The organism is Acinetobacter sp. YT-02 (assembly GCF_002412355.1).
Taxonomy (GTDB): domain Bacteria; phylum Pseudomonadota; class Gammaproteobacteria; order Pseudomonadales; family Moraxellaceae; genus Acinetobacter; species Acinetobacter towneri.
The window spans coordinates 1-57,671 of the sequence record NZ_NOZT01000007.1; the positions used below are offsets into that span (position 1 = coordinate 1).

At 42.2% G+C, this 57,671-nt stretch carries 48 protein-coding genes, 3 tRNA genes and 2 pseudogenes; 27 read left to right on the forward strand and 26 right to left on the reverse strand.

What is annotated here, in order from left to right; translation table 11 throughout:
- The first annotated feature begins 109 nt into the window (after positions 1 to 109).
- Positions 110 to 787 (forward strand): DUF1345 domain-containing protein, encoded by a 678-nt coding sequence (locus CF596_RS03835; protein WP_096901303.1) that lies wholly within the window; start codon positions 110 to 112, stop codon positions 785 to 787.
- Between the two features lie 65 nt (positions 788 to 852).
- Here CF596_RS03835 and CF596_RS03840 read toward each other — a convergent pair whose 3' ends face one another.
- The 7 genes from CF596_RS03840 to CF596_RS03870 form a co-directional block, all read right to left on the reverse strand.
- A complete protein-coding gene (locus CF596_RS03840) occupies positions 853 to 1,713 on the reverse strand; it encodes an alpha/beta hydrolase (RefSeq protein ID WP_004976044.1) in 861 nt (286 codons plus the stop codon).
- Between the two features lie 279 nt (positions 1,714 to 1,992).
- Positions 1,993 to 3,291 (reverse strand): OprD family outer membrane porin, encoded by a 1,299-nt coding sequence (locus tag CF596_RS03845; protein ID WP_096901304.1) that lies wholly within the window; start codon positions 3,289 to 3,291, stop codon positions 1,993 to 1,995.
- A 426-nt stretch (positions 3,292 to 3,717) separates the two neighbouring features.
- The gene (dmpG, locus tag CF596_RS03850; RefSeq protein WP_096901305.1) at positions 3,718 to 4,737 is read right to left on the reverse strand and encodes a 4-hydroxy-2-oxovalerate aldolase; all 1,020 of its coding nucleotides are present in this window, start codon (positions 4,735 to 4,737) and stop codon (positions 3,718 to 3,720) included.
- Between the two features lie 11 nt (positions 4,738 to 4,748).
- Positions 4,749 to 5,645 carry an acetaldehyde dehydrogenase (acetylating) gene (locus CF596_RS03855; RefSeq protein ID WP_096901306.1) on the reverse strand — a complete coding sequence of 299 codons (897 nt, stop codon included), beginning with the start codon at positions 5,643 to 5,645 and terminating at the stop codon, positions 4,749 to 4,751.
- A gap of 25 nt (positions 5,646 to 5,670) precedes the next feature.
- Complete coding sequence (locus CF596_RS03860; protein ID WP_004976036.1) at positions 5,671 to 6,468, reverse strand: fumarylacetoacetate hydrolase family protein; 798 nt, start codon at positions 6,466 to 6,468, stop codon at positions 5,671 to 5,673.
- 429 nt (positions 6,469 to 6,897) lie between these two features.
- A complete protein-coding gene (locus tag CF596_RS03865) occupies positions 6,898 to 7,566 on the reverse strand; it encodes an HAD-IA family hydrolase (RefSeq protein WP_004976034.1) in 669 nt (222 codons plus the stop codon).
- A gap of 353 nt (positions 7,567 to 7,919) precedes the next feature.
- The gene (locus CF596_RS03870; RefSeq protein ID WP_096901307.1) at positions 7,920 to 8,882 is read right to left on the reverse strand and encodes an RluA family pseudouridine synthase; all 963 of its coding nucleotides are present in this window, start codon (positions 8,880 to 8,882) and stop codon (positions 7,920 to 7,922) included.
- Between the two features lie 761 nt (positions 8,883 to 9,643).
- Between CF596_RS03870 and CF596_RS03880 the strand changes: the two genes are divergently transcribed.
- From CF596_RS03880 to CF596_RS03900, 5 genes are all read left to right on the forward strand, one after another.
- Positions 9,644 to 13,075: an Rne/Rng family ribonuclease gene (locus CF596_RS03880; protein WP_096901308.1), complete on the forward strand. Its 3,432-nt coding sequence runs from the start codon at positions 9,644 to 9,646 to the stop codon at positions 13,073 to 13,075.
- Positions 13,076 to 13,334: 259 nt separating this feature from the next.
- Positions 13,335 to 15,176 (forward strand): long-chain-acyl-CoA synthetase, encoded by a 1,842-nt coding sequence (locus CF596_RS03885; RefSeq protein ID WP_096901309.1) that lies wholly within the window; start codon positions 13,335 to 13,337, stop codon positions 15,174 to 15,176.
- A gap of 194 nt (positions 15,177 to 15,370) precedes the next feature.
- Positions 15,371 to 15,446 (forward strand) — tRNA-Lys (locus CF596_RS03890).
- Between the two features lie 52 nt (positions 15,447 to 15,498).
- A tRNA-Lys gene (locus tag CF596_RS03895) sits at positions 15,499 to 15,574 on the forward strand.
- Positions 15,575 to 15,595: 21 nt separating this feature from the next.
- Positions 15,596 to 15,671: transfer RNA gene (locus tag CF596_RS03900), tRNA-Lys, on the forward strand.
- Between the two features lie 261 nt (positions 15,672 to 15,932).
- On the opposite strand, the gene CF596_RS03905 is transcribed toward CF596_RS03900, so the two are convergent.
- Complete coding sequence (locus tag CF596_RS03905) at positions 15,933 to 16,505, reverse strand: hypothetical protein (RefSeq protein ID WP_096901310.1); 573 nt, start codon at positions 16,503 to 16,505, stop codon at positions 15,933 to 15,935.
- Positions 16,506 to 16,823: 318 nt separating this feature from the next.
- Between CF596_RS03905 and CF596_RS03910 the strand changes: the two genes are divergently transcribed.
- Positions 16,824 to 17,090, forward strand: a complete 267-nt coding sequence (locus CF596_RS03910) for a PspC domain-containing protein (protein ID WP_096901311.1) — start codon at positions 16,824 to 16,826, stop codon at positions 17,088 to 17,090.
- Between the two features lie 226 nt (positions 17,091 to 17,316).
- Here the strand turns inward: CF596_RS03910 and CF596_RS03915 are convergent, their stop codons facing one another.
- Positions 17,317 to 18,420, reverse strand: coding sequence for an HPP family protein (locus CF596_RS03915; protein ID WP_096901312.1), 1,104 nt, complete (start codon positions 18,418 to 18,420; stop codon positions 17,317 to 17,319).
- 202 nt (positions 18,421 to 18,622) lie between these two features.
- Between CF596_RS03915 and glyQ the strand changes: the two genes are divergently transcribed.
- From glyQ to CF596_RS03940, 5 genes are all read left to right on the forward strand, one after another.
- Entirely contained in the window at positions 18,623 to 19,609 is a 987-nt protein-coding gene (gene glyQ, locus CF596_RS03920; protein ID WP_004976017.1) for a glycine--tRNA ligase subunit alpha, read from the forward strand.
- On the forward strand, positions 19,609 to 21,678 hold the full coding sequence (gene glyS, locus CF596_RS03925; protein ID WP_096901313.1) for a glycine--tRNA ligase subunit beta: 2,070 nt from the start codon (positions 19,609 to 19,611) through the stop codon (positions 21,676 to 21,678). The genes glyQ and glyS overlap by 1 nt, the downstream gene beginning before the upstream one ends.
- 70 nt (positions 21,679 to 21,748) lie before the next feature.
- On the forward strand, positions 21,749 to 22,696 hold the full coding sequence (locus CF596_RS03930) for an HrgA protein (protein ID WP_096901352.1): 948 nt from the start codon (positions 21,749 to 21,751) through the stop codon (positions 22,694 to 22,696).
- 66 nt (positions 22,697 to 22,762) lie between these two features.
- Positions 22,763 to 23,152 carry a hypothetical protein gene (locus CF596_RS03935; RefSeq protein ID WP_096901314.1) on the forward strand — a complete coding sequence of 130 codons (390 nt, stop codon included), beginning with the start codon at positions 22,763 to 22,765 and terminating at the stop codon, positions 23,150 to 23,152.
- A 359-nt stretch (positions 23,153 to 23,511) separates the two neighbouring features.
- A complete protein-coding gene (locus tag CF596_RS03940; RefSeq protein WP_096901315.1) occupies positions 23,512 to 24,027 on the forward strand; it encodes a hypothetical protein in 516 nt (171 codons plus the stop codon).
- A gap of 72 nt (positions 24,028 to 24,099) precedes the next feature.
- Here the strand turns inward: CF596_RS03940 and CF596_RS03945 are convergent, their stop codons facing one another.
- Both CF596_RS03945 and CF596_RS03950 read right to left on the reverse strand, forming a co-directional pair.
- On the reverse strand, positions 24,100 to 24,300 hold the full coding sequence (locus CF596_RS03945; RefSeq protein ID WP_096901316.1) for a hypothetical protein: 201 nt from the start codon (positions 24,298 to 24,300) through the stop codon (positions 24,100 to 24,102).
- A 118-nt stretch (positions 24,301 to 24,418) separates the two neighbouring features.
- Complete coding sequence (locus CF596_RS03950; RefSeq protein WP_096901317.1) at positions 24,419 to 25,687, reverse strand: hypothetical protein; 1,269 nt, start codon at positions 25,685 to 25,687, stop codon at positions 24,419 to 24,421.
- Between the two features lie 120 nt (positions 25,688 to 25,807).
- Between CF596_RS03950 and CF596_RS03955 the strand changes: the two are divergent.
- A pseudogene (locus tag CF596_RS03955) lies at positions 25,808 to 26,584 on the forward strand (class I SAM-dependent methyltransferase).
- 14 nt (positions 26,585 to 26,598) lie between these two features.
- On the forward strand, positions 26,599 to 27,153 hold the full coding sequence (locus CF596_RS03960; RefSeq protein ID WP_096901318.1) for a hypothetical protein: 555 nt from the start codon (positions 26,599 to 26,601) through the stop codon (positions 27,151 to 27,153).
- Positions 27,154 to 27,159: 6 nt separating this feature from the next.
- Here the strand turns inward: CF596_RS03960 and CF596_RS03965 are convergent, their stop codons facing one another.
- Complete coding sequence (locus tag CF596_RS03965) at positions 27,160 to 28,362, reverse strand: TIGR03862 family flavoprotein (protein ID WP_096901319.1); 1,203 nt, start codon at positions 28,360 to 28,362, stop codon at positions 27,160 to 27,162.
- Positions 28,363 to 28,368: 6 nt separating this feature from the next.
- Entirely contained in the window at positions 28,369 to 29,061 is a 693-nt protein-coding gene (locus tag CF596_RS03970; protein WP_225530224.1) for a tRNA (guanine-N(7)-)-methyltransferase, read from the reverse strand.
- Positions 29,062 to 29,147: 86 nt separating this feature from the next.
- On the opposite strand from CF596_RS03970, the gene CF596_RS03975 reads away from it, so the two are divergent.
- Positions 29,148 to 29,321 (forward strand): DNA gyrase inhibitor YacG, encoded by a 174-nt coding sequence (locus CF596_RS03975; protein ID WP_004975985.1) that lies wholly within the window; start codon positions 29,148 to 29,150, stop codon positions 29,319 to 29,321.
- Between the two features lie 433 nt (positions 29,322 to 29,754).
- Here the strand turns inward: CF596_RS03975 and CF596_RS03985 are convergent, their stop codons facing one another.
- The 5 genes from CF596_RS03985 to CF596_RS04005 all read right to left on the reverse strand — a co-directional run bounded on the left by CF596_RS03985 (position 29,755) and on the right by CF596_RS04005 (position 34,145).
- Entirely contained in the window at positions 29,755 to 30,399 is a 645-nt protein-coding gene (locus CF596_RS03985; protein WP_096901322.1) for an MBL fold metallo-hydrolase, read from the reverse strand.
- A gap of 18 nt (positions 30,400 to 30,417) precedes the next feature.
- The gene (hemH, locus tag CF596_RS03990; RefSeq protein WP_096901323.1) at positions 30,418 to 31,431 is read right to left on the reverse strand and encodes a ferrochelatase; all 1,014 of its coding nucleotides are present in this window, start codon (positions 31,429 to 31,431) and stop codon (positions 30,418 to 30,420) included.
- A 65-nt stretch (positions 31,432 to 31,496) separates the two neighbouring features.
- On the reverse strand, positions 31,497 to 32,525 hold the full coding sequence (locus CF596_RS03995; protein ID WP_096901324.1) for a DUF4062 domain-containing protein: 1,029 nt from the start codon (positions 32,523 to 32,525) through the stop codon (positions 31,497 to 31,499).
- A gap of 86 nt (positions 32,526 to 32,611) precedes the next feature.
- Positions 32,612 to 33,487, reverse strand: coding sequence for a glutamate racemase (gene murI, locus CF596_RS04000; protein WP_004975969.1), 876 nt, complete (start codon positions 33,485 to 33,487; stop codon positions 32,612 to 32,614).
- A gap of 46 nt (positions 33,488 to 33,533) precedes the next feature.
- Positions 33,534 to 34,145 (reverse strand): DUF1285 domain-containing protein, encoded by a 612-nt coding sequence (locus CF596_RS04005; protein ID WP_004975967.1) that lies wholly within the window; start codon positions 34,143 to 34,145, stop codon positions 33,534 to 33,536.
- A gap of 195 nt (positions 34,146 to 34,340) precedes the next feature.
- Between CF596_RS04005 and CF596_RS04010 the strand changes: the two genes are divergently transcribed.
- From CF596_RS04010 to CF596_RS14855, 3 genes and pseudogenes are all read left to right on the forward strand, one after another.
- The gene (locus CF596_RS04010; RefSeq protein ID WP_004975965.1) at positions 34,341 to 36,053 is read left to right on the forward strand and encodes an electron transfer flavoprotein-ubiquinone oxidoreductase; all 1,713 of its coding nucleotides are present in this window, start codon (positions 34,341 to 34,343) and stop codon (positions 36,051 to 36,053) included.
- A 405-nt stretch (positions 36,054 to 36,458) separates the two neighbouring features.
- The gene (locus CF596_RS14850) at positions 36,459 to 37,067 is read left to right on the forward strand and encodes a hypothetical protein (protein ID WP_242439125.1); all 609 of its coding nucleotides are present in this window, start codon (positions 36,459 to 36,461) and stop codon (positions 37,065 to 37,067) included.
- 18 nt (positions 37,068 to 37,085) lie between these two features.
- A pseudogene (locus CF596_RS14855) lies at positions 37,086 to 37,592 on the forward strand (hypothetical protein); the annotation flags it as partial.
- 137 nt (positions 37,593 to 37,729) lie between these two features.
- Here the strand turns inward: CF596_RS14855 and CF596_RS04020 are convergent.
- The 3 genes from CF596_RS04020 to tusA all read right to left on the reverse strand — a co-directional run bounded on the left by CF596_RS04020 (position 37,730) and on the right by tusA (position 40,851).
- Positions 37,730 to 39,190 carry an autotransporter outer membrane beta-barrel domain-containing protein gene (locus CF596_RS04020; protein WP_096901325.1) on the reverse strand — a complete coding sequence of 487 codons (1,461 nt, stop codon included), beginning with the start codon at positions 39,188 to 39,190 and terminating at the stop codon, positions 37,730 to 37,732.
- A 20-nt stretch (positions 39,191 to 39,210) separates the two neighbouring features.
- Positions 39,211 to 39,867 carry a hypothetical protein gene (locus CF596_RS04025; protein WP_096901326.1) on the reverse strand — a complete coding sequence of 219 codons (657 nt, stop codon included), beginning with the start codon at positions 39,865 to 39,867 and terminating at the stop codon, positions 39,211 to 39,213.
- Positions 39,868 to 40,593: 726 nt separating this feature from the next.
- Positions 40,594 to 40,851, reverse strand: coding sequence for a sulfurtransferase TusA (tusA, locus tag CF596_RS04030; RefSeq protein WP_004975955.1), 258 nt, complete (start codon positions 40,849 to 40,851; stop codon positions 40,594 to 40,596).
- Positions 40,852 to 41,048: 197 nt separating this feature from the next.
- Between tusA and CF596_RS04035 the strand changes: the two genes are divergently transcribed.
- Together CF596_RS04035 and lnt are read left to right on the forward strand one after the other, a co-directional pair.
- A complete protein-coding gene (locus CF596_RS04035) occupies positions 41,049 to 41,888 on the forward strand; it encodes a CBS domain-containing protein (RefSeq protein ID WP_004975954.1) in 840 nt (279 codons plus the stop codon).
- Positions 41,885 to 43,441 (forward strand): apolipoprotein N-acyltransferase, encoded by a 1,557-nt coding sequence (gene lnt, locus CF596_RS04040; RefSeq protein WP_096901327.1) that lies wholly within the window; start codon positions 41,885 to 41,887, stop codon positions 43,439 to 43,441. Before CF596_RS04035 ends, lnt begins: the two co-directional genes overlap by 4 nt.
- Positions 43,442 to 43,554: 113 nt before the next feature.
- Here the strand turns inward: lnt and gspG are convergent, their stop codons facing one another.
- A complete protein-coding gene (gene gspG / locus CF596_RS04045; protein ID WP_004975950.1) occupies positions 43,555 to 43,989 on the reverse strand; it encodes a type II secretion system major pseudopilin GspG in 435 nt (144 codons plus the stop codon).
- A gap of 76 nt (positions 43,990 to 44,065) precedes the next feature.
- On the reverse strand, positions 44,066 to 45,271 hold the full coding sequence (gspF, locus tag CF596_RS04050; protein WP_004975948.1) for a type II secretion system inner membrane protein GspF: 1,206 nt from the start codon (positions 45,269 to 45,271) through the stop codon (positions 44,066 to 44,068).
- Between the two features lie 152 nt (positions 45,272 to 45,423).
- Here gspF and CF596_RS04055 point away from each other — a divergent pair, with 152 nt between their 5' ends.
- The 7 genes from CF596_RS04055 to CF596_RS04085 all read left to right on the forward strand — a co-directional run bounded on the left by CF596_RS04055 (position 45,424) and on the right by CF596_RS04085 (position 52,952).
- The gene (locus CF596_RS04055; protein WP_096901328.1) at positions 45,424 to 47,646 is read left to right on the forward strand and encodes a primosomal protein N'; all 2,223 of its coding nucleotides are present in this window, start codon (positions 45,424 to 45,426) and stop codon (positions 47,644 to 47,646) included.
- Positions 47,647 to 47,718: 72 nt separating this feature from the next.
- Complete coding sequence (locus CF596_RS04060; protein WP_096901329.1) at positions 47,719 to 49,560, forward strand: monovalent cation:proton antiporter-2 (CPA2) family protein; 1,842 nt, start codon at positions 47,719 to 47,721, stop codon at positions 49,558 to 49,560.
- Positions 49,561 to 49,610: 50 nt separating this feature from the next.
- Positions 49,611 to 50,486, forward strand: coding sequence for an Hsp33 family molecular chaperone HslO (gene hslO, locus CF596_RS04065; RefSeq protein WP_004975941.1), 876 nt, complete (start codon positions 49,611 to 49,613; stop codon positions 50,484 to 50,486).
- A gap of 258 nt (positions 50,487 to 50,744) precedes the next feature.
- The gene (locus tag CF596_RS04070) at positions 50,745 to 51,209 is read left to right on the forward strand and encodes a DUF2147 domain-containing protein (RefSeq protein WP_096901330.1); all 465 of its coding nucleotides are present in this window, start codon (positions 50,745 to 50,747) and stop codon (positions 51,207 to 51,209) included.
- Between the two features lie 209 nt (positions 51,210 to 51,418).
- The gene (locus CF596_RS04075) at positions 51,419 to 51,880 is read left to right on the forward strand and encodes a DUF2147 domain-containing protein (protein WP_096901331.1); all 462 of its coding nucleotides are present in this window, start codon (positions 51,419 to 51,421) and stop codon (positions 51,878 to 51,880) included.
- Positions 51,881 to 52,262: 382 nt separating this feature from the next.
- Positions 52,263 to 52,598: a chaperone modulator CbpM gene (locus CF596_RS04080; RefSeq protein ID WP_096901332.1), complete on the forward strand. Its 336-nt coding sequence runs from the start codon at positions 52,263 to 52,265 to the stop codon at positions 52,596 to 52,598.
- 90 nt (positions 52,599 to 52,688) lie between these two features.
- Positions 52,689 to 52,952, forward strand: a complete 264-nt coding sequence (locus tag CF596_RS04085; protein WP_026438326.1) for a YdcH family protein — start codon at positions 52,689 to 52,691, stop codon at positions 52,950 to 52,952.
- A gap of 287 nt (positions 52,953 to 53,239) precedes the next feature.
- On the opposite strand, the gene CF596_RS04090 is transcribed toward CF596_RS04085, so the two are convergent.
- The 3 genes from CF596_RS04090 to rpsO form a co-directional block, all read right to left on the reverse strand.
- The gene (locus CF596_RS04090; protein ID WP_004975927.1) at positions 53,240 to 54,478 is read right to left on the reverse strand and encodes a magnesium transporter CorA family protein; all 1,239 of its coding nucleotides are present in this window, start codon (positions 54,476 to 54,478) and stop codon (positions 53,240 to 53,242) included.
- Between the two features lie 223 nt (positions 54,479 to 54,701).
- A complete protein-coding gene (pnp, locus tag CF596_RS04095; protein ID WP_171257431.1) occupies positions 54,702 to 56,789 on the reverse strand; it encodes a polyribonucleotide nucleotidyltransferase in 2,088 nt (695 codons plus the stop codon).
- A 261-nt stretch (positions 56,790 to 57,050) separates the two neighbouring features.
- Positions 57,051 to 57,320 (reverse strand): 30S ribosomal protein S15, encoded by a 270-nt coding sequence (rpsO, locus tag CF596_RS04100; protein ID WP_004975922.1) that lies wholly within the window; start codon positions 57,318 to 57,320, stop codon positions 57,051 to 57,053.
- Positions 57,321 to 57,671 lie beyond the last annotated feature (351 nt).

A 57,671-nucleotide genomic window follows, 5' to 3' on the forward strand; every position in this document is an offset into this window, starting at 1 on the left:
GATGTTTATAACATCATTTGGGGAGCAAAATATCACTTATAAGTGTTGTTCAAATTTCCTGATCCACCTCTGTAACACCTTTAGATTGCACATCCAGAAAGGATCAAGAATGATAAAAACACCCTTCAGCAGAATGAAAACAGGGATTCAATATCGTCCTTATTTTTTTATCAGTTTTGTGATTACCATTGTGCTGTATGCTATTTTTCAGACCCTCACTGCATGGTCATGGTCAAGCTGTTTATTGATTAGCTGGAATATCGCGATTTCCTGCTATTTGGTTTTAACCATGCGCAGTTTGTGGCACAGCGATCATGCACATATTTTACAACGTGCCCAACAACAAGATGCCAGCAAATGGCTGATTTTATTCTTGGTATTTCTAACCTTAGTGATGTGCTTTATTGCGATCATTGTCGAGGTGAATTTATTTGCACAAAGTGAGTTTGTGCGCATGGGACATTTTATTTTATCCATTACCACTATTTTATGTGCTTGGTTTTTTATGCACACCATTTTTGCGATTCACTATGCGCATGACTATTATTTGGCACTGCAACAGCAGCAAGAAGGTGGTTTGGATTTTCCCAAGACGTCGCATCCAACCTATCCTGACTTTTTGTATTTCAGCTATGTGATTGGTACATCTGCACAAACCGCCGATGTCTCGATTAGCTCACAACCCATGCGGGTACTGAACACGCTACATATTATTTTGGCTTATAGCTTTAATACCACTATTTTGGCAATTTGCATTAACTTGGTCGCGAGCTTTATTCAGCACTAAATTGGGTACATAAAACATCCATAAAAAAGGATGGCAAATTGCCATCCTTTTTTACCTCACTGCGCTTAATTTACGCCACGTGCAGTTAAGTAGTTTTTAATCACAGTGTTAAATTCTTCCGCTTTTTCAACCTGTGACCAGTGACCACATTGGCTGAAAATGTGTGCATCGGCATGTGGCACAATATTTAAAATATCCCATGTACGCGATACTGGAATCACCACATCTTGTGTACCGTGAATCAGCAATACAGGCACAGTGATGTCTTTCATTTTGTCAAAGTCGAGTGGGAACTCGAAACGGTCACGATCACGCGCGCCCACAACATCCATTAAACGGTCTGAAGCATAGTCATTTTTTGCAGAAGCAAAACGGACTTTGACCAACTCATCTGTAATCAAGTCTTTATTTACCACGAACATTGAAAGCGTCTTTTTAATGCCTTCTTCAGTCAATACAGGATTTGCATGCGCTTTGAGGGCTGCAGTCTGTTTTGCACCGCCTGTACCCATTGAGATAATACCAAGAACACGCTCTGGGTAATCCAATGCCAACTGGAATGCCAACCAGCCACCCAACGAGTTACCCACCAACCAAGTTTTTTCAATGCCCAATGCATCTAAAGTACGTACAGCATGATCTACCCATGCACGGATGCCATATTGTGTGCCCGGTGCAACCACAGTTTGACCATAGCCGATGGTATCAATGGCGATACAACGTGCTTGCTCACCAATTTGTGGCAAGTTTAACCACCAGTTTGCAGCAGCCGATACGCCTGTACCTGAACCGTGTAAAAATAGAATAGGTGTACCTTCACCCACTTCATGATAATGCGTTAATTCGCCTTCTGCTGTTTCAATCCATTTATCTTCTAAGCCAAAGAATGGATCTGTTGTATAGTCAGGGATTTGAACAGTGCTCATATATACTCCTCGTACAGTCTTTAGCTTGCGTTTGGCTCTAGGTATAGAATTTGACGTCAAGTGGACTCATTCAACATTACTTTTTACAGGCTTATATTACCTGTTCACACAGCATCAACTGATACAAATTTACGATCACAACCCATAAAAAAACGATTAAACAACTCTTTGAATTTTATAACTTTAATAAAATAAAAGTCTTAATTTATATAAGGTATTTATTCAGTAAATATTAAAAAAAGAGCGACTATAAAAAGCCGCTCTAATTTTTATCTAGCTTTAGAATTTATAAGTGTAAGTCGTGGCGATACGGTGTTCTTCTAAGTCATTCGCAAAGTTAAAGTTGGTATCGATGAACATGTACTGAAAACCAAGTCCTTTAAGTTTACCTTCAGGCACAACATAATTTACGATTACATTCGTTTCGTTTTCTTTACCCTCTTTAAGCGACTGACCAGCATTGTTGGTTAACTTATGGTAAGTACCATCTATATTATCACCGCGAAAATGACGTACTGTCGCTGTTAAACCAGATACACCCACATCGGCAAAATTATAGGTATAACCCAAACTCCAAGAACGCTCATCTTTACGAATGAAGCTCGCCACAGACCAGTTGTCTAAGTAAGGCTGCGGCACCCACCCGCCCAAGGTCGGGAACATTGGGGCTTTTGTACCGTGCTCACCAAACATTTGTTGATAACCTAACTGTACAGTGTGCATCCCATTGTTGATTTTTGCACCCGCAGACACGGCCTGGCTGTCAATATTGCCATACAGCTTGTCACCCGATTCGCTGTTGTCAAAATAGCGTACATGGGTATCCAGCTTAGTTTTTTCAGCCAAAGTCGTTTTATAGTTTGCAGCGACATAATGTTGTTGATAGATGTTGGTTACATCCGCATACCAATAACTTCCACCTACTTTAGGGGTAAATTGATGATCTACTCCCACAAGATACATGCCATCGTCTGTGCTTAATTTATTCGCTTCAGCAGCAGAAAAATTATTTTGAGGGAACAACGTAAAATCTTGGTATTGGTTATCATAACGTGCATTAATACCGTCTAAATAAGCCAAAGTTAATTTAGTATCTTTTAAATCCTTTGATTCTAACCATGCACCGCTATAAGTCGTTAACAATTGACGCGATGGGTCAAAAAACACCACAGGTGACATTGGTAATAAGTCACCTACTTTTAATTCAGTTTCAGAAAATTTAACTTTTAGAGTTGCACCGACCTTACCAAAATGATCTTTTGACTCTTTACCATCATGCGGCAAAACCCAGTCTGCATTTTTATCACGACCATTGAGTTTTACTGCGTGTTGAACCAGAAGATCAGCACCCACCTGAATTACGCCTAAATCGTGATAACCCGATTTAGCATCCAAGGTGACTGCTTGTGACCATGAACCAAAGTTCCCCGCAGGGTTGTCTTTAATTTGACGATCTAAATAAAAATTCTTAAATTTAAGTTGAAGATTGCTGTCGTCAATAAAATCTGCCTGAGTTGCAGTTGTCCCTAAAGTTGCTGTCGCAGCAAAAAGTGCTATCCATAAATTGTGACGATGCATGCGTTTTTCCTATTCATCCAATAAGCGAATCTGGGCATCATGCAAAACTCTTGTCATGAAAAAAATCCGACCACAGTATTAAGCTTTTCTACAAATTCAGCACTTTCTGTATCGAGCAGCTTTTTTCCAAGTTTTTTAATTCTTTTTAACGATAAAAAATTAAGCTCAAAATCCTCACTAAATGAATTTTTATTTGAATTCACAGCTTAATTTAGGTGAAAAACGCTGTTATTTTTTGCATCATGTGAAGGATTAATCTTTTTTAACTTTAAACCCATGTGTTAGCGTTATTTTCTATAAACCCAACTTATAAGAAAAACATTTTAATCAGCACAAAATTCAGCACATTTTACATCTTTCACAGCATAAAAAAGCACCCCAAACGCATTTGGAGTGCTTAATTCAAGCCTGCTTTATATTAAAAACTTAGGCTTGCATTTCACGTGCTTTAGACATAGTCAATGCCAAGTCTTCAATCATATCTTCCTGACCGCCCACCGTACCGCGACGACCAAGCTCAAGTAGAATTTCACGCGCAGATACTCCATATTTTGCTTCGGCACGTTTTGCGAACAATAGGAACGATGAGTAAACACCTGCATAACCTAAAGTTGCTGCATCACGGTCTGCACGAATTTGATGCGTCATCATTGGAATGATCAAGTCTTCAGCAATATCCTGCACTTTAAACAAGTCCACACCTGTTTCCATTTGCATACGGTTTGCGACCGCTACAAACAATTCAAGTGGTGTATTACCTGCGCCTGCACCTAAACCAGCCGAAGCCAAGTCAACACGGGTTGCACCTGCGGTCACAGCCGATACAGAGTTCGCAACGCCCATGCCCAAGTTATGGTGACCATGGAAACCAATTTCGATGTCTGAGGCGAGGTTGGCACGTAAAATACCTACGCGATCAGTCACATCTTGAGGCAACATATAGCCTGCAGAATCTGTTACATAGATACAGTTTGCACCGTAAGACACCATTTTTTGTGCTTCTTCGAGCAATTTTTCTGGAGAAGCCATGTGCGCCATCATCAAGAAGCCCACAGTGTCCATACCCAGTTTACGTGCTGCAGTAATGTGCTGTTCAGAAACGTCTGCTTCAGTCGAATGTGTCGCCACACGAATGGTTGCCACGCCTACATCATGCGCCATTTTCAGATGATCAACTGTTCCAATACCTGGCAGTAATAGTGCAGAAACTTTTGCCTGTTTCAGGTTTGGAATCACTGCTTTCAGATATTCTTCATCAGTAGCGGCTGCAAAACCATAGTTCACAGAGTTACCACCTAAGCCATCACCGTGTGTGACTTCAATTAAAGGCACACCTGCATCATCCAAAGCAGTGGCAATCGCAACCATTTGCTCTGGCGTGGTTTGATGGCGCATTGGGTGCATACCATCACGTAAAGTCATATCATTAATAATAATCTTAGACATTTTGGTATTCCTTAAGCTTCAGCAGTTTTGAAAACGTGTTCTGCAAACATTTCTGCAGTACGTGCAGCCGCTGCAGTCATAATGTCTAGGTTACCTGCATATTTAGGCAAGTAATCACCCAAACCTTCAACTTCCAAGAAAATTGAAACACGGTTGCCATCAAAAACAGGGCCGTTTACAAGTTTGTAACCCGGTACATATTTTTGCACTTCTTTGATCATGGCATGCACAGATGCTGTAATCGCTGCCTGATCTGGCTCACCTTCCACCAAGCAGTGAACGGTATCACGCATCATTAATGGTGGCTCAGCTGGGTTAATGATGATGATGGCTTTACCTTGTTTTGCACCGCCAACTTCTTCAATCGCGCCTGCAGTTGTACGGGTAAATTCATCAATGTTTTTACGTGTACCCGGTCCCACAGATTTAGTCGATACCGTTGCAATAATTTCACCGTATTCCACAGGTTGAACACGAGAAACTGCAGCCACCATAGGAATTGTTGCCTGACCACCACAAGTCACCATGTTGACGTTTGGCACTTCGCCCGCTTGTAGCAACGCTTCAAGGTTCACTGGTGGTACGCAGAATGGGCCAATTGCTGCAGGCGTTAAGTCAATCATCAACACGCCAAGTTCATTCAGTTTGCGACTGTTTTCTGCATGCACATAAGCGGAAGTTGCATCAAAAGCAATTTTAATGTCATCTTCAAGTACGTGAGGAAGAAGACCATCTACACCGTCACTTGTGGTTTTTAAACCCATTTTTGCCGCACGAGCTAGACCTTCAGATGTTGGGTCAATTCCCACCATCCACACAGGCTCTAACCATTCACTGCGTTGTAATTTATAAAGCAAATCTGTACCAATATTACCTGGACCAATCATTGCACATTTAATCTTTTTCATGCATGTACTCTCTTAGAATCTCGATTTATTCCGCAGCAAACGCAGCTGTCACTGAACCAAAGCCTTCAATTTCGACTTTAAATTCTTCACCTGGCTGTGCAACAACCATAGGACCTAAAGCACCAGTTAAGATGATGTCGCCTTTTAACAATGGACGACCACGGCGCACCATTTCATCGGCTAACCACACGGCAGCGTTTAATGGATTTGCTAAACAAGCTTTACCCACGCCTTGAGAAACTACTTCTTCACCACGGGTCATCACCATTTTGCAGTTCACCAAATCCAGATTTTCTAGCTTGACTGGTTTTGAACCTAGAACGAATGCAGCAGAAGATGCGTTATCGGCCACGGTATCAATCAAACTAATTTTCCAGTTTTCAATACGGCTATCGACCACTTCAATGGCAGGCAAGGCATATTCAGTCGCGCTGATAATATCCGCATACGTGTGTTTTTCTTTGGTTAGATCTTGGTTAATCACCAATGCAATTTCTGCTTCTACTTTTGGCTGAATCAGCAAACCTGCAGGAATCGCTTCACCATCACCATAAGCCATATCGGCAAACAACATGCCAAAGTCAGGCTGATCTACACCCAGTTGTGCTTGAACCACTTTAGAGGTCAAACCAATTTTACGCCCCACCAAACGACGACCTTCTTTTAAGGCACGTTCGGTATTCACTTCTTGAACGGCATAGGCAATATCTACGTCAGCACTTTCACCACCAAGTTCTGGGCGGATTGGCGCAATCGCAGTTTGAGAGAGTTCGGCAGTACGTAATGCTTGCGCAACTGATTCAACAACAGCAGAATTCGACATCAATGTTTCCTTAAACTGCAAAAATTGGGCATATACCCCGAGATGTTGGAAAGGTAATAATAGAAAATAGGGATGATGACCCCGATCTTGTCCATTCTCAGGACAAGCTATCCAGCTCAGAGGTATGTAAACTGATTAAGAATCGGAAAAATGGCGGGTTTATGCCAATACTTATTTTCTTTTTTTCAATAGCTATTAGCTATTAATCTATTTTTATAAAAAGCAAGCAAAACAGTTGTCTGTAGGCTATGACATTATTTTCCGAGTCATTGACTCGGCAATTCGCAGCAATCTTAAAATGTCTTAATCCTAACTTTAGACTAAAAGCTAAGCCTTTTTATGACGCTCCCAAAAGTACATAAAAAAAGAGCAACCTGAAATTTTTCAAGTTACTCTAATTTCAAATTCATCTAAATTGTTTTACTGGGTTTAACTCGCCTGACGTAAACGATATTGCTGCACTAAAAAATCATGCAAACTCGGCACATCATCTGCAATGGTTAAAGGCTGATAACGCTGCAACACCTCTACACTATGCACGCCATAACTCACGCCTACACGCGGCATGGCAATGTTTTGTGCCATTTCCAAATCGTAAGAAGTATCACCCACCATAATCGCTTGCTCGACCTGCACATCGGTACTGCTCAAAATTTCCTGCAACATTAAAGGATCAGGTTTAGATTTGGTTTCACTTGCAGCACGTGTCGCCACAAACAAATCCTGACTTTGGGTTTGCGCCAACACTCGGTCTAAACCTTTACGGCTTTTGCCTGTTGCCACTGCCAATTTCAGTCCCAAACCTGACAACTCATCGAGCATATCTGCCACACCCTCAAACCAAGCATCGGTTTTTGAGTGTTCGACATAGTGTTCTGAATAGCACTGCAAAATCGCTTGATGCAGCTCTGGCACTTCAGGAAATAAACGCTGTGCCACTTCAGGCAAACCCAAACCAATAATACTTTTAGCCGCAGCATCGGTCAGGGGTTGCTGAAATTGTTGTGCTGCGAACTGCAAACTCGCCACAATTTGACCGACGGAATTAAATAAGGTGCCATCCCAATCAAAAATGATGAGTTCTACAGGTTTATTCATATTAGGTTCCTAAATTTGATTCGGCTTTTAAATTCCCTCGCTTTACCTTAACTCAAAAGGATAAACGACCAAGAATCAGCACATATATCACAACAAATATTCGATACGCGAAGGGCGACATGGATGTCGCCGTTTCGCTGTGGCACAGAGATGTTCCATCAGCGAAACAAAAGTTTTTTGTTACTTTTCATCTTTGAAAAGTAAGGCATAGCCTATACACCAAAAATTTAAATTAAAAACTATAAAATGTGGCTGTGAATTACCCCTAAAAACCTCATCTCCTTGTTGCGAAACAATGTTCCTCATCTTTAAAAAGAAGCAAGCTGCTATCGCACAACAGAGAGTTACAAAAATTAAAACTCAGGTGGCGCCGTCGGCTTATCCGCCTTTTGCGCTCTCAACTGCGCCACCAAACTCTGCATATCTTCAGGTAAAGGCGCTTCAATCACAGGATAGCCTGGAATTTCCAAACGCATGGCATGTAAGCACAAACGACGTGGCGCAGGACCCCGATATTCAGTTTGATGACCATATTTATCATCACCTACTAGCGGATGCCCAATACTTAAACCATGCACACGAATTTGATGGGTACGTCCAGACAATGGCGAAGCATATACCAAGCTTGCATGCATAAAACGCTCTGCCACATTCCACTGGGTTTTAGATTCTTTACCTTCTTTAGACACACGTACACGACGTTCACCATTGGCCAATTCATAACGATGCAATGGTGCATCAATCAATTGCTGATCTAAACTCACCTGCCCTTTGACAATGGCCGCATAAGTTTTTTGAATTTTATGTTCGCGCAATAAGTCCTGCAGCGTTTTTAAGGTGCTACGCTTTTTAGATACCATCACCAAACCTGAAGTATCACGGTCAATACGGTGAATCAGCTCCAAATATTTTTTACCTGTGGCAGCACGTAAACCCTCAATCAAACCATAAGCGACACCACTACCGCCATGCACTGCAATGCCCGAAGGCTTATTCACCACCATCAAGCCTTCATCTTCATAAATCACACGGCTTAATAAGCTTTGTGCGACCTTATCTGAAATAGGTGCAGCACTGTCGTCTTTTTGCTCATAACGAATAGGTGCTACACGAATTTGATCACCGATATTGAGTTTGGTTTCTGCTTTAATACGCTTTTTATTGATCCGTACCTGCCCTTCGCGAATCAAACGATAGATGCGACTTTTAGGCACCCCTTTTAAACGACTAAACAAAAAATTATCGATGCGTTGACCCGCTTGATGCTCATCCACTTCAAACCAAGTGACACTTTGCCATTGTTGGGTAGAATTCATACAGTTAAGTGACCTAATAAAATACTAAAATTGATTAAAAACTGATCATTTAGGCTATGCTTTACACAAGAAACATAAGCTTAGCCCATAGGCAGATGATGCAAGGTTTGATATAGTCAGCGCACGGAAACCATCGTCAGTGGGTTAAGGTTGAATCTATTCAGAATTTTCTGAAACAACACTCAACTGAATACCTCACCATATACGAGCAGGTCCCAAAAGAATTATGCCGACGCCGAAGGCTTATTATATCGGCAAAAAAGCAAACTGTTGCGTTTAATTGTACCTCAGGTACATAAATCAGTTTGTCTGAAAAAATATGTCGCCAACTTTGTTGGTTTTTAAACGTAAACTGATACACATCAGATTAGTCGCACCCTGAAGTCGCATTCAGGCTAAAGCGTTTGATGTATTGGATCTGCACAATTTGTAAAGATACGACGATAATTCCGTATCAAGACACTCTATCTATGTAAAGAAGAGCTGATCTTCGAGCAATGTGACAGTGAAAGTTACACACATCCAATACACCGCTCGTCCGCCAGTGAAGCGATCAGGTGACTTTATCCGTTTAAAGGTTAAAGCCGTATTGCCATCATCAATACGTGAATCATACACCGCAGCCAACCTAAATAAGGCCGGTAAAAAAAGCTCAGACCACAATAGGTTTTTTTGAGATCTGAGCAGTTGATCCGTGATGCTTGATGTTCGCTACGTGTCTAGCGATTTTTTGCTGTGTATCACTATTAGGTGTTACACCCATGAAACGTATGTTGATTAATGCAACACATGCCGAAGAAATTCGCGTTGCACTTGTCACTGGTCAGCGTCTTTACGATTTCGATTTAGAAAATCGTACCCGTGAACAAAAAAAATCGAATATCTACAAAGGTCATGTGACCCGTGTAGAACCTTCTTTAGAAGCCGTATTTGTTGAATACGGTGCAGGTCGCCAAGGCTTCCTGTCGATGCGTGAAATCGCAAACTCTTATTACAAAGCCGACCCTCGCCAAACTTCTAATATTCGTGAACTGATCACTGAAGGCACTGAGCTTTTGGTACAGGTAGAAAAAGAAGAACGTGGCAACAAAGGTGCTGCGCTCTCTACCTTCATTTCTTTGGCTGGTCGTTATTTAGTGCTTATGCCAAATAACCCGAAAGGTGGCGGTATCAGTCGTCAAATTTCAGGTTCTGTGCGTGAAGAACTCAAAGAAATGTTGGCATCTTTAAACGTGCCACGCGGCATGAGCGTGATTGTACGTACTGCGGGCATTGGTCGTTCACAAGAAGAATTACAGCTTGATTTACAACACTTGCTTGACCTTTGGGCGCAAATTCAAAACACCGCAAGCTCTGGCCCATCGCCAATGTTGGTACACCAAGAAGCAGGTGTGGTGACACGTGCGATTCGTGACTACTTACGTGATGATGTTGCCGAAATTTTAATTGACTCAGAACAAGCTTATAACGAAGCCTATAACTTCGTAAAAGCCGTGATGCCACGTCAGTTAGACAAGCTAAAAACCTATACTTTAAATGAGCCGCTATTCGCGCATTTTGGTATCGAAAGCCAAATTCAAACAGCTTATGAGCGTGAAGTTAAATTGCCTTCAGGCGGCTCAATTGTCATTGACCAAACTGAAGCATTAGTTTCAATTGACATCAACTCGGCTAAGTCTACCCGTGGTCAAGATGTTGAAGATACTGCGCTTAATACCAACCTTGAAGCTGCCGAAGAAATTGCGCGTCAATTGCGTTTACGCGACATCGGTGGTTTGGTGGTCATCGACTTTATCGACATGACCAAAGACCGCAACCAACGTATGGTTGAAGCCAAACTTCGTGAAGCAACACAAAGTGACCGCGCACGTATTCAATTTGGTCAATTATCACGTTTTGGTTTAATGGAAATGAGCCGTCAGCGCTTACGTCCATCACTTGAAGAAGCGACTGGTTACGTTTGCCCACGCTGTCACGGTACAGGCATGGTACGTGACCTACGCTCTCTTTCACTTTCAATTATGCGTAAAGTGGAAGAAATTGCCCTGCGTGAACGTCATGGTGAAGTTCAAGTCGAAGTACCTGTTGAAATTGCAGCATTCTTACTGAATGAAAAACGTCACAGTCTGGTTTACCTTGAGCAAACTTCAAATGTGCGTGTGACTGTATTACCTCACCCACACTTAGAAACCCCGCATTACGAAATTTCGTATAATCCTGAAGGCTTTGCACCAACCAGCTATGAACGTACTGAAGCAACTCGTTCAAGCGAAAAAGAGTTGGGTTATGAATCTTCTGAATGGCATTTAGAAGAAGCCGATCAATCGCACAGCCACGCTGCTGCACCTGCGGCAGAAAAAACTTCTGCAAGAAAACCACAAGCAGCACAGCAAAATAAAGCATCTGCACAACAGCAGCCTGCACCTGCGGCAGCCACAACAGCTGCAAGCCCATGTGCATGGTTAGAAAACCTGTTTGTTCAAAAGCAAGCCAGCACTATTGATCAAGCACGTAGTGCCAACAATGCGGCAGCAGCCATCGAGCAAATGGTGAATAGCGGTGCCGTGAGCCGTGGTCAGTTTGGTCAAATTGCAACTGCATCTGCTGCCCCTGCTGCAAGCAGTCAAAATGTATACCTTACACCATCGACAGTGGCACAAAAAACTGAACGTGACTCTGCAGATAAATCTGCTGAACGTGAAGACAAACCTGCTCCGCGTCACAACAACAAAAAGCCGCGTCACAGCAACAACAATAACAAGCACAAAGAGCAACGTGAGCCGCAAACTCAGCACGATAATCAACAACATCAAGTGCATGAAGAAGTGGTTCAAATGTCGCGTCAGGAGCAACGTCAAGAAGCGCGTGAAAACAAACGCAACTCTCGTCGTCAGCACAACAATGACCAAGCACCGCAGCAGCAAGAAGCTCAAAACAACAATGAGCAGCAGCAAAATGCCGTACCACGTCGTGACCGTCGTAACCAACCTCGTCCAGAACGCCCAAATCGTCACCGCGACCCAAGCGTATTGAATGAGCAAGCACCTACCGCAGTGACTTCTAATCAGCCGAAAGTGGACTTAATTGATGCACCGCGTCAAGAGTTCAACACGACGGCTTTGGTGGTGAATGTCGATCAGGCTCAAACTGAAATTGTGGCATTGAATGCTGCGCCATTAGCGGCTGAACCAGTCACAGCAGTAGAAGCAACTGTGCCTGAAACGGTTGCTGAACCAACTCAAGCTGTTATTGTGATAGAGGCTGCTCCTGTTGTTGCAGAAAAAACAGCTGCACCTGCGGAAGCTCAAGCACAACCGACTGCGCCTGCAAAACGTGCCAGCAATGACCCGCGTCAGCGTCGTCGTCAGCAACGTGAAGGTCAAGCGCAGCAAGTAACTGCACCAAAGTTAACACCTTCACAGGTGCCAACTTTAGCGCAATACAGCATTGGTAGCCTGATTCGCCACGTATATGGCGAAGATTGTTCAGTTCTGATTGAACAGTTTGGTTTAATTCCAACGTTCAATCGTGCTTTGCAGAAGTTCACTGACGAGTATGCTGCAAGCCTTGTTAGCACTGCGCCTGTGGCAGAGAAAAAACCTGTCACTCGTGATGTGGAAGTTGCCAAAGCTGCTCCTGAAGCTGAGCCTGCACCTGTGTTAGACCTAACACCACCAAAACCAGTGTCAGATAAGCGTGTTGCCAACGATCCGCGTGAGCGTCGTCGTTTAGCCAAACAAGCTGCTGAGCAAGCATTGGAACAAGCCAAGCAAGCACAGGCAGTAGAAAAAGCTGAAGCGGAAAGCACACCTGCAGCAGAGCCAACGACTGAAGTTGTGGCAGCTACAGAAGGATCTGTAGAAGCAAGTTCTACGGTAGAAACGTCTGCAACAGTAAGCACTGAAGTCGAAGCAACTACAGAAGTAAACCCTGAAGCAGTGGCTACAACTGAAGCTACTCAGCCTGAGTTGAACGCGCAAGACGACCTTGCACAAGCTGTCACTGAAACTGCAGCAGCGCAAGAAGAAACTGCCGTTGAAGTGGTCGCACCTGTACAAGCGGAATTGGCTGTAGACGACCCAGTCGAAACTGCTGAATCTGAACAGGACAAAGCAGAGAAAGAGAAAACTGCGCGTCCGCGTCGTCCACGTGGCCGTCCACCTAAAAAAGTAACTCCGCCAACTGAGTCGTAATTCGCACTTTTGCAGCGGAATAAAAAAATCCAGTCATTTTAATGGCTGGATTTTTTTTGCTACTTTAGAGCCAACGCGGTGCTGACTTAAATTTAAGCGAGCTAATTTGAACTTAGGTGTTTTTGATTTTTAACAGCTTTTCTAAAAACACCTAACAAAGCTGAAAAATTAGGTTGATTGCACTAGGACTTAGGGATTACAAAACAACAAGACGTGATGCTGTGCAGATGCAACGGATGATGACAAAAACAGGATTCTTATGAACCAGATGACAAAAAGCGATTTAATTGGCTTAACGGATGTTGCGGCAAAAATTCCGCAGTTTATGACTAAAGTGCCTCACCTGATCACAGGGTTAAAGCAAGCCTATTTACGCACACCCAACACGCCTGCAGGCTTAGGTCTAGCATTTGAAAAAGCCGTGCATCGTAACCCGCATGGCTGTGCACTAGTGTTTGAAGATCAGCAGTACAGCTATTTACAGCTCAATGCTTGGGCCAACCAAATTGCCCATTACTATTTAAGCATAGGTGCACGTAAAGGTGATGTCATTGCGGTGATGTTGGAAAATCGCCCTGAATTAATTGCCAGTGTCATTGGCTTAGCAAAAATTGGCGTTACCGTGGCTTTGGTCAATACCGCACAAGTTGCCAAAGTTTTGGCGCACAGCATCAATTTAGTCAAACCAATTGCCGTGATTGTGGGGGAAGAATGTCGTCAAGCCGTTGCCGATATTCGCCAAGAACTTGAGCTTACAGAAAATCGACTGTATTGGTTTGCAGATCAAAATACCCGTACCGATGCTGGCACTGCCCCTGAAGGTTTTCAAAATTTAGCGCAATGCATTGCATCATTCCCAAGCTTTAACCCTGCCACCACACAGTCAGTACAGGGCAAAGATGGGCTGTTTTATATCTATACCTCAGGTACAACAGGCTTACCTAAAGCGGTGATTTTCACCAATAGCCGTTGGACGTTGGCTTATGGCACCTATGGTCATGTCTTGGGTTTAAATCAGGATGATGTGATGTACTGCACTCTGCCGCTGTACCACGCCACAGGCATTGTGGTGTGCTGGTGTGGCGTAATTGCAGGCAGTGCCACCTTTGCCATCCGTAGAAAATACTCCACTTCATGCTTCTGGCAAGATGTACACAAATTCAATGCCTCTGCGATTGGCTATGTGGGCGAATTGTGCCGTTATTTAATGGATGCGCCTGCTTCTGATTTAGAGCGTGGGCATCGTGTGACCAAAATGATTGGCAATGGCATGCGTCCTAATATTTGGAGCAAATTCAAAACACGCTTTGGTGTTCAGGAAATTCTGGAACTGTATGCGTCTAGCGAAGGCAACGTCGGCTTTAGCAATGTGTTTAACTTTGACAACACGGTTGGTTTTTCACCGACACCTTATGCGGTCATTCAGTTTGATAAAGAAAAAAATGAACCCGTACGCGATGCCAAAGGCAAATGCATGAAAGTCAAAAAAGGCGAAGTCGGCTTATTGATTGGAAAAATCACCCGTCGCTCACCGTTTGATGGCTACACCGACCCTGAAAAAAACAAGGCGGTGATGATGCAAAACGTGTTTAAACAAGGCGATGCCTATTTTAACACGGGCGATTTAGTCCGCGACATTGGCTTCCGTCACGCCCAGTTTGTTGATCGTTTAGGTGATACCTTCCGCTGGAAAGGTGAGAACGTATCCACCACAGAAGTAGAAAACATTGTCAGTGACTATGAAAAAATTGCTGAAGCTGTCGTGTATGGCGTTGAAATCCCACATACCAATGGTCGTGCAGGTATGGCTGCGATTACCTTAAACGAAGGCTGCCAGTTAGATGAACAAGACTTGCGTCAAATGCTGGTGGAGTTTAAAAAAGCAATGCCCGCTTATGCAGTACCCGTTTTTTTACGCATTCAAAAGCAAATGCAAACCACAGGTACATTTAAATATCAGAAGAACACCCTGAAAACTCAAGGTTTTGATTTAAAACAGTGTGATGAAAAAATTCTGGTGTTATTGCCAAACCAATCTGCTTATTGCGAGCTGACCCAAGAAATTTACGACAATATTCAACAGTATCAATATCGCTTCTAAGCCACTATGTTGCCTATTTTTTGATTAGATACGACAAATTTGTTGCATTTATAATCAAACATAGGCAACTTTTTTATTTTTTACTTGCGCTCGCTTCATATCTTGCTACAATACGCTCCATCAAACGAAGTGGTGCTTAAAACCCTCTGGTTTTTCTTGCTCTTCACAATCAAGCCTGCTTGATTGCTGGTTCAGGGTCGTTAGCTCAGTCGGTAGAGCAGCGGACTTTTAATCCGTTGGTCCCGCGTTCGAATCGCGGACGACCCACCATCTTCTTCAAGGTTGATACTTTAAAAATGATAATCGTCATTTTTACTCCTCTGGGTCGTTAGCTCAGTCGGTAGAGCAGCGGACTTTTAATCCGTTGGTCCCGCGTTCGAATCGCGGACGACCCACCATTTCCTTGATCAACCTTAGATGGGTCGTTAGCTCAGTCGGTAGAGCAGCGGACTTTTAATCCGTTGGTCCCGCGTTCGAATCGCGGACGACCCACCATTCCTTCTAAAAAATCTTTAAATTACCAGTCATCACAGCACTGTTCTGTGGATCGTGCAGTTTCGTAATTTACTATAGAATTCCCGTATTCTGCCCTGTTTGACTAACACTTTTATCCACTACACCTTGCTCAATTCAGTTGTAGACGATGTGCCATCATTGATAAATCATACTTTACACATCCCAAATAAAAACTTGATGTAAAAAAACAAAAGCCCAAAAGTTTTTCACGAATGGGCTAAGAATTGAATGAGCGAATAATTAACTTGCTCTGATTAAATGATAGTTTTGCGAAGGTAAGGGATTGCTTTTAAAGTATTCACGATTATTTTCTGTTGCAATCGCAATTTTGTTTTTATCCATAATTAAATTATGGTCTTGATCAACATTATAGTAAAAGTTCACCCCAGAGGCGCGTGCCACCACAATTTGATGCGCGTCTTCATCATAGAACCATAAATCTTTGCGGTATTTTTTTTTATTGTCGTAACTGATTTGCCCCGCATTGACAAAAATACGATGCGCTGTCCCATCAGGCAATAAGGTCAGAATATAATCGACTTTTCCGCTTTCGCACATAACAAACTTATCTTCACAGCTAATCTGAATAGTATAGCGTCCCACATAAGTCAGATGATTTTCGGGAATATGATGTTCTGTTGCAGCCGTTTGCATGGGTGCGGTTGCCTGCCCTGCTACTTCAGTCAGTCTTTTAGTTTCTGCCTGTTCTGTATATTTTTGCACTGCAGCTTGCTCAAGTTGTGAATCATCGCATCCAAGCAATGCCACTGCACTCCATATAGAAACTGCGCAAATATTTGATTTAGCCGACACACTATCCCTCATATAGAGTGATTAGACTGAATGTTCAGTCCTATTCAAACCACCGAATAGGCAACTCAATGTAAGCCATGCTTTTCCTCAATCCTTTGTGGTCAAGCGCTTACTCTGCCCATTGCTTCTTTACGATATTTTAGGTGGATGCTGGTTTAGGCAACACTAAAAGTTACATAACTTTACTAATTGCTTTGCCACCGCCCTTTAAAAAACCCAAGTGCATCACCATTTTTATTCTATAGACAGATGATGTGCTGTAAACCTAAACCTCAGCCTGTATTTATTTTGAATTTTAGATCTCTCAAGGAGAATTAGATGGCCAATGTTGGTTTATATCGCTCAAACCGCTCAAATATGATTGCTGGGGTTATGGGTGGTATTGCTGAACGTTTTGGTTGGAACGCAAATTTACTGCGCTTAATTTTTGTGATTGTTTCCGTGATGAGTGCTGCCTTTCCAGGCATTTTGGTGTATTTGGTGTTGTGGTTGGTGATCCCTAAACAAAACCAGTTGAATACAGCAAACTATACTCAGGGCTACACAAGACCTGTACGCACGGTCAATTCTGATCAAGACCGATAAATGGTATTGAAATTTTAAAGACTGACCACATGTAAGATTTATAGGTTTTAATCGTTCGCTTATTCACTCTTAGATATCCCTTATTTACACAGTTTTTTTCTTTTTCGCTACGATTGCCCCCCCAAGCATCGTAGCTTTTTTTTGCCTTTCAACCTGCAATATATTTTAAAAGTCACAGCATTTCAGGATTGAGTCGTGTTGAATACGCATCGACAATACAAGTCAATCAATTGGTCTTTACAGCAAGCTGTTGATTTAAGACGGCAATCATATCGGCACGGCTAATAATCCCCACCAAACGCTGCTGCTCTACCACAGGAATGTAGTTAAAAGAACGCTCGACAAAGTACGGTACAAGGTCTTGAATACTTTGTTGCGGTTGCACCGTGACCACTTGGCGCAACATGATATGTTTTACTTGATGTTTCCAGCTATAAGGTAAATCTGTTGCGTGTTTAAACCATTCCACCACTTCATACAATGCCAAAGTTCCCACCAAATGTTGTTCAGTATCAATGACTGGCAAACTCATTAAATTCATGTGTTTGAATTTTTCTAAAGCACTGTGAATATCCTCATCTTGCTGCAAACTAACCACATCTTTACTCATAATATCGGCACAAGTCAGTGCTTGAGTTTGTCGTTCACTGGCTTTGTGTTGCGCTTCTAAAATGATTTTTTGTAAGTCGTATTCACTAATATCTAGCAACTGGGTTTGTGCATCTAAAACATCTTGAATATCTTGCGGCTGAATAGTGGCTTTTTGAGTAGGCGTTGGGTCTTGGGTACGTTGATTCAACTGTGGCGTTTGAGGATAAGGCTTGCCAATCATGCGGTTAAATACGATTGCAATCATCATCAGCAAAACTGAATTAAGCAGCACAGGATAAAAGATGAAGTGATAACCCAGCTCACGCACGGCATCTCCGCCAAGCACTGCGGTAATGGCCACTGCTCCACTCGGTGGATGCAGCGAATCGGTGGTCATCATCAAGAAAATAGATAAAGCCACAGCCACACTAAAGGCTTCGGTTAAATTTGGAATATATAAAGCACAGCTCACGCCCATAATTGCTGCAATACTGTTCCCAACTACAATATTCCACGGCTGTGCCAAAGGACTGGCAGGCACAGCAAACAACAATACCGAAGATGCACCCATTGGCGCGATATACCATGCGTTAATATCGCCCAACACCCACCAACTGATCAGGGAAGATAATGCCAAACCCAATAATGCGCCCAAACCACAAAGTAGGCGTTCTTTTAACGGCAATACTTTAAAATTGGGTTTCAGCGTATTCAGCCAATCAAGTTGTGAATGAAACACGGGCAGGCAATCCAGTGGTGACAATTGGACAAGATTATAAGGCAATCATTTAGTAATGATGTATTTGTTTTATATCTTTCATTTATCAGTGAATTTGTAAAACCCCAAACAACCAACCGCTAGTTGTGCTTTAACCTTTGCCAGCACCCCGCAAAATCCTTATAATTGAGCACAATTTTTCTCTAATTTTAAGTGGATGACCATGAGTCGCGCCATATCGCATATTGATACCTTTCAAGGCTTAATTCTTGCCTTACAAAACTACTGGGCGGAGCAAGGCTGCGTCGTTTTACAACCTTACGATATGGAAATGGGGGCAGGTACATTCCACACTGCAACTTTTCTACGTGCTTTAGGTCCAGAAACATGGAATGCGGCGTATGTACAACCATCTCGTCGTCCTAAAGATGGTCGTTATGGCGAAAACCCGAACCGCTTACAACACTACTATCAATTTCAGGTGGTGCTGAAACCAAACCCAGACAACATTCAACAGTTGTATTTAGATTCTTTAAAAGCAATTGGAATTGACCCATTGGTGCATGACATTCGCTTTGTAGAGGATAACTGGGAATCTCCAACACTTGGCGCTTGGGGCTTAGGTTGGGAAGTATGGCTAAACGGCATGGAAGTGACTCAGTTTACTTACTTCCAGCAAGTCGGTGGTGTTGAATGCTACCCTGTAACAGGCGAAATCACCTACGGTCTTGAACGTCTGGCAATGTACTTGCAAGGTGTAGACTCAGTTTACGACTTGGTTTGGACTAAAGGACAGTTTGGTACTGTAACGTATGGCGATGTGTTCCATCAAAACGAAGTTGAACAATCGACCTATAACTTTGAATACGCACCTGTAGAAAAAATGTTTGAACTGTTTGACTTCTATGAAGTAGAAGCGAGCCGTTTAATTGCAGCAGAATTACCGCTACCTGCTTATGAGCAAGTGATTAAAGCATCTCACTGCTTTAACCTCTTGGATGCGCGCGGTGCAATTTCTGTGACTGAGCGTCAGCGTTATATTTTACGTGTCCGTACTTTGGCACGTTCTATTGCACAAAGTTATGTGGCTGCACGTGCAAAATTAGGCTTCCCAATGGCTGAACCGCATTTACGCGATGAAGTCTTGGCACAATTAAAAGCACAGGTTGAAGCGGAAGCCAAAGCGCAAAATACTGAGGAAAGCAAATAATGTCTAAACATACAGTTTTATTTGAACTCGGTTGCGAAGAACTCCCACCGAAAAGCTTAAAAACCTTACGTGATGCACTACTTGCAGAAACTGAAAAAGGTTTGAAAGATGCAGGCTTGGCTTTTGATGCAATTGAAGCCTATGCAGCACCACGTCGCTTGGCACTTAAAATTGCTAATGTCGATGCCGCACAAGCAGACACACAAAAACGCTTTGACGGCCCTGCTGTTCAAGCTGCTTACGATGCCGAAGGCAAACCAACCAAAGCCCTTGAAGGCTTTATGCGCGGTCAAGGCATTACGGTAGATCAAGTCTCTACATTCCAAGCAGGTAAAGTTGAAAAAGTGTGCTACTTAAAAGACGTGAAAGGTCAAAGCCTTGATGCGTTATTGCCACACATTTTACAAACAGCATTGGACAACCTGCCAATTGCAAAACGTATGCGTTCTGCTGCAAGCCGTACTGAATTTGTGCGCCCAGTAAAATGGGTCGTTTTACTTAAAGATCATCAAGTAATTGAAGCAACGATTCAAGACCATCAGGCAGCTAATGTCACTTATGGTCACCGCTTCCATGCCCCTGAAGCAATCAGACTACAACACGCCAATGACTATTTAGATGCGTTACGTGCGGCTAAAGTCATTGCGTCGTTTGAAGAGCGTCAAGCGATCATTGATCAGCAAGTAAAAGCATTAGCGGATGAAGTGAATGCGATTGCAATTGTGCCTAGCGACCTACGTGATGAAGTGACTGCATTGGTTGAATGGCCTGTTGCACTACGTGCCAGCTTTGAAGAACGCTTCCTTGCCGTTCCTCAAGAAGCCCTGATCACTACCATGCAGGATAACCAGAAGTATTTCTGTCTGGTGAATGCTGAAAACAAATTACAGCCTTACTTCATTACCGTTTCAAACATTGAGTCTAAAGATCCGACTCAAATTATTGAAGGTAATGAGAAAGTGGTTCGTCCACGTCTGTCAGATGCTGAGTTCTTCTTCCTGCAAGACCAGAAACAGCCATTAGCTTCTCGTAAAGAGAAACTGGCCAACATGGTATTCCAGGCACAACTGGGTACTTTGTGGAACAAGTCTGAACGTATTGCTAAACTGGCTGTCGCACTTGCTCCGATTACGGGTGCAAAAGCTGAAGATGCTGAAAAAGCTGCCCTGCTTGCAAAATGCGACTTAACTTCTGAGTTAGTAGGTGAATTCCCAGAACTTCAAGGCATCGCGGGTACTTACTACGCACGTCTTGAAGGTGAAAATGATGAAGTGGCTGAATCTTTAGGTGAGCAATATTTACCTAAATTCGCGGGTGACGTTCTGCCTAAAACCAAAACGGGTACAACGATTGCCCTTGCGGATCGTCTAGATACTTTAACTGGTATTTTCGGTATTGGTCAGGCACCTACAGGTTCTAAAGACCCATTTGCATTGCGTCGTTCTGCGATTGGTATTTTGCGCCTTGTAACAGAAAACGGTTTAGATGTTTCAATTGAAGACTTAATTAAGCTAGGTTTGGCTGCTTATGGCGATGTATTAAAAGACCACGACAAGACGTTAGCGGATGCTGTTGCATTCCTTGAAGGTCGTTACCGTGCGAAATATGAAGACCAAGGCGTTGCTGTTGATGTGATTCAAGCAGTTCAAGCTCTTTCTCCAAAATCGCCACTAGATTTTGATAAGCGTGTGAATGCAGTAAATCACTTCCGCGCCTTACCTGAAGCGGCTGCATTGGCTGCTGCAAACAAGCGTGTTGCCAACATTTTAGCCAAAGAAACCGCGCCTGAAGGAAGCGTCATTGAAGCAAACTTGGTGGAAGATGCAGAAAAAGCATTATTCGCTGAACTATCAAAAATCACACCTGTGGTTGAGCCGTTATTGGCAGCAAAAGACTACACCACTGCACTCTCTCAATTGGCTGCATTACGTGCGCCTATTGATGCTTTCTTTGACAGTGTGATGGTAATGGCTGATGATGCTGAGTTGAAAGCCAACCGCTTACGTTTACTCGCGCAGTTACGTGATTTATTTACACGTGTTGCAGATGTAAGTGTGTTGCAGCACTAAAGTCTTAATTACTTGTAAATTAAAAGAAACCCCGCTATTTTGATAGTGGGGTTTTTACATATTGATGAAAATGAAATTATCACAACCACAAAAAATCGTAGCATTTTTAAAATCAAATCCTAATCAAAAGTTTACAGCACGTAAAATTGCAGAAGCAATCCTAAACTTATACCCTCAAGATTACTTAGAAAAACGCAATAACCCTCGTTTTAGTACGGATGCTGAATTGATTAATCAAATTGTCGCTGAAATTGGCGCTCATAAAAATGCTATTTTAAAAGCTGAACCCCTCATACAATTACAAGACAAACCGCGACCACGCTTATATTGGTATGATCCTAATATCATATCGAACAGTTTAAAAATAGATACTCAAAATGAGCCTGCTGATTTCGATGACCAACAAGAAGTTATTTCAACACTCACCACTAAAATCCTTTCAGAATATGATTTATATCCTGTACTAATTGAATATTTATCAAAAGAACTACAACTTTTCAGCTTGAGAATCGACGAAAAGAAATCATCCAATAATCGTGGTCAAAACGGCAATCAATGGTTACACCCCGATATTGTTGCAATGCAACCCATTGATAAAAAATGGCATGAATTAATAAGAACTTGTGTTAAACATGGTTCTGGACAAAATGTGCGTTTATGGTCATTTGAAGTAAAAAAAGAATTAACAGGCTCAAATATCCGAAGTAGCTTTTTCCAAGCAGTCAGTAATTCCAGTTGGGCAAATGAGGGCTACCTAGTAGCAACCTCTATTTCAACAAATGAAGTTGAAGAAGAACTGCGTATGCTTTCAGCTTTACATGGTATAGGTGTAATTTTACTCAACCCAGAAAATCCAACAGAAAGTGAAATCCTTTTGCCAGCTCGACGACGTTCAGAGGTGGATTGGCAATCAATAAATCGAATTTTGACTGAAAACTTGGATTTTAAAAACTTTATAGAGTTGGTTTCTATCTACTATCAAACTGGACGTATTCGTTCACAAGATTGGAATCATTAATCTGTAGGCATTTCACTTCAGATTCCCTATACTCAACCTAACAACACTCAACAAGAAAACAAGCTTATGAAACTTAAAACACTCATTTTATCGGGTTTAACTTGCCTTTCTCTTAGTGCGTGTACTTCTGCACCTGTCATTCCACAGCTCACAGCAGGTGTTTTACAAGAAGTGAAAAATATTGAAGTTTACCCAGACACTGTCAATAACAGCGCCAAACTCACAAAATTTATTGATAAATGCGTGATCGAATTTACAGGCACACTGCAAGCAGGTCGTTCTATTGAACAATGGGCATTTAAAGGCAATGCATTAATTTCAGCTGGTTCTGCAACATTTGCACAAGATGGAACCAGCACAGCAACTAACTTTGACTTACATGATGCAACCGTGCAAAAAAACTTTATTACCCTACGCAACCATTTTCATAAAGATGCGCTTGCACAATGCAACTAAGCTAAAAACAGCTTTGAATGTATCTTGATGTAGCAAGATTGTTGGACTTTCAATATAAATGCAGCATCACTTGATATTTCAAACTAAGATGATAAAAGCAGTGTAGCCATTGCTGCCCTGCTTTAAAAACTCTCCAGAGTAACAAGACCCACAATTTTATGTGGGTCTTCTTCTTTAAGCCTGAAATGCTGCCATAATTTCAAATATTTTAAAGTTTCAATCACTGTAAATTTCACCTAAAAATACATCATACTTGCGAAAAATAAACACTGCAGATCATCTAGGCTTTATACAATGCAGTACATTCTATTCAAAACCTTTCAACGACCAGTATTCAGCATCCTAAGAGGCACAGCACAATGAAAAAGATCAATATCAGCATTTGTATTGGACTATTGCTCAGTAGTGCTTCAGTGTGGGCACAAAGTAGTGATACGCAACCTCAAAGCAACAAACCAATTCAGCCTTATGCAGACAATCCAAACCTCTTGCATGTTTGGGCATATAAAACTCAGGAAGGTGTGATTCAGGCTGCACAAAAAGTTGGTGAAGTAACCGAAAAAGGTATTGAAAAAATTCGCCCATCCGCACATCAAGCTTTAGACAACGCCAAGCAATTAGGCAGTCAGGGTGCGGCTCAAGCCAAACATACCGGGCAGCAACTGGCCAACAATGTAAATACTAAAATTCAGGAAACCAAAGAAGTGATTACGGGACAAAGTGATCATGCCGTACCTATCTATCAAGCACCATTAAGCGCGCCTTCGCAGAATATCGCCCCTGCAGCCACCATTGCCGCACCTACTCAAGAAGCACAGACTCAGGCTGCACCAAATGCAGAGGCTGAAGAAGAAATTAAAGTGATCAAGCTATAATTTTTTTGATTTATTTTATTGGTTTGCTTGAAAAGCACAAAAATAACTCAGTGCAAATAAAAAAGCCTGCATTTAATCTGCAGGCTTATTCATGTGATAGCGTATCGATTTTTGAACTTGTCGGAATACATAAGCGCCTAATCCCAACAATACAAACAAACCTAAAGCGAAAAATAGATAAGCCTTCGGCTCAGGCGCATCTACAAATAAAGTCGCAGATAAAATGAAACTGGACAGCAAAACAAGCACAGCAGGCATCAACAACTTGGTCATACATACTACCCTTGGAATGATCAACAAAACCATGTTTTAAGATCATCTTAGCCCAATGGCAAAACAATACAAGTGTCTAAAGTTTAAACCATCTAAATCATGGATCAAACTTTGCAGCTTACTGTTCCAGTTCTAGGGTAAATTTGGCAGTATCTGGCAAATCTTCCACAAAGTCATTGCCGCCAAACTCATCACTGCTCAGGTTCAAATCTTTATAGCTCAACACAAAATAGTCGCTATATTTTTTCAATATTAAGGGGTGCATGCCTGCAGCAAGCGCATCTTGTTCCTTGCATAGTTTCATGACATGACGATCATTCATACTAATTAAATAGCGTTCATCATTCAGATAAATTTGCACCAAACCACTGCACTTTGCATAAATCGGAATCAGGAATTTATGGTTCAAAGCAATCGCATGTGCGGCATAGCTCTCAATTTTTTGGCTGATGATGTTAAATACCAAACCATGACCAAAATGGTCGAGCAAGACATTACGATTTTCATACGGCAACTGAATTTGTAAGCCAAGTTTGTTTAAATCGTGCTGATCGACCTGTTTATTACTAAGCAAAGAGCGAATCAGGTTTTGTTTTAACTTGGCATCAAAGAAGTTACTGTCTAGCTGTAAGTTATTGTATTTTAAAATACGACCTAAAGACCAACGATGATTCGGCAAGACATTTTCAATCACTTTACGATAGTAAAACTTGCTGTTCTTTTTCACCTTGCGAATTTTTTGGTAAAAGAACGGCGCATCAAAAGGATGGGTTAAAAAGTCATTCAGTAATTCAGAGTTGGCTAAAATCGCAATTGCATCATGCCCTGTAAATGGCAAATGTAAGGTATGTAAATGCGGAATTAAAGGCTGAATTTTTAAATAATGCCCACGATCTTCAGGATAATATTGGTCATAGACCACAATATATTCACGGTGTGCCGATACATCTTGCGCTTGAATGCGCATATTGGCATTTAAGTCAGCATGATAAAACATGTTATAGCGTGGGTCGTGAATATCTTCAGGGTCAATTGAATACTGCGGCACCAAAGCCACAATACGGTTTAAATCCAGCAAATTGGAATATTTAATTGCTGCATAGCCGCCCATTGAGCCGCCATAGCCCACTCGAATTTTAAACGGGGCAATCAGGTCTTGAATGGCTGCCAACATGGCACGCATAGAAGCTTCAGGAAACCATGATTTTTCCTTAGGCATGACCCCAATCACATTAAAATGAAACTTTTCCAGTGATTTTTCGGCATTAATAGACGTTCCTTTGGCCCGTGTAATTAAATCGCCAAAAGAAAAAATCAGCTCCTGAGATGAGCCTTTCATGAAAATAGCGCGGATATGTCCGTCTTCAAAAATTATGTGTTTATCCATTCCCACACCGACGCCAAGGCGCTGAATTAAACCGTTACTTTAAACCTGATTACACTGTACACAAGTTCAAAAGTGAATATGTTATTTTATAGATGCACAGCAGATTAAAAATCGCAAAATATGACACAATCTCTACACCCTGCCGCACAACAAGGCTTTGTTTTAGGGGCAAACCTATATTAACAAGTTCGCCCCAGTTACCCGCAAGAAATTGATATTTTCCTGCAAGATCAGCTCCAAGTTCCACTGAATAGCAATATGGTAGACCTAGGTTCTGGTACAGGAAAGTTCCTGCCACATTTGCTCAAACTGACAACTGAGCTTATAGCGGTAGATCCGATTGCCAGTATGTTAGCCGAATTAAAGCAACTTTACCCGCAAGTTGCGACAATTCAGGCACGAAGTGAGCAATTACCACTGCACGATCAATGTGCAGATTTGGTGAGCTGTGCACAATCTTTTCATTGGTTTGCCAACCTACAAAGTTTAAAGGAAATTCACCGAATCTTAAAACCTCAAGGTTATTTGCTGTTAATTTGGAATCAACGTGATATTTCGGTCAATTGGGTGAATGCACTGGCACAGATGATTTTGCCTTTTGAGGGCGATACACCGCGTTTTCACAATCAGGACTGGCGTCAGGTATTTACCGATACAGATTTATTCCAACTTACTCACGAGCAGAAATTTCATCACACGCATGTTGGTACAGTTGAACAAGTCGTGTCTAAGCGTTTGCTTTCGACCAGTTTCATTGCTGCAATGCCAACTGAACAGCAACAACAACTCAAAACACAATTTGAACAATTAGTATTAGAATATACGAATAAGCATGTGCAAGATGAAATTGAATTTCCCTATTGCACACATGTGTATGTCTATCAAAAAGTTGAATGAGAGGGAGCAAATAAATGCAAATAACCTTTAAACACGCGATTGCTCCCTTAACAATTTTTTTGGCGTTCTCCCTCAGCGCTTGCGAGCGCAGCAAAGTAGAACATGCAGACAAACTCAGCCCTGAAGATCAAATCATGCAAACTCAGGTCGAGCAAGCCGCGATTCAGCCCTTTGAAATGACTGCGGATGACCCGCATGATATTCAATTGCTGATGGATTATGAACAACGCCATGACCAAATGAGCAATGATTTGGAAGATGAGTTAGAACGCTTGCATGAAAGCCAACAACTCGATGCTGCATTTGCACAAAATCGCCTGCAGGACAACATTCAATCTGCCTTGAGTATGCTCAAAGAACTGGATTTAAAGACACCGCAAGGGCGTTATATTCAAGGCCTAATGAGTCATTATTGGGAACAGCAAGCGCAATATCTAGCAACTCAAAATACAACTTCTGCACCTTATCCTGTCAGTAAAGAACAACGTCAGCAAGGCTTAGCAGACTTGCTACAGGCGCAGCAACAACTAGAACATTGGCGTGGGCAATATCCACAACTTGATGAATAACGTGTTTTACGGACGCTGCTGTAAATACTGATGCACTCCTTCAGCGGCAGCGCGTCCTGTAGCAAAACAGGCAGTCAGCAAATAGCCGCCCGTTGGCGCATCCCAATCCAGCATTTCACCACAGAGAAAAACGTGTGGATTGGAATTTAACTGCAATTGTGCAGATAAAACCTCGCGTTTAACTCCGCCCGCGCAGCTAATTGCTTCTTCAATAGGACGAAAACCTTTTAAAGGTACCGTTAAATTTTTAATCTGCTGCGCTAGTTGCATAGGCTGCTGCCAAAGGGCTTTATCCACCAACTCACGCACGACTGCAGACTTCACGGCATCCAAACCCGCCTTGCGCCAAATATTGCTTACAGACTGTTTTTTGGAAGGTTGTAACTTTTGGCAGAGTTGCTCAATGGTTAAATCGGGCAACAAATCCAGTTGTAACTGCAGCGGTAGATGTGCCTGCTGCAACTGACGCAACGCGCGCCCTTGCTTATAAATTAAGCCACTTTCCAAACCATAATGGCTAATCACAATATCGCCCATGCTCGGTTCAGCACCGCTCACCCATGCTTGTACACGTTTTAAAGGTTGCCCAAAAACAGGCTGCATATAGTTAGACCAGTGACATTCCACCCCTGCATTGCTGGCTTGGAAAGGCTGAATTTCATTGGCAGATAACCAACGCTGCCATGCACCATCGCTACCTAATTTCGACCACGACACTGCCCCACATGCCATCACAATGGCGGCAAATTGCTGTTGTTCAATGTGACCTGTACTTAGATTTTGAATACTGAGTTGATTATTATTTAAATCACAGACCTGATGCCGATAATGAAACTGCACGCCTGCATCAACCAAGCGTTTTAACCATGCGCGTAGCAAAGGTGCGGCTTTCATTTCTTGTGGGAAAATCCGCCCCGATGAACCTACATAAGACTGAATCCCTAAACTCTGCATCCAGTTTTGAATCCAAGCCGCATCCCATTGTTGAATCCACGGCGCCAACCATTCCGTCTGATCATAACGCTGAACAAATTGTGCAATCGGTTCGGCATGTGAAATATTCAGACCTGTTTTACCCGCCATCAAAAACTTACGTGCCGCGGAAGGTTTTTGCTCATAGACATGCACATCATAGGCATACTGACTCAGCACTTCGGCAGCCATTAGCCCTGCTGGTCCTGCTCCTATAATTGCAATGCGCTGTTTCATGCCTGTTTACTCAGTTGTTGCACTTGAGTCTGCAGAAACTTTCGCCTCAACTGCAGCAGGTGTTAAAGTTGGCTGCTGTCCTTGCAAAGGCTGAAAATCATCAAAACGGGTTGTATAAGCCGCAGGTTTGGTGATCAGCAGTTCCTGACAACGCTCACCACGTGCTAAATATTTGATTTCAAAGTGAGTGCGTGCTGAATCTACTGGAACATCCTGCTGAATAAATGGCAATTTCCACACTTCAATCAGCTGTTGCTGTGCTTCTGCAATATATTCAGGAATATTACTTACTAAAGTAATACTGCCGCCTGCTTTTAAACGCGACAATAAAAACTCAAAAAACGGCATATTCAACCAACGCTGGGTGGCATTATGCGGTTCTGGATTCGGATATAAAATAAAGAATTGCTCAACTTGAGCAGGAAATAAAGCATGCACAATCCATGGAATGGCATCGGCATGAACAATCTGTAAGTTCTGCTGACCTTCAAGCTGATGCTGTTTTTGCATCGCCAAAAATTTTTCACGGGTGCGCTCAATTGCAATCAACTTGTGCTCAGGATGCTGCCCGCTAAACAATAAGGCGTGTTTACCTTTTCCAGCCCCAATTTCTACACAAACCGATTCATTGGCAATGGCTTGAAAATCACGAGGGGCATGCATACGCTGTGCTTGAAATTGACGAATTGGCATAATCAGATCAAACTTACAAAATTCAGCACAAGTCTACCAAGTCAGGTGCTATTTGCCTAATCCAATCCTGCATTTTTCATTTGGAGTTGATCATGCCACGCACTTTTCCTTGCCCACGTTGTGGCGAACCTTCGCAATGGGAAAACAATCCATTTCGTCCTTTTTGTTCCGAACGTTGCAAGCTCATTGATTTAGGTGCATGGGCAAATGATGAATACAGACTGCCAACGCAGGACGCGCCTCAAGCAGAAAATTCTGAAGAATAAGCAATAAATTTCCACGCCAAATATTGCCTAAAACTACACGCAGTTTCATGGAATTTTTCACATTTTTAGAAAAATTATTCAAAATTTAGTTGTTCTATAATTGCTTTCAGCAGAAATAGCACAGGTTATACTTTGCACTGTTCGTGACTTCGTCACTGCACATAACAATAAAGAAAGCAAAAATAACTTAGGAACATCTCACCATGGAAATCATGTTAAAAGGAATTGTAATGCTGTGTATTTTACTCTCTACCAGCAGTTTAGGCTTTGGACTGTATGCGCATGACTCACTCATGCTGTGCATAGGCATATTACTGACAATTTTTACAATGCTGTTTGCAATTGAAAGCAAACAAATGCTAAATAATCCCTTTCGCAAATAAAAAAGTCAGCGACTGCTGACTTTTTCTTAAAGCATAAATACACACTGCTTTTAACCTGCTTGCCCCGCCACAAAAGGGTTGTTCTGTTTTTCAAATCCAATGGTACTGATGGGACCATGCCCCGAAATAAACTGAGTGTCATCGGGCAAACTAAAACATTCGCGCTGAATTGAATCTAGCAATTGTTGATGATTCCCACGTGGAAAATCGGTGCGTCCAATCGAGCCTTTAAATAGCACATCGCCTGTCCACAAGACGCCATATTTTGCATTATAAAACATCACATGGCCTGGGGTATGCCCTGGTGCATAACGCACTTCAAAGCTTTCTTGACCCAATTGCAGCACTTCACCACCCTCTAACCACTGTGTAACCGTGACTTGTTCAGGGATAGGAAAACCATAACGTGCAGACACTTCTTGCAGTTGATCTAACCAAAAAGCATCTTCTTTCTGTGGACCAATCACAGGAACATTCCAGTAATGTTGCAACGCACCAACAGCCCCCGCATGGTCTAAATGTCCATGCGTTAGCCATAAGGCTTTTACCGTTAAACCCAAAGCTTCTACCTCGGCTTTTAATTTTTCAGGTTCACCACCCGCATCAATCAAAACTGCTTCTTTGCTTTCTGCATCCCAAACAATTGAACAGTTTTGCTGAAAAGCGGTGACGGGAACAATTTTGACTTGCAACATAGGTCTAGACCTCAAAATTTAACAGGCGAGCTGAAGCTTTAAAGCCTCAAGATTAGCCTGAAGTAAATGATTGAGCAAATCCAAATGATCGGCACGGGTATTTAAGGCAGGAATATAGGCATATTGCTCGCCGCCTGCCTGCAAAAACAGCTCTGAATTTTGAATCGCTAATTCTTCTAGCGTTTCTAGACAATCTGCAGAAAAAGCAGGACTCATAATTTGCACCGACTTCACGCCCTGCTGTCCCCATTCTTCAAGTAAGACATCGGTATAGGGTTTGACCCATTCTTGTTTGCCAAAACGTGACTGGAAGCTAATTGCCCACTGATCATCATTTAAATTTAAAGCATCGGCAAGCAATTTGGCCGTGATCCGACAACGCTCTGCATACGGATCACCCTTATCGGCATACGGCTGTGGAATGCCATGAAACGACATCAATAATTTTTCTGCCACACCATGCTCGGCTTGAAATTCACGCACACTTTGCGCCAACGCCTGAATGTATAAAGGATGCTGATAATAATCACGAATGATGGATAAGCCTGGCAAATTACGCTGCTGTGGCACCCATTTGGCAACGGCATCATATAAAGGTGCAGTCGAAGTTGCCGAATATTGTGGAAATAAAGGGAACAAAATCACGTGATCTTGAGGATTTTGACTCAAAGCTGCCAAAGCCTGTTGAATACCCGGATTGCCATAGGTCATTACCGGTAGAATATTCAATTCAAACTCAGGATATAGCGGCAATAACTGCTGTTTTAAAGCATCAACCTGTTGCAACAAAATTTCCCGCATCGGTGAATCTTGCTGCCAGACCATGGCATAAGCATGTGCAACACGCTTAGGACGAAATGGCAAAATGAATAAGTTCAAAATGATTTGCCAAATCGGTTTTGGAATTTCAATCACCCGTTGATCGGATAAAAACTGCTTTAAAAAACGGCGAACCGCTGCTGCAGTCGGTTCATCAGGCGTACCTAAATTGGCTAAAAGAACGGTTACTTTGGGTTTTGCTGTAGACAACATCCAGCCCTCGTGTCTGATGATTGAGCCCGACTACTTTAACAGTTTTTTCACTCTGTATTGAGAGATTAATACGGTGTTTTAAATGAATAAACCCGATCGGTATCTAGCAAATTGCTCTCTAAAAGTTTTTGCGCTTTTGCCGTGGTTTGCCACAACATCCGCTGACGATCATCACGCCCCGCCTGCACAATCCAGTCATTTTGACGCATTTGCATTTTAATCTGATGCAAGGCCCGAATATTGATTTGGGCACGTGCAACTGCATGCGCACGTGGCATGATCCGACGTGCATCCTCCAAACCAGTTTCATTCAAATATTCATTCATGCGTTTCGAAAAATATTCTTCAGGGGTTGGATGAATAAAAGTATTGCCTAAAATTGCCAACAACTGCGCCCAACTTAAACTTCGCTCAACTTTCAGCTCTCTAAAGTTACCATCCTGATAGGCATGCATGCGATATTCAAAACGATATGATTCATTCATCGACACTTTAGATACGCTTAGAAACGGGTCTGCTTCGCGCTGTCCCACATCGGTTTCCAGCTGACGTAACTTACTTTTTAAACGTTCAATTTCATCATGCAAAGCTTGTGTATTTTGCGGGCGCACCCAACCAGAAGTCGGATAACGTTCTAGCATTTGCGACATATTAAAGCGGACAGCAAGCTCTAAATCACGCAGAGTGCGGTAGCTAAACACCTGATCGACTTCTTGTTGTAATAATTTACGGAACTCTTTGAATTTTTCACGCAATTCAGGTTTTTCATCATGTAAAGATGAATCACGTGAATCTGGGTCTTCGTGCATAAATACAATGATCGGCTTTTGCTTGGTGACTGCATAAATATACTCTAAATGCATATACCCCACGCCCGACACCGATTGCTCACCGTACTGGCTGCCCAATAGAATCACCACATAATCACAATCATCAATTTGACGGCGTGCAAATGCAGTGCTGAGTGGGGTACGTTGTTCTAAACCCCACGAAAAAAAACCCATTCCCACCAATGTTTGTGCCAAGATCACTCGTTCTGGCTGCATATCTGCCCCAGACGTCGAGATAAAGACCTGATAGCGCTTATCGAGCATTGGTTTCCCCTCTCCTATTGCCATTACAAGTCGGTCACCGTCTACTTGTAATGCCTTTCCCCAATCATAAAAAAATTATCTTAAAGTCAGTCCACAGTACTCACATTTGCGATACTCCAAGAAATATTGCCTGGAATAAGATGCTGCAACACGGGCTTTAATTGTTCTGCATTGTTCCCGCTGACATAACACGCAATTTGTAAAGTATCTGCCAAACTTTGTTCAAATAATAACTCATTTTTAATTAAAATGCGGGAAGTTTGACGCGCAACGGCAATTCCTGAGTCAATTAATGTCAGTTTCTGACCAAAAATGGACTCAATCGCAGGTTTTAGGAAAGGATAATGGGTACAACCGAGCACCAAATAGTCCGCGCCCTGATCGACCACAGGTTGCAAACTCTGCTGTAAGGAACTTAAACATGCCTCACTCATTTGCGCCCCTTGCTCAACAAAAGGCACTAAATCTAGATTGGTGACATTCAAGACTTGCACTTGAGCAGGAATCGCAAAACGCTGCATCACATCTTTAATAAGTTGTCCGCGAAAAGTCGCAGGCGTCGCAAGTACAGCCACAGTTTTGCTTTGGCTATTTAATACGGCAGGCTTTAAAGCAGGCACTAAACCAATAATGGGAAAATCTTCGCCGTAATGATCGCGCAGATAATCTAGACTAAAAGCAGAAGCAGTATTACACGCCACGACCGCAACTTTACAACCTTGTCGATATAACCATTCGATTGCAGCTGCAGTGAGTTCTCGAATATTTTGATCATCACGTGGGCCATACGGCACATGTGCAGTATCGGCATAATAAAGGATGCGCTCATTGGGCAAATATTCTGCAATTTCAATGGCAACTGACAAGCCTCCTATGCCCGAATCAAAAATACCAATTGGCGCACTGGCTTGTGCTTTTGGCATGGCTTGATTTAAGGGAGAAACAGGATGAATGGCTGTCATAGCAAGAGATTCAGCAATACAAAATGGGATGAATAAAGCTTAAACCTCAGCTGCTTAAATGCAAGTGCAAATCACCACTTTTCAACGATAAAATCGTTTCGCCCTGCGCATTTTCACTCAGCTCGCCCAATTCCACCAAATGTAAAAAAGCCGCACGCTGAATCAGGGCATTAATACCAAAACGCACATGCACATAAGGACGCAGCTCACCTGCATATTCACGCATAAAAATAGGATGCTCGGCATCAACAATCACAATATCCTGATGTGTAGTGATAAGTTGAATATAATTTTGCTGTCCGATTTCGACCACATCAACCTGATTGATGAACAAAGGCTCATCTTCTACCTGGATTTCAATTTGTTCCACTGGGGTTTTTAAATAAAACTTGCCCTGCTCTTTCCATAACACACTAGAAAACAGATCAACCAATGCCTGACGTTTGATCAATTGACCTTCGTGCCACCATTCTCCATTGGCTTTGACCAGCAAATCCATTGCCCCACAATGCTTTGGATGCCATTGCTCCAAAGGAGGGATTGATCTTTTGTGACCTGACTGTCCAGTTTTTATATATTGTGCAATGTGCATTAAATTTTTATTATCAGCCGTAGCTACATTTTCTGTCGGTTTGATTGAATTATCGTCATGCTTCATGCTGCAGTACCTTACTGACGGAAAAATAATACGATTCAGCCAATTGGCTAAGACTCGGTTTAAAACTATACTAGCTCACAATACTTACCCATACTGTAAAAGACACGATTAAATTTGTGTCTGGCAACTAAAAATACTCATGGCAGCACCGTTGCTTGATGCGGTTGCCACCTTCAATTATATGAGGAGTCCTACATGGAACACATCGAACGTGAATCGATGGAGTTTGACGTAGTCATCGTAGGCGCAGGCCCTGCGGGTCTTTCTGCTGCGATCAAAATTCGTCAACTTGCAATTGAAAACAATTTAAATGATCTGTCCGTTTGTGTGGTCGAAAAAGGCTCTGAAGTTGGTGCGCATATCCTTTCGGGTGCAATTCTTGAGCCTCGCGCCATCAACGAGTTATTTCCTAACTGGAAAGAAGAAGGTGCGCCTTTAAATGTGCCTGTGACTGAAGATAAAACTTTCTTCTTGATGTCACCTGAAAAAGCTCAGCAAGCACCGCATTGGATGGTGCCTAAAACCATGCATAACGATGGTAACTACGTGATCTCGTTAGGCAACGTGGTGCGTTGGTTAGGTCAAAAAGCCGAAGAATTAGAAGTTTCTATTTTCCCTGGCTTTGCGGCATCTGAAATTCTTTACCATGCCGATGGTACGGTTAAAGGCATCCAAACTGGTGACATGGGCATTGGTAAAGATGGCGAGCCAACGCATAACTTCACACCGGGTTATGAACTACATGCCAAATACACCATTTTCGCAGAAGGCTGTCGTGGTCATTTAGGTAAGCGTTTAATCCAGCAATTCAATTTGGATAAAGATGCCGATCCGCAACACTACGGGATTGGTATTAAAGAACTTTGGGAAATTGACCCTGCAAAACACAAACCAGGTTTAGTCATGCACGGTGCAGGCTGGCCATTAAGTGAAACAGGTTCTTCAGGCGGTTGGTGGTTATACCACGCAGAAAACAACCAAGTGACTTTGGGTATGATTGTGGACTTGTCGTATACCAACCCACACATGTATCCATTTATGGAAATGCAGCGCTGGAAAACTCACCCTCTAATTAAACAGTATCTAGAAGGCGGCAAGCGTATTTCTTATGGTGCACGTGCTGTGACCAAAGGTGGCTTTAACTCATTGCCAAAATTCACCTTCCCAGGTGGTTCTTTAATTGGTGATGATGCAGGCTTCTTAAACTTTGCCAAAATCAAAGGCTCTCATACCGCCATGAAGTCTGGCATGCTTTGCGGTGAAGCAGTATTTGAAGCGATTGCTGCAGGTGTCGCAAAAGGCGGTGACTTGGCGATTGCTCGCGTAACTGAAGGCGAAGATTTCTTTGTGAAAGAGCTAACGGCTTACACTGAAAAATTCAACAACAGCTGGCTGAAAGAAGAACTTTATAGCGCACGTAACTTTGGCCCTGCAATGCATAAGTTTGGTCAATGGATGGGTGGTGCGTTTAACTTTATCGACCAGAACGTGTTTAAAGTACCATTTACTTTGCATGATTTAGTGCCTGATTTCAGCGCACTCAAAACTGTAGATGCAACCAGCTTTAAACCGAACTATCCAAAACCAGATGGCAAGCTGACTTTTGACCGTTTATCTTCAGTGTTTGTATCGAATACCGTACATGAAGAAAATCAGCCAGCACACTTAAAGTTGACAGATACCTCTATTCCAGTGAACGTAAACTTACCTAAATGGGATGAGCCTGCACAGCGCTACTGCCCTGCGGGTGTTTATGAAATCATGGAAAATGATGATGGTTCAAAACGCTTCCAGATTAACGCAGCCAACTGTGTTCACTGTAAGACTTGTGACATTAAAGACCCATCACAGAACATCACTTGGGTAACACCTGAAGGTGGCGGTGGTCCGAATTACCCGAATATGTAATTGCGAATCGCAATTGAGAAACCCAAAAGCAGTGCCTCGGCACTGCTTTTTTATACACAGTTTACAAAATTACCAAGGTCTCATAATCCCTTACATTTTTCAGGTATTTCTCTATTCAAAAGCAGGCGATTGAATAACTTTCCTTGTTATGCTGTTTTTGCTTATTTTTTATCTTTTCTATTTTTAGTTTTTTATTTCGTTTTTTTCAGACTTGAACAACCGAAAATGTTGTTTTGTCAGCTTTTATACAATGCTATTCGGCATTTTATGCAGCACTTAGCACGGTAGCAAAATGTTGTAGATGCTGACTAAAACTGACTTGAGTGAAGTATAAAGCAGTACTTTGAGTTTTATCTTGCTCAAGCATTTGGTTGTTCTTATTTTCATTAAAAGAGGAATTCCAACATGCTTAATTTAACAGACACCCTCAACCAACTTAAAAATGTGCAGGCACAACCTGCAGTCAGCTTATTTCTACCCACACATCGTACCTTTCCAGACAATCAGCAAGATGTGATTGCTCTTAAAAACCAACTTAAACAACTCGAAGAACGCCTGTTGGCAGACTATGACAAACGTCTGGTGGCACAAATTTTAGAACAGATTCATCATCAAACCAAAGATTTGAATCCCAACTACCATTTAGACAGTCTGGCTATTTTTGCCACAGCCGACAGTGCACAAGTACTGCGTCTGCCATTCCCTACCCAAGAACGTATTGTGATTGATCAACAATTTTCAGTGCGTGATTTTATTCGTGAGCTATCTTATGCAGTGCAATACTATGTGGTAGTGATCAGTCGTGAAGTTGGACGTCTGATTAAGGCCTCCAATGATCGTGTAATCCATGAGTTTTCTGTAGATGACAGCGACTTGAATGAACGACTGCCACATGGTGCATTTCCTGTTCAAAATGATAACTTATATAGCACCAGCGGTGCAGAACGTGCCACAGCCGCCAATGAAGACCGTTTACTCAAAGAGTTTTTAAACCGTGTCGATAAAAATGTGTAAACTGTACGTGCCAGTGAGCCATTGGGCTTGGTCATTGTGGGTGATCGACGCAATATCAGTTTTTATGAATCTATTTGCGACCAACCCAATGCCATTATTTTCAGTGTAGATAACGTCACTCAGCTAGAACAAGGCAGCGCACAACACATTATTGACAGTATTCAGACCGAGCTAAAAAGCCATCAACAACAATTGCATCAGCAACATGCGCAGCAACTGGATGAACTCTATGCCAGTGACCGTGTTGTGACCGATCTGCAGCAAATTTATCAGGCAGTGTTGCAAAATAATGTCGATACTTTATATGTTCAACAAGGCTACATGCAGACAGGTTGGGTCGATACCGACCAGCAACGAATTTATCTAGATCAAGCGCACGCACCTGACAGCGCACAAGCCACAGACGATGTGATCAACCATATTATTGATGCAGCACAGCAACACGCTGCCAATATCGTATTTATTCCTGCCGATTATTTACAGTCCAAAGCACCACTGACTTTAATGAGTCGCTATGCGGTCTAAAACTCAGTCCATTTGACTGTGATCTAAAAAACAGCCATGCAGATTTATCTACATGGCTGTTTCAATCAAGATTCAAACTTCTCATTCATACGCAAATCTACGCTTTTTCATGACTTTCTCATGAATAAAACGATCAATTAGAATCGAGTCGTTACCGCCAACTGTACCGGATGACTGTCGCTATGTGATCGCCCGCTATATTCATAATTCAAATTGAGAAAACTATGTTGTCCAAAGTGAAGTTGTGAACCTAAGGCAGCATGATATTGACCTTGATCGGCATGCCATGCATCAAACTTCAGTTTCTCCGCTGTGCCTACATAATGGGTATCTAAATATGCTTTTTCCTGAATCGGTTGGCTGTAATACAAGCTGCCTTGCAATTGCCATGCTGGATTCAACTGGTAATTGGCTTGCAAACCTGCACCAAAATTCCAGCGCTGCATCACCAAATCATCTAAGCTGTTGACACCATCCTGCTGAGTTTGTTCGGCATGAACATAATGTTGGAACGAAGCGTCTAAATACGGTTGAATCTGCATTTTTTGACTGAGTGGATAGCTATAATCTAGACGCAAACCTGCGGCATACATTTGTCCATCAAACTGTATTTTTTGTGCTTGAGCATGACCACGCTGCGCGTCAACATCCACCTGCATGCCTTTTAACCATGCCGCGACACTTAAATCACGATTAAGCTGCTGTGCTGTCCCCATAGTTAGTGCATAGGCTTTGCTCTGACTGCTATTTTTTGAGCCTGTTTGTACGGCATCATCTAAGTTCAGTTGACTGAAATCGGCCTGCGCTGCCAAGGTCATCCCTGCCAGTTTTGTTGCCACACCAACACCTTGATGATGACTACGGCGCTCACTATTTAAGCCGACATAATCCATATCATAACTTTGGTAATCACCCGAAAACCAAAGCTGTTTGGGTTGTGCGGTTGCCAAACGCTGTGCAAACTGACGTTCTTGCTTGCTGCTTTCTTCTGCGACATTTAAAACGGTATTGGCATAAAAACTTGGATCAAGTTGATGAAACAGTTGATTCAATGCCTGCGTAGAAACTGTACTTTCAGCAGCATTGCTATAACGTATAGTTTGAGCAAAATTGTTAAATAAGCGATTGGCAAAAACTTTTTCAGCATCTTCCAGCGTTTCTAACTGTTGTTTCTGATCAAGACTTGCTAAAACTACATCTAAATTACGGGCAACCTGAGTACGTCCTTCAAGTTCAGCAGCAAGAGCCGCCACCGTTTCAGTCGATTTACGCTTTGCCGTAATCACCACATCGGTATTGATTGTATCTGCCGCACGTACAGGCTCGCCCGTTGCATTCAGTTCAGGACGATAACTAACTTGTGTCAACTCAAATAATGGATTGCTTGAGCGATAAGCATCGAACTCACGCTGTACGCCTTGTTGCGCACGTAATACGGTAGTTTGTGAACCTTGTGCAGTAATAAGTGGCTGATCAAGTGGCACTTCATCAAACAGGTTCAAAGTCCCTGCCAAATTGGCGGTTCCCGTTACCGTCAGCAAATTGCCAAAACGTGCTTTAAAACCCGCATGTTGCTGCTGATCTGCAGCAATCTGCATCGAATAGTTGCCTGTGATGGTTAAATTGCCTTCGTTTCAAGAAATGCACTGCCTGTTTCGACTTCTAAAGTGTTTTGTGAGGGTTCAAGTTCTTGAATCGTACTACCCATCTCAACTTCAGATGTATCTTGTGGTACTTCAATATCTTGAATTGCACTATCGACCAAAACGGTGTCGGTTAAAGCAGGCTCTACTGCAGGTGGAGCTACCACATCGACAGGTTGCTCTGCTTCTGACGGAGGTGATTCAAGTGTAGGTATCGTATCAGGCTGATTGACATCATTATTTTCTAAAACGGTAGCATCATCGCTAGGTACAGCATCATTGCTGTCTAAAAGTGAATCTTCAGTTGGTGATGTATTGCCATGATCTGTACTGCCACCACTCAAACCACCACCATTGGATGATACATCGCCATGATCTAGCTCTAAATTCACAGGAGGTTGATCGGTAATGGGTGCAGATGGTGCGACAGGTTGCTCTACTCCGCTGCCAATGCCTTCATTTGTAGTCGGTTGATCTTCTTGGCTGACATTTTCTGCCCCCAACACATCAGTGACTTGAACCGTGCTTGACTGAGAGCCTGAACCCGATGAACAGCCTGAGATACTCATGGTCAATAAACACGCCACACTCAGTGGCTTTAAAGAAAAGTTTTGCTTTTTATCTAAAATCATACCGTACTCAATCAAAATGATGATAACGCAAGATTTATTGATGATTGATCACGTAAAAAATTAAGCAGATTTTGCTCAGTCTAAATGGCATATTTTTTTAAGATAAAGACAATCAGTTAAGCCCCCCACAATTATTTTTCTTAACTTGACTACTTTAATGCGACAGCTTAATCAGCTTTTTCAGCCTTATAAAACATAAACACTGCCATATAACATTCAAACCAAGCAAAACCCCAAATCTGCTTAATTTTATCCCCAAATGTTCTGCAATCGAACTCAACAAACTGATCGCATTATAGGCTAATTTTTCCATATATTAAAAAATATTTAAAATAATTTTGTTAAAAATCAATAACTAAACAATAGAATAAACTCACACTCTAAAAATTATTTCTTATACAACACACAGAGCTTTGTTAGATTTTGCACAAGCACACAACTTGCCCTATAAATGCAGAAAAGTTGAAAAGTCCCTTAAAAAATGTGTAGCAGATAACGCAACTCGTGGATCGTTTCGCCATTTTTTAACTCAAACTGTGAAGCAGGTGGGATTGATGCAAAATTGATGAAAAATTAAAAATAAAGTTGAACGTCATGGCTAAAAACACAAAAGGCATATTTCAACTTGCATGAATTGCAAATGAAATATGCCTATATGGATCACATGACTATTTTATCGTGTTTAAATTATAGTGTTCTAAAAGTGCTGAGGCTAATTTTTGCCTATTAGCCTTTTTTCACCAAATAATGAAATTCTTTATTGCCTTGCTCATCTAAGCGTTCTTCTTGCAATAACAACTCATGCCCCAAATGCATGCAAAATTTTGGAATATCCCAAGACGTCGAATTGTCAGTTGCAAACACTTCAACCACATCGCCAGACTTAGATTTGCGAATGGCTTGATGCAGCATCATCACAGGTTCAGGGCAACGCAAACCGCGGGTATTCAGTTGAATACTAGGTGTGACAGGAAGTTCAGACATGCACAGACTCGATATTAAAACATCGGGCTAGTTTAGCATAAAGCGCAGCCTTGTTTTATGTGTTCCCGCTACGCACAGCAACACATCTCGTGACGTAATTGCCGTCATTTTCTCCCAAGATTAGCAATAGACAACTGTATTTTCTAAGGTATGATTAAGCTAAGTTTTTTAGATATAAAGAGTCTTTAGGAAAGATCATGCACGAGGAATCAGGCCCATCGTGGGGTATGCGTGGCCTAAGAAAATGGTTAGGCACTGCACCAGAAACCCGCGATGAATTGCTAAAATTAGTACAAGATTCACGTCGTTTTTTAGAACCCGATACGGTGGCAATGCTCGAAGGTGTTCTGGATTTACCTGCCACCAAAATCCGTGAAGTCATGACCCCACGTACCGCCATGATTAGCTTACAAGAAGATGATGAGCTACTCGACATTTTGCATGTACTAGTCGAATCGGCACATTCACGTTTTCCTGTGTTCTCATCTGACCAACCCGACAACGTGGTGGGGATTTTATTGGCAAAAGATTTATTGCCTTTACTGACCGAACAAAGAACCAAAGTCGATATTCGCGCCTTAATGCGTCAGCCGTTATTTGTGCCTGAAAGTGCTCGTTCAGACCAAGTATTGCGTATGCTCAAAAACACCCAAACCCATATTGCAGTGGTGATTGATGAGTATGGCACCACTTCGGGCTTGGTTACTTTAGAAGATATTTTAGAAGAAATTGTCGGTGAAATTGAAGATGAACACGACAATATTGACGAAGAAGCAGAATACATCATCCCCGATCACGACCCAAAAACGGCAAATACTTGGTTAGTACAAGCACTTACACCAATCGAACATTTTAATAATGTTTTAGATGCAGATTTTTCTGACGATGAAGTAGAAACTGTGGGCGGTTTATTGCTTCAGGAAATTGGTTTGGTGAGTGATTTGCAAGGACAAGTGATTGTGATTGGCAACTGGGAGTTTACCATTCTTGAAGCAGATGCCCGCACTATTCATCTGATTCGAGCCGTACGTCAATGAGGACTTTTTTTTCCAAGCTGTCTAATCCTGCAGAACATCAACAACTGCCCTTAATTTATCCATTAATCATTGCCCTATTGGCAGGTGCAGTGTTTAGTTTGGCACTTGCTCCCTATCATTACTGGTGGATTGCCTTACTTTCACCTGCTTTGCTGTATGCGACTTTAAGCAAACGCACCCCGAAACAGGCCTTTTTGATTGGTTGGTCTTACGGGATTGGGTTGTGGTTTGTCGGAGCATTTTGGCTCTATACATCCATTCACGTCTATGGCGACACCAATGCCTTTTTAAGCGTGCTGATGATTGTCATTATGGCGCTGTTGATGGGTTTGTTTACTGCCGTACAAACGTGGTTATATCGTCGGTTTTTCCCTGAAACACCACTGACTTTTGCACCGCTATGGGTATTTTTTGAATGGGCGAAAACTTGGGTCTTTACAGGTTTTCCATGGCTGTTTGCAGGTTATGCCTTCACCGAACGCTTTTTGGATAGCTATGCACCGTTGTTTGGTATTTTCGGGGTGTCTTTTGTGGTCATCTTGCTGGCCTGTGCGTTGGTTGAAGTCCTTAAAAAGCGTATCTTCTGGCTGATTCCATCGGCAATTTTACTCTTGGGTGCATGGGGGGCAGCGCAGCTCAGTTTTGTAACTGCAAAATCTGAAAAGCCACTCTCGGTTTCTCTGATTCAAGGTAACATCCCTCAAGACTTAAAATGGCTCACCGAGTACCAAATCAAGACCTTGGAAATTTATACCCGCTTAACCCGAACTGAATGGGGACGCGATATTATTGTCTGGCCTGAATCATCCATTCCAATGTTCCAGACCGATATTGAACCGTTTTTGGATGCCATGAAAACACAGGCTGAAAAAACAGGCAGTTCGTGGGTGACGGGTATTCCGTATTGGGACTTGCCTGAATCACAAGTGCAGCAACATCCAATGTATTACAACAGCATTATGGCAACGGGAGATGCGGCAGAAGGATTATATAAAAAGCAGCGTCTGGTGCCTTTTGGCGAATATATTCCGCTTTCAGGTTTACTCAGCTGGGTATTGCCTGCGATGCAAAATGACCCATCCATGAGTGGCTTCTCACGTGGTGCATCTGAGCAAAAACCACTCGCAATTAAGCAGCATCATTTGGGGGCAGCCATTTGTTATGAAGTGGCTTATCCAAACCTGACCCGTCGCAATGCCAGCAAAAGTGACTTTTTGGTAACAGTATCCAATGATGCTTGGTTTACGGGTACTGCAGGGCCGTTGCAACATTTACAAATGGTACAAATGCGTGCCAAAGAAAATGGACGTTGGTTTATTCGTGCCACCAACACAGGGGTGACCGCATTTATTGACCATCATGGACATATTGTCAAACAAGCGCCAATGGATCAGGAGTTTGTGCTGCGTGGTGATCTGCCTGCCATGCAAGGTCAAACGCTGTACACTCAACTCAGCGATTGGCCTGTGCTGATTTTCTCATTGCTGTTGTTAATTATGGGGTGGATTTATCGACCACGTCAGGTAGATGTGTCGTTTAAATCACGTCGTTAATAGTACTGTTCAATAGTGCTTAGAAACGACCATTCATAAAAAAACCGAGCGCTTAATGCTCGGTTTTTTGTGGAAACTCACTAAATCAATATATAGACTCAGTTTATCTTTCATTAAGGCTGATAATAAATATCGGCATCGGTGCCTTCACCACCTTGCTGACCATCTGCACCAAAAGAATACAAGTCAAACGGACGACCTTCTGAACCTGGAATGACATATTGAATGTCATTGTCCCAACTGTCTTTCGGATAGCCTCCTTTCACATAACCGCCTGGCAACCAGTTTTTAGCCGAAGCAGGCTGATTCACCAAGGCATCTAAACCACCGTCTTGCATTGAAGGATATTTTTGATTATCGAGTTTGTATTGATCGAGTGCGCCAGCCACACCTTTTAAAGTAATAACCGTAGTATCTACTTTGGCTTTTTCACCACGTCCCATTACGTTCGGTACGATTAAAGCCGCCAACACACCTAAAATTACAATCACCACCATGACTTCAATCAGGGTAAAACCAGACTGTTTACTCGGTTGCTTCTGTTTCATTCAATCTCTCTCATTTATTTATATCAATTCGACATTTATTTTAGATTCTGTTTGAAGAACGATGCTTCAAAACGATTTAAATCATATTGTTCATATTCACAATTGGCAGCATTACCGCAATCACAATCACCAGTACAATACTCGCCATCAGTACCAACATCAACGGTTCTAATAATGCCAACAGGGTAGAAATCAGTGTGGTCACTTCACGGTCTTGCATGTCTGAAGCACGTGACAGCATACGGTCTAACTCGCCCGAGGCTTCACCACTTTTGATCATTTGTACCATCATCGGTGGGAAATAACCACTGCGCTCTAATTGCGTCGCCAAGTTACCACCTTCAGTGACTTTTTCTGCCGCCAAATTGACCGCATCACGAATGACCCAGTTGTTACTGACCGCAGCACCAATATTTAGCGCATCCACCAAAGGCACACCCGACTGAGTCAAAATAGACAAGGTACTGGCAAAACGCGCGGCATTAATCCCACGTGATAATTTTGCAAATAACGGCAACTTTAAGGTTAAACGGTCAAAGGCATAATGCCCTGCGGTGGTGCGTAAAAAACGCACCAACAACAATACCCCCACCACAGAAGCCACCAGTAAAAACGGCCATGCAACACGAATAAAATCACTGGCTTTCATTAATGCCACGGTGATCCACGGCAAGGCATCTTTGCTCTGATCAAAGGTTTTAACAATATCGGGTACGACATAAGTCATTAAACCCATCACAATCGCAAAAGACATCAGCATTAAAATGATGGGATAAATCATCGCCCCTTGAATTTTTTTCTGCATGGCAAAGCGGTTTTCGGTGTAATCTGCCAATTGTTCCAGAATTAAATCCAAATGCCCCGAACGCTCGCCTGCGGCAATGGTGGCAATATATAAGTCTGGAAAACGCCCCGATTGTTGTAAAGCATTGGCCAGTGAATAACCTTCCAAAACTTTGGAACGCACCGACATCAGCAAATTTTGCACATGGGCTTTTTCACTTTGTTTACCCACAGCGCGAACGGCTTCTTCCAAAGGAATCGCAGCAGCCACCAAAACCGATAACTGACGGGTCAGCAAAGCCAAATCATAGGCGGTGATTTTTTTCTGAAACCATTGTTTGCCACTGTGTTTATCTTTTTGTTCAACGGTATCGACACTGACAGGAATCCATTCTTTGTCACGTAATTGCTGACGGATTTGTCGTGCAGAATCACCCTCTAAAACACCTTTTTGCTGCTTCCCTGAAGCGTCAATGGCAGTAAATTGATATGCTGGCATTGTAATGCTCTAATTTTCCAAAATTTCTTGCAACGCAGTTGCGTCTGACCACTAAAATCATTCATATTCTTAGATATAAATTCTGTGCTCACTCTAACACATGCCAAAGTCGAGCACGAAGCCATTTTTCACAGGACGATACGACTTTTTCTATGCCAGATTCCACTTTAGACCCACAGCCTGTTTATCGTATTCGAGTGGCTGTACCCGTATATCTTTACGACTGCTTCGATTATATGCTCAGTGCAGCACAATATCAGCAAGCAGAAGTGGGCGCGCGGGTCTTGGTTTCTTTTGGTCGGCAAAACTTGGTCGGAATTATTGTCGAAAAACTGGCACTCGACACCCCAATTGATCCACGTTTTAAACTCAAAGCCATTAGCGAACTGTTAGATGAGCAAGCGATTTTAGACCCTAAAGTTTTAACTTTGTTGACATGGTCGGCACAATATTATCAATTCCCGATTGGTGAAGTGATGCAAAGTGCCTTACCTAGCTTATTGCGCCAAGCCAAACCCTATAATTTATTGGCACGTACTTGGAAATTGTTGGATGCACATGCCGAAGCTAAAATTACACGCTCAGAAAAACAACAAGAAGCCTATAAAATTTTAAAGCTGCATCCTTCGGGAACTTCTGAAAATATTTTAAATTTGGCAGGCATTGAAACAGCAACCCTAAAAGCCTTGGCGAATAAAGAAATTTGCGCATGTGTTTTGGAAGCCCAAGATTTTAGCCCAATGCCAGTGACTTTGGCGCAAATGCCTTTAACCCCTAATCCAGATCAGAAAAAAGCCATCGACAGCGTACTTAAAGTTCGGCAGCAATATAAGGCATTTTTACTGGATGGTTTAACGGGTAGCGGTAAAACTGAAGTGTACTTACACATCATGCATGAGGTACTAAAACAGGGCAAACAAGTGTTGGTGTTAGTACCTGAAATTGGTCTAACGCCACAAACCATTAGCCGTTTCCAATCGCGTTTTCACTGCCACATCGCCCTCTTACATTCAGGTTTAAATGATTCCAAGCGTTTGCAGGCGTGGCAGGCGGCACAAACGGGCAAAGCCTCGATTATTTTAGGTACACGTTCTGCGATTTATACCCCATTGCCAAATTTAGGCTTGATTATTTTAGATGAAGAACACGACCTGTCTTTTAAACAGCAGGAAGGTTTTCGCTACCATGCCCGTGATGTTGCGCTCTATCGTGCCCATCTGGAAAATTGCCCTGTTATTTTAGGTTCGGCAACTCCAAGCATTGACAGCTATGCACTAGTCGATCAAGGCAAAATGCAATGTCTGGAATTAAATCAACGCGCGGGCACGGCACTCATGCCCAAAATCCACCTGATTGATTTAAAAATTGCCAAAAAACAGCACGGTATTAGCCAACAATTGATTGATGAAATCAAAAAACGCTTGGCTAAAAAAGAACAAGTTTTGGTGTTTTTAAACCGACGCGGCTATGCACCCGTATTGATTTGTGAGAGCTGTGCATGGCAAGCCAAATGCCCACATTGTGATGCCAACTTTACCCTGCATCATCAACCTTATGTGCATTTACACTGCCACCACTGCGGAACAATTCACCGCAAACCTGAGCAATGCCCTGCCTGCAACCATGAAGAACTCAAACCTGTGGGCATGGGTACCGCCAAAGTGGAAGACAGTCTAAATGAACTGTTCCCAGATATAGATGTGATTCGGGTGGATCGTGACTCAACCAGTCGTGTCGGCAGCTGGCAAAAAATTTATGACCGTATTCAACGCAGTGAACCCCTAATTTTACTGGGCACACAAATGCTGGCCAAAGGACATCACTTTCCTTATGTAACCTTGGTGGCTATTTTAGATATCGATTCAGGCTTGCTCAGTGTTGATATTCGCGCACCTGAACGTACCGCCCAACTGATTGTGCAAGTGGCAGGACGTGCAGGGCGTGGTGAACATAAAGGCGATGTTTATTTGCAAAGTTTACGTCCTGATCATCCTTTACTCACCACCTTGGTCGAGGGAGATTACCGCAAGTTTGCCAAACAAAGTTTAAAAGAGCGCAAAGCCGCGCAACTGCCGCCATATCGTTATACTGCGCTGATTCGCTGTGAGTCCAAAAGTCAGGAATTAAACCAGCAATTTTTACAACAACATGCACAATGGCTTAGAGAACATTCAGAACAATTAATTGAAATTTGGGGGCCGATTCCTGCGCCAATGGAACGTAAAGCAGGACGTTTCCATGCACACATGGTGTTGTTGTCTAAAGATCGGGCACGCTTACATTTTTATATCAGGAACTGGTGGCAAAATATGTTGCATGAAAAGCCATCCAGCATGAAACTAAGTTTAGATATAGATCCGCAAGAATTTAGCTAATACTGTAAATTGAAACTTAGCTGTATCAGCACTTATTTCAATAATCCACCGCTTTAAACTTTGGATGACCACATGTCCTTATTGTTACAAATAACCATTTTTCTAGGCGCTTCATTGGTTTTGGTTCCCTTACTAAAACGCTTTGGTATTGCGACCGTATTGGGCTATTTGTTTACAGGCATTTTGCTAGGGCCTAGCGTATTCAATATTGCCAGCGACCCCGATGATATTCAGGAACTGGCAGAATATGGTGTGGTGTTCCTGATGTTTATTATTGGCTTAGAACTGCGTCCACAACGGCTGTGGGAAATGCGCAAGCCCATTTTTGTTTTGGGTAGTTTACAGGTCGGCATCACGGGTATTCTACTTGCAATCTTGGCTTTTTTTGCCTTACAGCAAGGCATTGCCTCAAGTGTGGTGATAGGTTTTGCACTGGCACTTTCCTCTACAGCCTTTGTGCTACAAATGTTGCAAGAAAAGCAGCAACTCAACAGCAGTTATGGACAACAATCCTTTTCCATTCTGCTGTTTCAAGATATTGCCGCCATTCCTTTAATTGCCATCATTCCCATGTTAGCAGGTGCAGAATCGACTCATCATGGCATTGCTTATTTTGCTGCAATCATGGCGACCTTTAGCGGTTTGTTCTTATTTAGCCGTTATCTCATGCGTCCATTTTTTCGTTTTGTGGCTAAAAGTGGCGCACATGAACTGATCACTGCTGTCGGTTTATTCATTGTACTTGGCGTGGTCAGCATTATGGATGTGCTGGGCATTAGCACCACCTTAGGTGCATTTTTAACAGGCGTATTGTTGGCAGATTCCGAATTTAGACATGAGTTAGAAGCCAGTATTGCCCCATTCAAAGGCTTATTGCTAGGCTTATTTTTTATGACCGTCGGGATGAGCACCGAACTGGCAATCTTTATGAATACCCCTTGGCTGATTGTAGGCGGTGCATTGCTGCTCCTGCTCATCAAACTGATTAGCCTCACGGCCATTGCCCGTTATTTCCAATATTCTTGGCGCAATAGTTTGTTGTTGGCGACTTGCTTGGCACAAGGCGGTGAGTTTGCCTTTGTGGTGCTCAGTGTCGCACAAAGTGAAAGTGTGCTCAGCCAGGCCTTGCTGCAACCACTGACCTTAATTGTGACTTTGTCGATGGTGTTGACCCCAATTTTATATTGGTTGATGAGCAGTCAAATTATTCCTCGCTTAGAACGTGAAAAATCGCCTGAATATGACGAAATTCCCGATACACATCACCCCATGATTATTGCGGGTTTTGGTCGTTTTGGACAAATTATTGCCCGTGTGGCGTACTTGCAGCATCTGCACTTTACTGCCATCGACAGCAATATGGATAAAATTGATTTTGTGCGGAATTACGGCGGTAAAGTCTATTATGGCGATGCCACTCAACCTGAAATTTTACGTGCCGCAGGCATCGAGCATGCCAAAATCTTTATTCTAGCCATTGATGATATTGAAGACTCAATGAACGTGGCACGGCATATTCGCCTGAATTATCCAGCGCTAAAATTACTGGTACGCGCTCGTGATCGTCATCATGTGCACTTATTGCGCGATTTAGGCGTTACCTATATTTGGCGTGAAACGTATTTATCCTCTTTAGGCATGGCCTATCAGGCTTTGCGCGATTTGGGCATTAATGAAAAAGATGCCTATAAAAGCATTGAGTTGTTCCGTGATTATGATGAACAACTCTTGGCACAACAGCAGCACATTTATACCGATGAACAAAAAGTATATGAAACCCATCGTAACGCTTTGGCAGAACTGGAACACCTGTTTGAAAGTGATGCACAAAACCGTGAAATGCCCTTGGGTGTCGATTTAAAACGCGGCTTGCATAGCAGTCATATTGATGTAACACGTGATGCAGCAAACTGACTTGTGTTTTACAATATTGCCACCATTAAAACAGGGTTATGGAGAATTTTATGTCTGATTTACGCCAACGCTTTTTTATTGAAGATAGCCCTGTTCGTGGTGAAGTAGTTCATCTCGAAGAAGCTTTGCAAACCATTTTGAAACAACGTGATTATGTGCCTGCGGTACAAGTGTTGTTGGGAGAAATGCTTTGCGCCACTGCCCTACTGGCCAGTACCCTAAAAATTAAAGGGCGTATTAGCTTACAAATTCAGGCATCTGGCACATTTAAATGGGCTATGGCGGAATGTAACCACTTGGGTGAAGTGCGTGCGTTGGCAGACTACGAACAAGACCCGCGCTTTTTAAGCGCTGAAGACAGCAGTACCGTCCTGAAAAGTTTGGTCAGTCCTGTACTGTTTATTAATATCGAGCCTGAATTTGGTGAGCGTTATCAAGGTATTGTGCCTTTGGACAAAGCCAATTTAGCTGAATGTTTAATGCAGTATTACGACTTATCGGCACAAATTCCAACTCGTATTGTGTTGGCAAGCAATGCCGAACGTGCGGGCGGTTTGCTGATTCAATTGTTGCCGCGTAACAGTGAAGAAGAACAACAACGGGTCGATGAAGATTTATGGCCGCGTGTGACCATGCTGACTGAAACCTTAAAAGCGGAAGAATTGACTGATTTAGACGTCAATGAAATTTTGTACCGTTTATACAATGAAGAACAAGTGCGTTTGCCTGAAGTGGAAGCCTTACGTTTTGGTTGCACTTGCTCCAAAGAGCGCTGTGCCAATGCCTTAATGCAAATTGGTGTTGCTGCGGTACGTGAAACTTTGGAACATCAGAACCCTATTACTATGGATTGTCAATTCTGCAGCACACAATATAGCTTTAGTGCCGAAGAAGCCTTAGGTTTATTTGGAGAACATCTCAGTTAAATGGCATGGTGAATACCATGATTAATATGTGATGTAATGCTGAAAATTCATCAAAAATGAGCAGTACATTCTGCTCATTTTTTATTTACGTGATGACCATCGTCAAAACCTATTATTTTATTACTTTTCATGTGATTAATTTCACAAAACTTTCATGCAATTACTAGAAAATACCGCGTAAATTGGGTATAAATAATCCCATATTTTTTTTATGCCTTTATATATTTTAGGCTGCTTCTTCTCTGGGATATTGATTTTATGAACACCCTGTTCTTTTCTCGTTTAGCATTCATCAGCGCGATTTGCTGTTCAAGTTTAGCTTATGCAGCCAATGCAGACCCACTTTTGAGCAAATGGAAAACATTAGACTACCGCACAGGTTTTTCATTGTCTGACGTAGTCATGAGTAAAGATAAACAAGGTGCGTATGCCGCTACGATTATAGAACTACGTGCGGTTCCTGGCGCACCGCGTTTGGAAAATTGCACACTCTGTACGGGTAAAAATAAAGATAAGCCACTGTTAGGTTTTGTGCCATTAAGTCACTTAAAAGCTACGCCAAGCAATCAAATTGAATTTTATGAAGGTGACTATTTAGACCCGCGCACAGGTAAACAATATAAAACTCGTGCACGTTTAAGCAGCAATGGCAAACATTTAACCCTTTATAATGTAGACCTTGCCACCAATGCCAGCCGCAAAATGACGTGGGTGAAATACTGATATTATTCCTCACCAATGCGATAAAAGCTGTGTTCTGCACACTTTTATCGGAATGATTAGATTTAAATTACCAACTCCATAACACTTATATCTTTTCCTGCCTGACATCTCACACTGCTCAATTTGCTTGTTTATTACATTCTTGCTATAAAACCCGAAATAGAATTTTTACTCTATTTTTTTAAATAACAATTTTGGGGATGCTGTTCATGAAAATAAATTTCAGAGGGATTTTTGCGGGTTTCGTTTTAACAACCCTCTCAAGTGTTGGCTTTGCAGAAAGCGATCTACTGGTCGGTAAATGGAAAACCATTGATGATCGCACAGGTTATTCACGTGCCGATGTCGAAATTCGCAAAAAGCCAGATGGCACTTATGAAGGCATTATCGTGGAAACCCGTAATATTCCGGGTGCAGAAAAAATGGTGATTTGTAGCAATTGTCCAGGTAACTTAAAGAACAAGCCTTTTATTGGCTTGCCATTTATTTGGGGCTTTAAACAAGATACCAAAAACCCACGTGAATTTAACCAAGGCCATGTTTTAGACCCTATTGGCGGTAAAGTTTATAAAGGCAAAGCACGTTTAAGCGCTAACGGTAAGCGCCTTACCTTACGTGGCTATGTAGGTGTTTCAGTGATTGGTCGCAGCGTGACTTGGGTAAAATACTAATTCCAAAAACTAAGATATTGATTTACAGGGTTCTTTTTAAAGAGCCCTTTTTATTACCAAATTTTGAAACAATCCTTTTAAACACCGTACGACCGTTCAATCCAAAATATTGAAATAAAGGATGGCATTGAATAAAAAATAGACTAATATCTATAAGACATCTATACGCACAAGCCAAATTGACACATCAATATAACAGGCGTGAGCACAGCAAAGGGTTGGCTGAATTTCACCAAAGGAATACAAATAAAAGATTCTATTACAGCGTACACAGGCTAAATTAAAGAGAATCACTTATTGGATATCCACCAATTATTGATGTAAAGCAATCCCTCATTTCAGGCGAGCCAACTCGTTTGAATTCGATCAGAAGGAGTATGCCATGACCACTATTTTATATCGTGAAATCACTTCAGACGGACAGCACACAGAAATTATTGAAGAATTTACCCAGTTAGATTTAAAAAAATTTGCCGAAGCGTGTGGGCAAAGCCCTGAATGGGTCTTACAACTTTTAGAATATGACATCCTGCCTTCCCGCCCTGCCGAACGTATCCACCAATTTTTTGGTGAAGATATCAACCGTGCACGCCAAGCCTATCGGCTGCAACGTGATTTTGATGCCAGTTTTTCAGCTGTCGCCATGATGCTTGACCTGATTGATGAAGTACAAAAATTACGTAAAGAAGTTAAACATCTGAATTTTCAACATAGTTAATCCTCACGCTCTAGCTGTGTGATTCATCACCTTGCTAGAGCGTTTTTCTTTCTATGCCCGTAAATTTTTTTGATGAGAATGATCTACACAATGAAAACTAAAGACTGCAACAAGAAGATTAAAAATATGTTTCCTGAGTTTCGTGATTTAATTCAGGGATTACGCGACAGCAATCCACATTTTTCAAAAATTTTTGAAGATCACGAACAGCTAGACCGTGAAATCAGCCAGTTAGAGCTTGATCCTGTGCATCAAATTAATGATGACATTGAAGCGCTGAAACGCAAAAAATTAAGACTAAAAGATGAAATGTATCACTTGCTGCGTAATGCACAAAATGATCAATTGGCTTAAAAATACATACAAGTCTGAACTGCAAATCCTCATACGATCAAATGCAGGACACAGCAAGAAAAGACAAAAAGCAAAACAAGATGGCGTATTCAAGTCTGAAAACAGCATTCAAAAAACTGCCATCTTGAGCTAAGTGTCTGCCTATCTGGTTCAATCTATGGATAAGCTTATCAGTCCTATGGATAACTTTTGAGGTCTGTGGACAACTTTTATCAACGAATTATCTTGTGACATATATTGGATGTGGAACTCAATTTATCACCACATCTGCAAGTCTATCTTCTGGATTATTTAATTTTAGTCAGTTTTTCGACTTCTTTAATGGTGCCTTTCACGGTTTGCTTAATGGGTTCATAGTCTAAAAACCAAAATAAATTCATGGGTTGGTCATTATGTTGCTGTGCCAACATATCAATCACACTTTTTTCACCCAGACCGACAAGGTGCCTACGATAAAAATAATACAGCAACAACAAAGTAGTCATCACCATTACCCCAAGCATGATCCAAAAGGCCTGTGCGTGTTTCAGCCCCGGCATAAACTCAAAGTTCATACCATACACCCCTGTAAATAAAGTCAAAGGTGCAAAAACTGCGGTAATGATGGCTAAAATCCGCATGTTTTCATTGGTCTGGTTGGCAATAGCAGAAAAATGCAGATCAATTGCGGTTTGCACTGCAGAGCGTAAGCGAATGGTATGCTTTTGAATTCGTTCAATGTGACTGGTCAAATCATCCAAACGTACCAAAATAATATCCTGCCGTTCACTACGTTTTTTGCCACGTAAATGTGGGTAGTTATCGACAATTTCATCACGCAATTCCTGCAAGGCTTCTATTTGCTCTTCACATAAATTTTCAACTTGCTGAAACGCCATATTTTCTTGCAGCAATTGATGCCAACGGGTAAAACGACGATGTCCCTGCAACAACTCTTGTTGCCAATATTCCACACGGCGGGTTAGCGGCATGCGAATATCCAAGTAATCATCCGCTACCAAATTCAGTAAACGCAACGTTAAATCTAATGGTGTTGCTGCCAGTTTGCGTGCTTTATTCTGTTCTTCAATCGGGCGTTGTACCGCTGCTTCCACACGTGACAAATAGCTTTCCATGACTTTATTGCCCTGTTCCCGCACACTAATCAAAATCTGCGGTGTCATAATAAAGCTCATCGGCGTAGTGGCCAGTCCAAAAATCCGTTCATGTTTCTCCCCGACTTGTTGCCCTGTTGCAATACGGTCTTCGGGTGTGATCAGTTTACGGAAAATCAATAAGTCATAATCATCTAAAGTATCAAACGCACATGGATGCTCTATATTTAAAATATCGCGCACATGATATTCATTGAGCGATAATTGACTGTACTGAAAAATCTCTTGTTGCCACTGTTCTGCACGGTTAAGCACATCATCACGGGTGCAATCAATCCAGATAAATTCAGGCTCAAGCCCTTCAATTGGCTGTTTTTGCACATAAATATTGGTTTTATGATTGGTATGCAGATAAAAATAATAACTTTGCATAGAACGGGCACTCTATTTCAGTTTTCTTGTACGGTTTTTTGAGATTTTAAGATGTACTCAGTTTAAGCATGGATCAGGCTTCTTTTCAAATACATGCTGTAATTTATGCCGCTTTTCATACAACAAAGATGGTTTTTACGATGCAACAAAATTTTTAGCATAAAAAAACCCGCATTCAGATTGAATACGGGTTTTTTGACCATTTCAGATCATCAACACAGCATTACGCTTGTTCGATATCTTTCATAGTTAATTTGATACGACCACGGTTGTCTACATCAGCAACCTGTACTTTCACTTCCTGACCTTCTTTCAACACGTCTGCAACGTTGGCAATACGCTCATTTGAAATTTGAGAAATGTGAAGTAAACCGTCAGTACCCGGAAGGATATTTACGAACGCACCGAATTCAACAATACGGATTACTTTACCTGTGTAAATTGTACCCGGCTCGATTTCAGCAGTTAAAGCCTGAATTTTTGCAACAGCAGCTTGTGCAGCAGCTTTGGTTTCACCAAATACGCGCACTGTACCGTTGTCTTCAATATCAATTGCCGCTTTAGTTTCTTCAGTAATTTGGCGGATGGTAGCACCACCTTTACCAATCACGTCACGAATCTTGTCTGGGTTGATGTTAATCACTTGGAAAGTTGGTGCATGCATTGAAATTTCTGGACGCGCACGTGAAATCACTTGGTTCATTGCATTTAAGATATGCATACGACCTGCATAAGCTTGATTTAATGCAACTTCCATGATTTCTTCAGTGATGCCTTCAATTTTGATGTCCATTTGCAATGCAGTAATACCGTTGGCAGAACCTGCAACTTTAAAGTCCATGTCGCCAAGGTGGTCTTCATCACCCAAAATGTCAGAAAGTACAGCGAAACGCTCGCCTTCTTTCACTAAGCCCATTGCGATACCCGCAACTGGTGCTTTCAATGGAACACCTGCATCCATAAGTGATAACGATGCACCACAAACAGACGCCATAGAAGATGAACCGTTCGATTCAGTGATGTCCGATACGATACGAATCACATACGGGAAGCGATCTGCTGCAGGAAGAACTGCTTGCACACCACGACGTGCCAAACGACCATGACCAATTTCACGACGTTTAGGGCCAGATTCACGACCTGTTTCACCTACTGAGTATGCAGGGAAGTTGTAGTGCAACATGAAGTTGTCAGTTTTAGTACCCGATAAGGTATCAACCATCAAGGCATCACGTGTATTACCTAAAGTGGTGGTAACCAAAGCCTGAGTTTCACCACGGGTAAACAATGCAGAACCGTGCGCACGGTCTAGAACGCCAACCTGTACGTCAAGCGCACGAACGGTTTTGGTGTCACGACCATCAATACGTGGTTTACCAGACAAGATGTTGTCACGTACGGTACGGTATTTAAGATCTTCAAAGAGTTCGTTCAAGTCATCTGCAATGCCAGTTTCGTCATTTTCAGGAACGAATTGCGCAACTGCTTCTGCTTGAAGTGCATCTAATGCAGCATAACGGTCTTGTTTGATCGCAATGGTGTACGCTTCAGAAATTTTTGCTTCAAACGCTTCTTTTAGTTTTGCACGAAGGTCTTCGTTTTTCTCTGGAGCAGTCCAAGTTGACTCAGTTGCACCTGCAGCCGCAGCAAATTCTTTGATCGCTTGAATCGCGATTTGCATTTCGTCATGACCGTAAAGCACTGCGCCTAACATTTGGTCTTCTGAAAGTTCTTTTGCTTCAGATTCAACCATCAATACAGCAGATTCTGTACCTGCAACCACAAGGTCAAGGTCAGATTGCGCCATTTGTTCAAAGTTCGGGTTAAGCACGTATTCGCCGTTGATTAAACCCACACGCGCCGCACCAATTGGGCCACGGAACGGTGTACCTGCAATTGCAAGTGCAGCAGACGTACCTAACATTGCAGCAATGTCAGCTTCCATGGTTTTGTCAGAAGATACAACAGTCGCAGTAACTTGAATTTCGTTGTAGTAACCTTCTGGGAACAACGGACGAATTGGACGGTCAATTAAACGTGAAATTAAAGTTTCTGCTTCAGAAGCACGGCCTTCACGCTTACCATAACCACCTGGGATACGACCTGCAGCATATTGTTTTTCTTGATAGTTAACAGTCAGTGGGAAGAAATCTTGACCCGCTTTTGCTGTTGGTTGAGCAACCACTGCAACCAATACAGTCACGCCACCCATAGTAATCATTACCGTGTTGGCTTGACGCGCTACACGACCAGTTTCAAGTACAACTTGGTGCTGACCAAATTGAAATTCTTTACGAATAATATTAAACATCGACATGTTTTATTTTTTCCTAGTTCTTGTGAACAATTATTCTCGTGGAGACCCCTAAGGTTTGGCATTCACAATACAATTATTTAGGTAAATGACAAAGCTTAGAAGCCGACCTCACTCGAATGAAACACGATTTTTAAACACAAAGAAGGAGCGAATCATTCGCCCCTTCCACTGATCTAGCCAAGGCTAGATATACTTTAGTTTTCAGTAATACAGCATTCAACATGCAATAGCCCGAAAATAAAAGCTTAAATCGAATTAACGACGTAAACCTAAAGCAGCAATCAATGCGCTGTAACGAGTCACATCTTTGCCTTTAAGGTAGTCAAGTAACTTACGACGTTGGTTAACCATACGGATTAGACCGCGACGGCTATGGTGGTCGTGTTTGTGCTCTTTGAAGTGACCTTGTAAGTCATTGATTTGAGCAGTTAAAAGCGCTACTTGAACTTCTGGTGAACCAGTGTCGTTTTCAGCACGAGCAAATTTAGCAATGATCTCTGCGCGATCTGCGTTTGTTAAAGCCATTCGATTTCTCCGAGATGCTTAATAAAAAGATTTGATACCGATCAATTGATTACTCAACTGACTGCCGTGCATCACTACAGCAAGGACAATATTTTAAGGCAAAAACGTGCCGATTGCAAAACAGAACGACAAACAAGCGCTTTTAATTTTGAGATGTCCCAATAAAAGTATGATTTATGCTAAGGGTATACACATCATGTTAGGTATAAAGTGTCTAAGGAAAATAAATATACAATTGTATATGATTGATAATATGTAATATTTTGCCAACTGCTTTTCATCCACTGGAATATTTTGCCGTTAAAATAAAACAGCCCGAGCATAGCTCGGGCTGTTTTTTGCGCTGTAGTT

Bases quoted from the DNA above. Each gene is read 5' to 3' on its own strand.
- gspG (WP_004975950.1), bottom strand. From the start codon at position 43,989: ATGAAACAGAAGCAACCGAGTAAACAGTCTGGTTTTACCCTGATTGAA.
- CF596_RS03835 (WP_096901303.1), top strand. From the start codon at position 110: ATGATAAAAACACCCTTCAGCAGAATGAAAACAGGGATTCAATATCGT.
- hemH (WP_096901323.1), bottom strand. From the start codon at position 31,431: ATGTTGTCTACAGCAAAACCCAAAGTAACCGTTCTTTTAGCCAATTTA.
- CF596_RS03840 (WP_004976044.1), bottom strand. From the start codon at position 1,713: ATGAGCACTGTTCAAATCCCTGACTATACAACAGATCCATTCTTTGGC.
- CF596_RS03935 (WP_096901314.1), top strand. From the start codon at position 22,763: ATGAAACTTAAAACACTCATTTTATCGGGTTTAACTTGCCTTTCTCTT.
- CF596_RS03985 (WP_096901322.1), bottom strand. From the start codon at position 30,399: ATGTTGCAAGTCAAAATTGTTCCCGTCACCGCTTTTCAGCAAAACTGT.
- CF596_RS03860 (WP_004976036.1), bottom strand. From the start codon at position 6,468: ATGTCGAATTCTGCTGTTGTTGAATCAGTTGCGCAAGCATTACGTACT.
- pnp (WP_171257431.1), bottom strand. From the start codon at position 56,789: ATGTTTAATATTATTCGTAAAGAATTTCAATTTGGTCAGCACCAAGTT.
- CF596_RS03910 (WP_096901311.1), top strand. From the start codon at position 16,824: ATGGCCAATGTTGGTTTATATCGCTCAAACCGCTCAAATATGATTGCT.
- CF596_RS04020 (WP_096901325.1), bottom strand. From the start codon at position 39,190: ATGCAGATTGCTGCAGATCAGCAGCAACATGCGGGTTTTAAAGCACGT.
- CF596_RS03885 (WP_096901309.1), top strand. From the start codon at position 13,335: ATGAACCAGATGACAAAAAGCGATTTAATTGGCTTAACGGATGTTGCG.
- CF596_RS04060 (WP_096901329.1), top strand. From the start codon at position 47,719: ATGTCCTTATTGTTACAAATAACCATTTTTCTAGGCGCTTCATTGGTT.
- dmpG (WP_096901305.1), bottom strand. From the start codon at position 4,737: ATGTCTAAGATTATTATTAATGATATGACTTTACGTGATGGTATGCAC.
- CF596_RS04075 (WP_096901331.1), top strand. From the start codon at position 51,419: ATGAAAATAAATTTCAGAGGGATTTTTGCGGGTTTCGTTTTAACAACC.
- CF596_RS03995 (WP_096901324.1), bottom strand. From the start codon at position 32,525: ATGCTCGATAAGCGCTATCAGGTCTTTATCTCGACGTCTGGGGCAGAT.
- CF596_RS04080 (WP_096901332.1), top strand. From the start codon at position 52,263: ATGACCACTATTTTATATCGTGAAATCACTTCAGACGGACAGCACACA.
- CF596_RS04010 (WP_004975965.1), top strand. From the start codon at position 34,341: ATGGAACACATCGAACGTGAATCGATGGAGTTTGACGTAGTCATCGTA.
- CF596_RS03865 (WP_004976034.1), bottom strand. From the start codon at position 7,566: ATGAATAAACCTGTAGAACTCATCATTTTTGATTGGGATGGCACCTTA.
- gspF (WP_004975948.1), bottom strand. From the start codon at position 45,271: ATGCCAGCATATCAATTTACTGCCATTGACGCTTCAGGGAAGCAGCAA.
- tusA (WP_004975955.1), bottom strand. From the start codon at position 40,851: ATGTCTGAACTTCCTGTCACACCTAGTATTCAACTGAATACCCGCGGT.
- CF596_RS04090 (WP_004975927.1), bottom strand. From the start codon at position 54,478: ATGCAAAGTTATTATTTTTATCTGCATACCAATCATAAAACCAATATT.
- CF596_RS03945 (WP_096901316.1), bottom strand. From the start codon at position 24,300: ATGACCAAGTTGTTGATGCCTGCTGTGCTTGTTTTGCTGTCCAGTTTC.
- CF596_RS03930 (WP_096901352.1), top strand. From the start codon at position 21,749: ATGAAATTATCACAACCACAAAAAATCGTAGCATTTTTAAAATCAAAT.
- CF596_RS04085 (WP_026438326.1), top strand. From the start codon at position 52,689: ATGAAAACTAAAGACTGCAACAAGAAGATTAAAAATATGTTTCCTGAG.
- CF596_RS04025 (WP_096901326.1), bottom strand. From the start codon at position 39,867: ATGATTTTAGATAAAAAGCAAAACTTTTCTTTAAAGCCACTGAGTGTG.
- CF596_RS04035 (WP_004975954.1), top strand. From the start codon at position 41,049: ATGCACGAGGAATCAGGCCCATCGTGGGGTATGCGTGGCCTAAGAAAA.
- CF596_RS03975 (WP_004975985.1), top strand. From the start codon at position 29,148: ATGCCACGCACTTTTCCTTGCCCACGTTGTGGCGAACCTTCGCAATGG.
- CF596_RS04005 (WP_004975967.1), bottom strand. From the start codon at position 34,145: ATGAAGCATGACGATAATTCAATCAAACCGACAGAAAATGTAGCTACG.
- CF596_RS03870 (WP_096901307.1), bottom strand. From the start codon at position 8,882: ATGAATTCTACCCAACAATGGCAAAGTGTCACTTGGTTTGAAGTGGAT.
- hslO (WP_004975941.1), top strand. From the start codon at position 49,611: ATGTCTGATTTACGCCAACGCTTTTTTATTGAAGATAGCCCTGTTCGT.
- CF596_RS03880 (WP_096901308.1), top strand. From the start codon at position 9,644: ATGAAACGTATGTTGATTAATGCAACACATGCCGAAGAAATTCGCGTT.
- CF596_RS04055 (WP_096901328.1), top strand. From the start codon at position 45,424: ATGCCAGATTCCACTTTAGACCCACAGCCTGTTTATCGTATTCGAGTG.
- CF596_RS03845 (WP_096901304.1), bottom strand. From the start codon at position 3,291: ATGCATCGTCACAATTTATGGATAGCACTTTTTGCTGCGACAGCAACT.
- CF596_RS03960 (WP_096901318.1), top strand. From the start codon at position 26,599: ATGCAAATAACCTTTAAACACGCGATTGCTCCCTTAACAATTTTTTTG.
- CF596_RS03965 (WP_096901319.1), bottom strand. From the start codon at position 28,362: ATGAAACAGCGCATTGCAATTATAGGAGCAGGACCAGCAGGGCTAATG.
- lnt (WP_096901327.1), top strand. From the start codon at position 41,885: ATGAGGACTTTTTTTTCCAAGCTGTCTAATCCTGCAGAACATCAACAA.
- CF596_RS14850 (WP_242439125.1), top strand. From the start codon at position 36,459: ATGCTTAATTTAACAGACACCCTCAACCAACTTAAAAATGTGCAGGCA.
- glyQ (WP_004976017.1), top strand. From the start codon at position 18,623: ATGAGTCGCGCCATATCGCATATTGATACCTTTCAAGGCTTAATTCTT.
- CF596_RS03855 (WP_096901306.1), bottom strand. From the start codon at position 5,645: ATGAAAAAGATTAAATGTGCAATGATTGGTCCAGGTAATATTGGTACA.
- CF596_RS03940 (WP_096901315.1), top strand. From the start codon at position 23,512: ATGAAAAAGATCAATATCAGCATTTGTATTGGACTATTGCTCAGTAGT.
- CF596_RS04070 (WP_096901330.1), top strand. From the start codon at position 50,745: ATGAACACCCTGTTCTTTTCTCGTTTAGCATTCATCAGCGCGATTTGC.
- CF596_RS03950 (WP_096901317.1), bottom strand. From the start codon at position 25,687: ATGGATAAACACATAATTTTTGAAGACGGACATATCCGCGCTATTTTC.
- murI (WP_004975969.1), bottom strand. From the start codon at position 33,487: ATGACAGCCATTCATCCTGTTTCTCCCTTAAATCAAGCCATGCCAAAA.
- glyS (WP_096901313.1), top strand. From the start codon at position 19,609: ATGTCTAAACATACAGTTTTATTTGAACTCGGTTGCGAAGAACTCCCA.
- rpsO (WP_004975922.1), bottom strand. From the start codon at position 57,320: ATGGCTTTAACAAACGCAGATCGCGCAGAGATCATTGCTAAATTTGCT.